The 55001-nt window shown below is 70.8% G+C and carries 55 protein-coding genes, 1 tRNA gene and 1 riboswitch (1 of these 57 running past the window's edge); of the genes, 19 read left to right on the forward strand and 37 right to left on the reverse strand.

The genetic code is table 11. The features are described from left to right. Complete coding sequence (locus tag KO353_RS00005) at positions 1-1188, forward strand: multidrug effflux MFS transporter (RefSeq protein WP_235691943.1); 1188 nt, start codon at positions 1-3, stop codon at positions 1186-1188. 12 nt (positions 1189-1200) lie between these two features. Here KO353_RS00005 and KO353_RS00010 read toward each other — a convergent pair whose 3' ends face one another. Further along, a complete protein-coding gene (locus tag KO353_RS00010) occupies positions 1201-1794 on the reverse strand; it encodes a YqgE/AlgH family protein (protein ID WP_218285778.1) in 594 nt (197 codons plus the stop codon). A gap of 231 nt (positions 1795-2025) precedes the next feature. Here KO353_RS00010 and KO353_RS00015 point away from each other — a divergent pair, with 231 nt between their 5' ends. Further along, positions 2026-2508, forward strand: a complete 483-nt coding sequence (locus tag KO353_RS00015) for a peroxiredoxin (RefSeq protein WP_218285779.1) — start codon at positions 2026-2028, stop codon at positions 2506-2508. Positions 2509-2663: 155 nt separating this feature from the next. Here KO353_RS00015 and KO353_RS00020 read toward each other — a convergent pair whose 3' ends face one another. The 5 genes from KO353_RS00020 to KO353_RS00040 form a co-directional block, all read right to left on the reverse strand. Continuing rightward, positions 2664-3611: an allantoinase PuuE gene (locus KO353_RS00020; RefSeq protein WP_235691944.1), complete on the reverse strand. Its 948-nt coding sequence runs from the start codon at positions 3609-3611 to the stop codon at positions 2664-2666. A gap of 120 nt (positions 3612-3731) precedes the next feature. Next, positions 3732-4553 (reverse strand): ABC transporter permease, encoded by an 822-nt coding sequence (locus KO353_RS00025; RefSeq protein ID WP_218285780.1) that lies wholly within the window; start codon positions 4551-4553, stop codon positions 3732-3734. Further along, positions 4546-5433, reverse strand: a complete 888-nt coding sequence (locus tag KO353_RS00030; protein WP_235691945.1) for an ABC transporter permease — start codon at positions 5431-5433, stop codon at positions 4546-4548. The genes KO353_RS00025 and KO353_RS00030 overlap by 8 nt, the downstream gene beginning before the upstream one ends. After that, entirely contained in the window at positions 5430-6458 is a 1029-nt protein-coding gene (locus KO353_RS00035) for an extracellular solute-binding protein (RefSeq protein WP_218285781.1), read from the reverse strand. The genes KO353_RS00030 and KO353_RS00035 overlap by 4 nt, the downstream gene beginning before the upstream one ends. A gap of 2 nt (positions 6459-6460) precedes the next feature. Next, entirely contained in the window at positions 6461-7561 is a 1101-nt protein-coding gene (locus KO353_RS00040) for an ABC transporter ATP-binding protein (protein ID WP_218285782.1), read from the reverse strand. Positions 7562-7742: 181 nt separating this feature from the next. Here KO353_RS00040 and KO353_RS00045 point away from each other — a divergent pair, with 181 nt between their 5' ends. Continuing rightward, positions 7743-8123, forward strand: coding sequence for a hypothetical protein (locus KO353_RS00045; protein ID WP_218285783.1), 381 nt, complete (start codon positions 7743-7745; stop codon positions 8121-8123). Positions 8124-8174: 51 nt separating this feature from the next. Next, positions 8175-8840 carry a DUF3137 domain-containing protein gene (locus KO353_RS00050; protein ID WP_218285784.1) on the forward strand — a complete coding sequence of 222 codons (666 nt, stop codon included), beginning with the start codon at positions 8175-8177 and terminating at the stop codon, positions 8838-8840. Here KO353_RS00050 and rnhA read toward each other — a convergent pair. From rnhA to ispH, 3 genes are read right to left on the reverse strand one after another with little or no spacing between them, the layout of a single operon-like run. Beyond that, positions 8837-9292, reverse strand: a complete 456-nt coding sequence (gene rnhA, locus KO353_RS00055) for a ribonuclease HI (protein WP_218285785.1) — start codon at positions 9290-9292, stop codon at positions 8837-8839. The two genes, KO353_RS00050 and rnhA, sit on opposite strands and share 4 nt — an antisense overlap. Continuing rightward, positions 9285-10247: a homoserine kinase gene (locus KO353_RS00060; RefSeq protein WP_218285786.1), complete on the reverse strand. Its 963-nt coding sequence runs from the start codon at positions 10245-10247 to the stop codon at positions 9285-9287. Before KO353_RS00060 ends, rnhA begins: the two co-directional genes overlap by 8 nt. A gap of 10 nt (positions 10248-10257) precedes the next feature. Continuing rightward, positions 10258-11241, reverse strand: a complete 984-nt coding sequence (gene ispH / locus KO353_RS00065; protein ID WP_218285787.1) for a 4-hydroxy-3-methylbut-2-enyl diphosphate reductase — start codon at positions 11239-11241, stop codon at positions 10258-10260. Positions 11242-11315: 74 nt separating this feature from the next. Here ispH and KO353_RS00070 point away from each other — a divergent pair, with 74 nt between their 5' ends. The 6 genes from KO353_RS00070 to KO353_RS00095 all read left to right on the forward strand — a co-directional run bounded on the left by KO353_RS00070 (position 11316) and on the right by KO353_RS00095 (position 17389). Beyond that, positions 11316-11606 (forward strand): CDGSH iron-sulfur domain-containing protein, encoded by a 291-nt coding sequence (locus KO353_RS00070; protein ID WP_218285788.1) that lies wholly within the window; start codon positions 11316-11318, stop codon positions 11604-11606. A 34-nt stretch (positions 11607-11640) separates the two neighbouring features. After that, positions 11641-12255 carry a hypothetical protein gene (locus tag KO353_RS00075; protein WP_218285789.1) on the forward strand — a complete coding sequence of 205 codons (615 nt, stop codon included), beginning with the start codon at positions 11641-11643 and terminating at the stop codon, positions 12253-12255. 166 nt (positions 12256-12421) lie between these two features. After that, positions 12422-12536, forward strand: a riboswitch (glycine riboswitch). Between the two features lie 46 nt (positions 12537-12582). Then, positions 12583-13686, forward strand: coding sequence for a glycine cleavage system aminomethyltransferase GcvT (gene gcvT / locus KO353_RS00080; RefSeq protein ID WP_268906200.1), 1104 nt, complete (start codon positions 12583-12585; stop codon positions 13684-13686). Positions 13687-13701: 15 nt separating this feature from the next. After that, positions 13702-14076, forward strand: coding sequence for a glycine cleavage system protein GcvH (gene gcvH / locus KO353_RS00085; RefSeq protein WP_218285790.1), 375 nt, complete (start codon positions 13702-13704; stop codon positions 14074-14076). A 14-nt stretch (positions 14077-14090) separates the two neighbouring features. Continuing rightward, the gene (gene gcvP, locus KO353_RS00090) at positions 14091-16985 is read left to right on the forward strand and encodes an aminomethyl-transferring glycine dehydrogenase (RefSeq protein ID WP_218285791.1); all 2895 of its coding nucleotides are present in this window, start codon (positions 14091-14093) and stop codon (positions 16983-16985) included. A 5-nt stretch (positions 16986-16990) separates the two neighbouring features. Then, on the forward strand, positions 16991-17389 hold the full coding sequence (locus KO353_RS00095) for a GNAT family N-acetyltransferase (RefSeq protein WP_235691946.1): 399 nt from the start codon (positions 16991-16993) through the stop codon (positions 17387-17389). Between the two features lie 283 nt (positions 17390-17672). On the opposite strand, the gene KO353_RS00100 is transcribed toward KO353_RS00095, so the two are convergent. The 8 genes from KO353_RS00100 to KO353_RS00135 all read right to left on the reverse strand — a co-directional run bounded on the left by KO353_RS00100 (position 17673) and on the right by KO353_RS00135 (position 25168). After that, on the reverse strand, positions 17673-18155 hold the full coding sequence (locus KO353_RS00100; RefSeq protein ID WP_218285792.1) for a F0F1 ATP synthase subunit B family protein: 483 nt from the start codon (positions 18153-18155) through the stop codon (positions 17673-17675). 5 nt (positions 18156-18160) lie between these two features. Continuing rightward, the gene (locus KO353_RS00105) at positions 18161-18664 is read right to left on the reverse strand and encodes a F0F1 ATP synthase subunit B family protein (protein WP_218285793.1); all 504 of its coding nucleotides are present in this window, start codon (positions 18662-18664) and stop codon (positions 18161-18163) included. Between the two features lie 56 nt (positions 18665-18720). Beyond that, entirely contained in the window at positions 18721-18969 is a 249-nt protein-coding gene (locus KO353_RS00110; RefSeq protein ID WP_218285794.1) for an ATP synthase subunit C family protein, read from the reverse strand. A gap of 57 nt (positions 18970-19026) precedes the next feature. Then, on the reverse strand, positions 19027-19764 hold the full coding sequence (locus tag KO353_RS00115) for a F0F1 ATP synthase subunit A (RefSeq protein ID WP_218285795.1): 738 nt from the start codon (positions 19762-19764) through the stop codon (positions 19027-19029). 67 nt (positions 19765-19831) lie between these two features. After that, complete coding sequence (locus KO353_RS00120; RefSeq protein ID WP_218285796.1) at positions 19832-20131, reverse strand: AtpZ/AtpI family protein; 300 nt, start codon at positions 20129-20131, stop codon at positions 19832-19834. Between the two features lie 258 nt (positions 20132-20389). Then, positions 20390-23899 carry a chromosome segregation protein SMC gene (gene smc / locus KO353_RS00125; RefSeq protein ID WP_218285797.1) on the reverse strand — a complete coding sequence of 1170 codons (3510 nt, stop codon included), beginning with the start codon at positions 23897-23899 and terminating at the stop codon, positions 20390-20392. Between the two features lie 30 nt (positions 23900-23929). After that, positions 23930-24541 (reverse strand): thioredoxin domain-containing protein, encoded by a 612-nt coding sequence (locus KO353_RS00130; protein WP_235691947.1) that lies wholly within the window; start codon positions 24539-24541, stop codon positions 23930-23932. Positions 24542-24649: 108 nt separating this feature from the next. Beyond that, positions 24650-25168 (reverse strand): DUF721 domain-containing protein, encoded by a 519-nt coding sequence (locus tag KO353_RS00135; RefSeq protein ID WP_218285798.1) that lies wholly within the window; start codon positions 25166-25168, stop codon positions 24650-24652. Positions 25169-25201: 33 nt separating this feature from the next. Between KO353_RS00135 and KO353_RS00140 the strand changes: the two genes are divergently transcribed. Then, positions 25202-26296, forward strand: coding sequence for an A/G-specific adenine glycosylase (locus KO353_RS00140; protein ID WP_218285799.1), 1095 nt, complete (start codon positions 25202-25204; stop codon positions 26294-26296). Here the strand turns inward: KO353_RS00140 and KO353_RS00145 are convergent. The 4 genes from KO353_RS00145 to KO353_RS00160 form a co-directional block, all read right to left on the reverse strand. Next, positions 26230-27312 carry a site-specific DNA-methyltransferase gene (locus KO353_RS00145; protein ID WP_218285800.1) on the reverse strand — a complete coding sequence of 361 codons (1083 nt, stop codon included), beginning with the start codon at positions 27310-27312 and terminating at the stop codon, positions 26230-26232. The two genes, KO353_RS00140 and KO353_RS00145, sit on opposite strands and share 67 nt — an antisense overlap. 64 nt (positions 27313-27376) lie before the next feature. Further along, entirely contained in the window at positions 27377-27997 is a 621-nt protein-coding gene (locus tag KO353_RS00150; RefSeq protein ID WP_218285801.1) for a ribonuclease HII, read from the reverse strand. 17 nt (positions 27998-28014) lie between these two features. Then, positions 28015-28584 carry a tellurite resistance TerB family protein gene (locus KO353_RS00155; RefSeq protein WP_235692075.1) on the reverse strand — a complete coding sequence of 190 codons (570 nt, stop codon included), beginning with the start codon at positions 28582-28584 and terminating at the stop codon, positions 28015-28017. A gap of 194 nt (positions 28585-28778) precedes the next feature. Then, positions 28779-29930, reverse strand: coding sequence for a PA0069 family radical SAM protein (locus KO353_RS00160; protein ID WP_218285802.1), 1152 nt, complete (start codon positions 29928-29930; stop codon positions 28779-28781). A gap of 145 nt (positions 29931-30075) precedes the next feature. On the opposite strand from KO353_RS00160, the gene KO353_RS00165 reads away from it, so the two are divergent. Next, on the forward strand, positions 30076-30756 hold the full coding sequence (locus KO353_RS00165) for a TIGR04283 family arsenosugar biosynthesis glycosyltransferase (RefSeq protein WP_218285803.1): 681 nt from the start codon (positions 30076-30078) through the stop codon (positions 30754-30756). A gap of 13 nt (positions 30757-30769) precedes the next feature. Here KO353_RS00165 and moaB read toward each other — a convergent pair whose 3' ends face one another. The 3 genes from moaB to KO353_RS00180 all read right to left on the reverse strand — a co-directional run bounded on the left by moaB (position 30770) and on the right by KO353_RS00180 (position 34158). Beyond that, on the reverse strand, positions 30770-31318 hold the full coding sequence (gene moaB / locus KO353_RS00170) for a molybdenum cofactor biosynthesis protein B (protein ID WP_218285804.1): 549 nt from the start codon (positions 31316-31318) through the stop codon (positions 30770-30772). 34 nt (positions 31319-31352) lie between these two features. After that, a complete protein-coding gene (locus KO353_RS00175) occupies positions 31353-33005 on the reverse strand; it encodes a lytic transglycosylase domain-containing protein (RefSeq protein ID WP_218285805.1) in 1653 nt (550 codons plus the stop codon). Between the two features lie 310 nt (positions 33006-33315). Next, a complete protein-coding gene (locus KO353_RS00180; protein WP_235691949.1) occupies positions 33316-34158 on the reverse strand; it encodes a uracil-DNA glycosylase in 843 nt (280 codons plus the stop codon). Positions 34159-34261: 103 nt separating this feature from the next. On the opposite strand from KO353_RS00180, the gene KO353_RS00185 reads away from it, so the two are divergent. From KO353_RS00185 to KO353_RS00200, 4 genes are all read left to right on the forward strand, one after another. Further along, entirely contained in the window at positions 34262-35896 is a 1635-nt protein-coding gene (locus KO353_RS00185; RefSeq protein WP_218285807.1) for an electron transfer flavoprotein-ubiquinone oxidoreductase, read from the forward strand. Between the two features lie 173 nt (positions 35897-36069). Further along, positions 36070-37872, forward strand: coding sequence for a tetratricopeptide repeat protein (locus KO353_RS00190; RefSeq protein WP_235691950.1), 1803 nt, complete (start codon positions 36070-36072; stop codon positions 37870-37872). A gap of 7 nt (positions 37873-37879) precedes the next feature. Then, positions 37880-38740 (forward strand): 4-(cytidine 5'-diphospho)-2-C-methyl-D-erythritol kinase, encoded by an 861-nt coding sequence (locus KO353_RS00195; RefSeq protein WP_235691951.1) that lies wholly within the window; start codon positions 37880-37882, stop codon positions 38738-38740. Positions 38741-38751: 11 nt separating this feature from the next. Beyond that, positions 38752-38826, forward strand: a tRNA-Gln gene (locus KO353_RS00200). Between the two features lie 97 nt (positions 38827-38923). Here KO353_RS00200 and KO353_RS00205 read toward each other — a convergent pair. Together KO353_RS00205 and KO353_RS00210 are read right to left on the reverse strand one after the other, a co-directional pair. Continuing rightward, the gene (locus KO353_RS00205) at positions 38924-39820 is read right to left on the reverse strand and encodes a sugar phosphate isomerase/epimerase family protein (protein WP_218285809.1); all 897 of its coding nucleotides are present in this window, start codon (positions 39818-39820) and stop codon (positions 38924-38926) included. Positions 39821-39893: 73 nt separating this feature from the next. Further along, positions 39894-40490 (reverse strand): pyridoxamine 5'-phosphate oxidase family protein, encoded by a 597-nt coding sequence (locus KO353_RS00210; protein WP_218285810.1) that lies wholly within the window; start codon positions 40488-40490, stop codon positions 39894-39896. A gap of 92 nt (positions 40491-40582) precedes the next feature. Here KO353_RS00210 and KO353_RS00215 point away from each other — a divergent pair, with 92 nt between their 5' ends. Further along, positions 40583-42049: an MATE family efflux transporter gene (locus KO353_RS00215; RefSeq protein WP_218285811.1), complete on the forward strand. Its 1467-nt coding sequence runs from the start codon at positions 40583-40585 to the stop codon at positions 42047-42049. Here the strand turns inward: KO353_RS00215 and KO353_RS00220 are convergent. From KO353_RS00220 to KO353_RS00245, 6 genes are all read right to left on the reverse strand, one after another. Next, a complete protein-coding gene (locus KO353_RS00220; protein WP_218285812.1) occupies positions 41977-42795 on the reverse strand; it encodes an NAD-dependent epimerase/dehydratase family protein in 819 nt (272 codons plus the stop codon). The genes KO353_RS00215 and KO353_RS00220 overlap by 73 nt on opposite strands. A gap of 14 nt (positions 42796-42809) precedes the next feature. Next, positions 42810-43691: an SMP-30/gluconolactonase/LRE family protein gene (locus tag KO353_RS00225; RefSeq protein ID WP_218285813.1), complete on the reverse strand. Its 882-nt coding sequence runs from the start codon at positions 43689-43691 to the stop codon at positions 42810-42812. A gap of 2 nt (positions 43692-43693) precedes the next feature. Then, a complete protein-coding gene (locus tag KO353_RS00230) occupies positions 43694-44383 on the reverse strand; it encodes an RraA family protein (protein WP_218285814.1) in 690 nt (229 codons plus the stop codon). A gap of 112 nt (positions 44384-44495) precedes the next feature. Then, a complete protein-coding gene (locus tag KO353_RS00235; protein ID WP_218285815.1) occupies positions 44496-45788 on the reverse strand; it encodes a TRAP transporter large permease in 1293 nt (430 codons plus the stop codon). A 10-nt stretch (positions 45789-45798) separates the two neighbouring features. Continuing rightward, a complete protein-coding gene (locus KO353_RS00240) occupies positions 45799-46317 on the reverse strand; it encodes a TRAP transporter small permease (RefSeq protein WP_218285816.1) in 519 nt (172 codons plus the stop codon). Positions 46318-46351: 34 nt separating this feature from the next. Next, the gene (locus KO353_RS00245) at positions 46352-47332 is read right to left on the reverse strand and encodes a TRAP transporter substrate-binding protein (protein WP_218285817.1); all 981 of its coding nucleotides are present in this window, start codon (positions 47330-47332) and stop codon (positions 46352-46354) included. A gap of 77 nt (positions 47333-47409) precedes the next feature. Between KO353_RS00245 and KO353_RS00250 the strand changes: the two genes are divergently transcribed. Beyond that, positions 47410-48117, forward strand: coding sequence for a GntR family transcriptional regulator (locus KO353_RS00250; RefSeq protein WP_218285818.1), 708 nt, complete (start codon positions 47410-47412; stop codon positions 48115-48117). Positions 48118-48202: 85 nt separating this feature from the next. Continuing rightward, positions 48203-49393 (forward strand): urate hydroxylase PuuD, encoded by a 1191-nt coding sequence (locus KO353_RS00255; RefSeq protein ID WP_218285819.1) that lies wholly within the window; start codon positions 48203-48205, stop codon positions 49391-49393. A 6-nt stretch (positions 49394-49399) separates the two neighbouring features. Here the strand turns inward: KO353_RS00255 and KO353_RS00260 are convergent, their stop codons facing one another. The 5 genes from KO353_RS00260 to KO353_RS00280 form a co-directional block, all read right to left on the reverse strand. After that, positions 49400-49783 carry a response regulator gene (locus KO353_RS00260; protein ID WP_218285820.1) on the reverse strand — a complete coding sequence of 128 codons (384 nt, stop codon included), beginning with the start codon at positions 49781-49783 and terminating at the stop codon, positions 49400-49402. Positions 49784-50097: 314 nt separating this feature from the next. Beyond that, positions 50098-50952: a TAXI family TRAP transporter solute-binding subunit gene (locus KO353_RS00265; RefSeq protein WP_235691952.1), complete on the reverse strand. Its 855-nt coding sequence runs from the start codon at positions 50950-50952 to the stop codon at positions 50098-50100. 134 nt (positions 50953-51086) lie between these two features. Next, positions 51087-52709, reverse strand: coding sequence for a hypothetical protein (locus KO353_RS00270; RefSeq protein ID WP_218285822.1), 1623 nt, complete (start codon positions 52707-52709; stop codon positions 51087-51089). A 139-nt stretch (positions 52710-52848) separates the two neighbouring features. Further along, the gene (gene arsJ, locus KO353_RS00275) at positions 52849-54078 is read right to left on the reverse strand and encodes an organoarsenical effux MFS transporter ArsJ (RefSeq protein ID WP_218285823.1); all 1230 of its coding nucleotides are present in this window, start codon (positions 54076-54078) and stop codon (positions 52849-52851) included. Positions 54079-54083: 5 nt separating this feature from the next. Continuing rightward, positions 54084-55001, reverse strand: partial view of an ArsJ-associated glyceraldehyde-3-phosphate dehydrogenase gene (locus tag KO353_RS00280; protein WP_218285824.1) — the 3' portion only. 126 nt of this gene lie beyond the right edge of the window; only the last 918 of its 1044 coding nucleotides appear in the window; its start codon lies off the right edge, out of view — the gene reads right to left on this strand; its stop codon occupies positions 54084-54086.

Raw genomic sequence — 55001 nt, forward strand, 5'->3', positions numbered from 1 at the left:
GTGCCGCGCACGCCGCCCGTGTGGCTGCTCGTGCTGATGACGGCGATCGGGCCGTTCAGGATGCAGATCGTGGCACCGGCCATCCCCGGCCTCACGGCCGCCCTCGGTGCAGCTCCGGCGGAGGCGCAGCTGACGCTGACCGTCTATCTCGGCGGTGTCGCGGCAGGCCAGCGCCTGCATGGCCCTCTGTCCGACCGCTTCGGGCGTCGTCCGGTCGCGATCGTCGGGCTGGCCGTGTTCCTCGCAGCCTCAGCGGCCGGTGCCGTCAGCGGCTCGATCGGACGCCTCGTCGCCTGGCGTGGTGCACAGGCGCTCGGCGCCTGTTCGGGCATGGTGCTCGCCCGCGCGATCATCCGCGACTGCCACCCGCGCGACCAGGCTGCGAGCGTGATGGCCTACGTGTTCATGGGCATGACGGTCGCGCCGATGCTCGCCCCCCTCGTCGGCGCCCTGCTCGACGAACGATTCGGCTGGTGCGCCCTGATGGCGCTGCCGGCGGTGGCCGGGCTCGCACCTCTTGCCGCCGTTCTCTTGTGCCTTCCCGAGACGCTGCCGCGCGAGGCGAAGGCCGCGCAGGGCGGCTTCGGCTCAGTCGCTTCGGCGAGCCTCGGCCTCCTCTGCACTCCGGCCTTCCTTGTCTATGCCGGCTGCTTCGCCGCCTCCTCCGCGGTGTTCTTCGCCTTCATTGGCGGCGCGCCCTTCGTGGTCGTCACCGGGCTCGGCCTGCCGCCGACGGCGTACGCGCTCGGCTTCATGCTTCTCTCCGCGGCCTACGCCACCGGCAATGTCGTCACCGCACGTCTCGCCCGTCGCCTCGGCACGCTCAGGCTGCTCGCGGCCGGAACGGCGCTGACCTTCCTCGCCGCCGCGCTCGCTCTCGCGCTCGTCCTCTTCCGTCCGCCGGGTCTGCCCAAGCTGTTCGTCCCGGCGATGCTGATGGCGCTCGGCAACGGGGTGGCGCAGGCGAATGCGATGGCCGCTGCCGTCAGCGTCCGCCCCCAGGCCGCAGGGGCCGCCTCGGGTCTTTCGGGCGCGATCCAGATGTCCGCCGGAGCGGTGGCGACCGTGACCGTGGCCGCGCTCGAAACGGGCTCTGGTGTGGCGACGGCGGCGCTGATGCTCGCCGCGGCGACCCTCTGCCAGGCGATCCTGGTGCTCGGGCGTCGACTCGCTACGGACGAAATCTGAGCGGCTGTGGGTTCAGGCCCTGCCGGCCGCGCCGGAGAGCAGAAGCGGATCGACCTTCAGCGAGGCCAGCGCACCGCGCCACATCGCCCCAAGATCGTCGGCGAACACGAAGTCCTCCTCGGCCGGAACCGAGAGCCAGGCGTTCTGCAGGATCTCGGCATCGAGCTGGCCCGGGCCCCAGCCGGCATAGCCAAGGGCGAGGATGCCCTGCCGCGGGCCTTCGCCACGCGCGATCGCCTTCAGCACGTCGATCGAGGAGGTGAGGGCGAACCTGTCGTCGATTAGGAGCGAGCCCTCCTGCACCCAATCGGCCGTGTGCAGGACGAAGCCCTTCGCCGTCTCGACCGGCCCGCCCGCATGTATGCGGATCCGCCGCAGCGGCGGCCAGGGTTCGACCTTGAGCTGCTCGAGCAGCGAGTCGAACGAAAGGCCGGCGAAGGGGCGATTGATCACGAGTCCCATCGCGCTTTCAGCCGTGTGCGCGACCATGAACACCACCGTTTGCGCGAACCTCGGGTCGCGCAGCGACGGCATCGCGACCAGGAGCTGTCCGGTCAGATAGCCTTCCCCGCCATCGTTCTGGGCGGCCGTGCTGTGCTTGGCCATAGCGGAGATGTTGGCGTCTCCCGTCCCGAGGACAAGACCGGGCGGGAGGGAGGATGACCGGTCGGTCCCGCGTGCGCCGCCCCGGCACCCACCTGCAGCGCGGCCGTGCCCTCCGTGCGGGAGACCGTCGACTGACCGAGGCGGCGGGTCAGCGCCTCCCCCTGGCGTTTCCTCGCCGCCGCGCTATACCCGTGCCGCGCGAGGACGCGCGTGCCAGGGGAGAGGCGAGAGATGACGATCAAGGTGGGCGACACAATCCCGGCCATGAAGCTGATGCAGGCCACTGCCGAGGGCCCGCGCGAGGTTGACACCGGCGAGCTCTTCGCCGGCAAGACGGTCGTTCTCTTCGCCGTTCCCGGCGCCTTCACGCCCACCTGCAGTGCCCAGCACCTGCCGTCCTTCCTCAAGAACTACGACGCGCTGAAGGCCAAGGGCGTCGATCTGATCGTCTGTGTGGCGGTCAACGACGTATTCGTGATGGGCGCCTGGGCCAAGGACCAGGGCGTGGGCGACAAGATTGTCATGCTCGCCGACGGGTCAGGAGCCTTCACCAAGGCACTCGGGCTCGAGCTCGACCTTGTCGCGCGTGGCCTCGGCGTGCGCAGCCAGCGCTACGCGATGGTCGTGAAGGACCGCAAGGTGACCCATCTCGCCGTCGAAGCGCCGGGCGGGTTCGAGGTGAGCAAGGCCGAGGCGGTTCTCGCCGCCCTCTGAGCCTTCTGGCACTGCGGCTGGAGGCGTTGCGACGCCGTCCGCTCCGGTGTCGAGCGCCGACGCCACCCGCGAGAGGGCGGTGCAGATCGCCGCCGTTCGACGCGGCGCGGGGCACGGCGGTGATCCGGCGTGCCGGCGGTTCCCTGCGGCGGCGGTCATCCCTCGTTGAGGCCGTAGCCCGGATAGGGGTGCACGGCCGGCCAGTGCCGGGCAATCTCGATCCTGCGGCAGATCCACACGCCCGGGCGGGCCATCATGTGGTCGAGCAGCCGCGCGAGCCCTGCTGCCCGCGCGGGGTGCCCGATCAGCCGCGGGTGCAGGCCGACCGACATCATCTTCGGCGTCTTCGCTCCCTCCTCCCAGAGCATGTCGAAGGCATCGCGCACGAAGTAGAACCACTGCTCCGAGGTAACCAGCGGGCCCACGAACTTCGCGTCGTTGTTGGTCAGCGAATACGGGATGACAAGGTGGCCCTTGCCGTCCACCGTCACCCAGAAGGGGAGTTCGTCCCCGTAATAGTCGCTGTCGTAGAGAAAGCCGCCATGTTCGACCAGCAGGCGGCGGGTGTTCTCCGACGGGCCGTAGCGGCAGTACCACCCCTCGGGCCGAGCGCCGAGGGTTCGTTCGAAAGAGGCAACGGCACGTGCGATCTGCTCCCGCTCCTCGGCCTCCGATAACTCGAAATGCTTGATCCAGCGCCAGCCATGGCTGCAGACATCGAAGCCGCTTTTGCGTATGGCGGCAGCGGCCTCTGGGTTGCGCTCGAGGGCCAGCGCACAGGCGAAGACCGTGAGCGGCAGGTTCCGCTCCTGGAACAGACGCATCAGCCGCCAGAACCCCACACGGCTGCCGTATTCGAACATCCCCTCAGCCGCGAGGTCGCGCCCTGATCGCACCTGCGCGAGCCCGTGCGCCTCGGTCAGCCCCGTCTCGGTGAAGCCCTCTCCGTCCTGCACCGAGGGCTCGGAGCCTTCCTCGACGTTCATCACGAAGTTCACCGCGAGCCGCGCACCGCCGGGCCAGCGGGGGTCCGGCGGCGACCGCCCGTAGCCGACGAAGTCGCGTCGCACCTGGTAGGGCACGGCGGAAGTCTCGACCGTCAAGAAAAGGGGAGCATCGCTGGGGAGCGTACCGCGCCCACCTCACCTTGGCAGCCGCGATCACGGCCGAAGAACGTCGAAGACGCGAGCGGCGACGCGAACATCGCGGGCAGGGCCACGCCCTCAGCCCCGCATCCGGCGCGTCAGGCCAACGAGCCACTCCATCACCACCATCAGAACGATGGCAACCGCGATCAGCACGCCCGAGACGGCGGCGACGCGAACATCGAGCGTGCTCTCCATCATGCCCCAGATGCGGATCGGGAGCATGTCGGTTCGCGCCGAAGAGAGGAACAGAGAGACCGGGACGTTGTCGACCGAAGCCATGAAGGCCAGGAATGTTCCGGCAGCGATCCCAGGGGCGATCAGCGGCAGGGTGACGCGTCGGAACGAGTAGAGCCTACCTGCCCCGAGGCTCGCCGAGGCGTCGAGCAGGGCGGGGTCGAGCTGCGTGAGGGAGGCGCCGACAGTGCGCAGCACGAAGGGAACAATCACAATCAGGTGCCCGGCGATGAGGAGCTCGAGCGAGGGGCGGAACCCGAGCAGCGTGAAGTAGACGAGCGCAGCGAGGCCGAAGGCGAGACCGGGCAGGACGAGCGGCGACATGAAGAAGCCGTCGAGCGCCCGCCCCGCCGCCGGAGCGAGGCGTGCGAGCCCGAGCGCAGCGAGCGTCCCCAGCACGCAGGCAAGCAGGGCCGACAGTGCCGCGACCTCGAGCGTGTTCGACGCGGCACGATGGATCTGGCTCGACCGAACCGGGTCGAGCAGAAGCTCGTACCATTGCAGGGAGAAGCCCGTCGGCGGGAAGCGGATCGAACGGCCTTCCGTCAAGCTCGTCGCAAGCACGATCAGCACAGGCCCGACGAGGATGACGAGCGCAAGAGACGCAAGCCCGCCGATGACGAGCGTGTAGGCGAGTTCGCCGATCGATCTGCGCCTAGCCACCGATACGCCCCGCCGCAACCCGCCCCACAAGCGCGATCACCGCGATCACTGCCATCACGGACACCATGAGCATCACGGCCGCCGTCGCGGCGAACGGCCAGTCAGACACCACCATCGCCTGCTGCCAGACGAGCGCGGGAAGATAGACGAGCCGCCCGCCGCCGATCACCGACTGCGAGATGAACGCCGTCGTCGAGGAGGCGAAGACAAGCAGGCACCCGGCCGAGATCCCCGGCAGGCTCAATGGGAGAATCACCGTGAACAACGTCCGCCACGGCGAGGCGCCGAGCGAGGCGGAGGCATCGATGACGTTCGGGTCAATGCGCGAAATGACCGCCAGCAGTGGCAGCATTAGAAGCGGCATCTCGATCTGCGTGAGCGCGATGACGAGCCCAAGCTCAGTCTGCAACAGCCGCAACGGCTCGCTCGCGAGGCCGAGGCCGAGAACGAGCGCGTTCACCACACCTTCCCGCCCGAGAATGACGATCCAGGCAAAGGTGCGCACCACCACCGACGTCAGGAGCGGCAGCACGACGATGAAGAGGAGCATGCGCTGCCAGAACGGCGGAGCAGTGCGCCAGACGAGGGCGAGGGGAAGGCCGAGCAGGACCGTCGCCGCGACCGTTTTCGCACCGAGAAGCAGCGTATCCGCCACCACCTTCCAGTGGAACGGATCGCCCAGGAAACGCTCCCACTGCCTCAGGCCAAGCGTGGTCATGCGCTCGTCGGCGTAGAAGCTGACCGCGAGCAGCATCAGAAGCGGCGCGGCGAAGAAGGCGAGATAGGCGGCGCCGAGCGGAAGCGTGAGCGCCCAAGGGCCGATGTCGCGGCGGAGAGGGGCCGCGCCGGCAGCGACCGGCGCGGCGACGGCGATGCTCACCGCGCCATCTCGCGGTTGAAGCGCTGGATCCAGTCAGACCGAAGTGGGTTGATTTTGCTCCAGTCATGGGAGACGAAATTGGCCATCTCGTCGAGGCTGCGCATGGGCATGTCGGCGCCGAGCGGAACGGCCTGGTTGACCGGGATGAAGTTGAAGGGCGGCTTCGACAGGGCCTCCTGCACACCGGCGGAGACCACCGTGTCGATGTAGCGGTAGGCGTTCGCCGCCTCGCGCGTTCCCTTCACGAGGTGCATGGTGGTGAGGAACGCGGGCGCGCCGGTCTCGGGAATGGCGAAGGCGATGTCAACGCCGCGCTCCTTCAGTGTCTGGACGTTCTGCGTGTTGGTGTACATCACGTCGCACTGCCCCTGCTGGAACAGCCCGGGCATGGCAGCCGGAGCGCCGACGGCAGCGATTCGCGGCAGCACCTTCTTGAGCTCGACGAAGGCGGGTTCGACATTCGTCTCCGACCCGCCGAACACCTTCGCGATCTCGATCAGGCTCACGGTTCCGAAGGTGGTCTGGAAGCCGGTGATGCCGAGGCGCGAGACGAATGGCTCACGAAACAGATCGGCCCAGCCCTTCGGCGCGGGCAGCTTGCGCGGATTGTAGGCGATGCCGACGACCTGAACGCTCACCCCAATGCCCCACTGGTCGATCATGCGTTCCGGAACCTGCGCGCGATTCGGGATCTGCCGCGCGTCGAACGGCTCGCACAACCCGCGCTCGATCGCGGTGATTCTCGGGCCCGGGTCGAGAACGAACACGTCGAAGGGTGGGGCGCCGCGCGCGGCCTGCACCTTGTTCACCTGGTCGACCGCGAAGAGTGGCTCCATCGCGAGATCAACATTGTGGGCGCGCTTCAGGGCCGGAACGACATGGGTCCGGAACGCCTCGTCCCAAGCGCCAGGATAGATGGCGGCGGTGACGCTGCCGCGTGCCCGGGCGGGAGTCGCGATGGACGCGGCGGCGAGGCCGCCGAGTGAGAGCAGGGCCGCGCGGCGGCCGAGGCTGAGGCGTGGCATGGTCAGTCCTCCACGGTGTCTGGGAAGGGGAAGAGAGCGGGGCGGGCATCCTCGGCGAGGCGGCAGAAGCCCCTCGGGCCATGATCGGGGATCGCCCCGCGGCGGGTCTCGGTGAGCCGGAGCGTGGTTCCGTCAGAGGTCGTCGCCTCGCGGATCGTCTGCCCGCCGAGCGGTACGGCAAGGCCGAGCGTGACCGGAAAACGCCCCTCACCCGGACCATCCGCGAGCATGAGATGCTCCGGGCGGACCGACAGCAGCACGCGCTGGCCGGCGCCGACGCCGCAGGCATCGAGCGTGACCTCGGCGCCGGCGTCGAGCCTGACCGTGACGCGGCCAGCCACAACCGCCTTCACCGTGCCGGCGAGGCGGTTGGCCGTGCCGATGAAGCCCGCGACGAACAGGGTGGCGGGCGTGTCGTAGACCGCGACCGGCGAGCCAAGCTGTTCGATCCGGCCGCGGCGCATCACCGCGATCCGATCGGCGACGCTCATTGCCTCGTCCTGGTCATGCGTGACGAGGATCGCGGTCAGCCCGAGGCTGCGCTGCAGACGCTTGATCTCGATCTGCATGTCGAGGCGCAAGGAGCGGTCGAGCGCAGCGAAGGGCTCGTCGAGCAGAAGGATCCGGGGATCGATCGCAAGCGCGCGCGCAAGCGCCACGCGCTGCTGCTGCCCGCCGGAGAGATGTGCCGGCCGCCGGTCTCGCAGCGGGCCGAGCTGGACGAGCTCGAGCAGTTCCGCCACGCGCTTCGTCACCGCCTCACCGCGCTGGCCGCGGGCGCGCAGGCCGTAGGCGACGTTCTCGGCGACGGTCATGTGCGGAAAGAGGGCGTAGTTCTGGAACACGATGCCGACATTGCGCCGGTTCGGCGGCAGAGCGTCGACGCGCTCGCCATCGATCATCACCGCGCCTGACGCCTGCCGCACGAAGCCCGCGACGGTGCGCAAGAGCGTGGTCTTACCGCATCCGGAGGGGCCGAGGAGAGCGACCACCTCTCCAGGCTCAACCGAGAGAGAAACGCCCGCGAGCGCAACGAAACTACCGTAGCGGACGATCAGGTCCTCGACGTCGAGTGTATGGCCGCGACGGATCGAGCCGGGCATTCGGACTGGCCTGGGTGCAGAGAGGTGGGTCACGGCCCGACGGGGAAGCAAGCTGCGTGCCAGTCGGAGCGCGACGGGGCGGGCGAGGCGCGGTGACGAGGTCTGCCCAGGAAAAGGGCAGAGAGAGAGGCGGGCTGCCCCCAGGCTGCGCACGGACGCTGCCGGGAGGATCCGTGCCAACATGGCAGAACGTCCTCCCGCGACCGTTCCGCCGCCGCCCGCGTGCGGCACACCTGCATGGGCGATCGTCCTCGACAGCGCAGCGGAAGCAGGCCAGACTGTTCCGATGACGGATGGTTCCCCGAGCGTCGATGCCGGCGAGGCGATGCGCGCGCGACACGGGCGGCTTGACGCCCTTCTCGCCGAACGGCTCGACCATCTTCTTCCCACGCTCGCCGCCGAGCAGAAGAGGACGCGCCTTGCCTGGGGCGGCGGCCTCGCCGTTGCCGTCCTGGTCATGCTTCTCGCGCTCGCGGCGGAGGCCATGGAGGTCGCCGCCTTCGGCTTCGTCGCCATCCTGTTGGCCGGGAGCGGGCTTCACCACCACGCAGGCGTGTTCTGAACCCATGTGCGCGCGGCCGTCACTCCGATCGTATGCGAGGCGATCGGCGAGATGACATCGGACAGCGGGGCCGGCCACGAGGTGCTTGGCCGGCTGCGCAGCTTGCCGATCGTCGCCGCCTTCGCCCATCACACGCTTGATGACGTGTTCGCCGGCACGCATGACGGCACCGGCTTCATCCTCGCCGAGATCAGGCTGTTCAACCGCACGACGCGCATGACCGGGTCGGGGCCGAACCGCAGGCCTTCGACGCGTGAGAGCACGGTCTTCAAGGGGCTTCTGTTCCTGATCGAGACACCGGAGAAGATCCCGGTGCGGATCCTCCTGCGCGGGCCGCGGATCCCGTGGTTCGCCGCGTGGCGTCTTCCTGCCCCGACTCTCGGCAAGCTCGGCTTCGTGCGCGTTCCGGTGCCTGACGCCGCCTTCTCGCGCCACCTCTCGCTCTGGGCGGAGGATGGCGAGGCGGCATTGCGTGTGATCGGCCCCGACCTCGCGGCCACGCTCGCCCGGCTTGCGGCGACCGCGCGCTGGCGCCGCCTTGATGCCGGGTTCTCGGGGACGCGGTTCCTCCTGCTCCTGCCGAAGGGCGGCAACAGCTTCGCCATCGGCGGGCTGTTCCGCCCGCTCTCTCGGCTCGGCGACGAGGCGCACCGCCTGCTCGAGGAGGTGATGGTGGTGCACCGGCTGATCGATGTTCTGAAGGGGAAGGCGGGTTAGCGGGCGCCGAGCGACTCCCGTGCCGCGGTCGCGAGCGCGTCGGCGCGCTCGTTCATCGGGTCGCCGGAATGACCGCGCACCCAGCGCCACTCGACCTCGTGCCGCTTGGCGGCCTCGAGCAGCCTCTGCCACAGGTCCATGTTGGCGACCGGCTCGCGGGATGCGCCGCGCCAGTTGTTCCGCACCCAGCCGCTCACCCAGCGTGTGACGCCGTTGCGGAGATATTCGCTGTCGGTGTGGATCACGACACGCGAGGGTCGCTTCAGGGCCTCGAGCGCGGCGATCGCCGCCGTGAGCTCCATGCGGTTGTTCGTGGTCTCGCGTTCCGCCCCCGAAAGCTCCTTCTCGTGGCCCTTCCAGCGCAGGATCGCGCCCCAGCCGCCGGGGCCCGGGTTCGGCTTGCAGCCGCCGTCCGTCCAGGCCTCGACGACGGGGCGATCGGGCTCAGTCAAGCCCGTAGTCCCGCGCGCTTCGCGCCGCGCGGTGGAAGCGCAGCTTGCGCGCGTATTCGAGCGGGTCCTTCGGCGTGACGAGCGCTCCGGCCGGGTGGTTCAGCCAGTCATGCAGGCGGGTCAGAAGGAACCGCAGCGCAGCGCCGGCGCAGAGCACGGGAAGCGCCTCCCGTTCCGGTACCGAAAGGGGCCGCTGCGCCGTGTAGGCGGCGAGGAGAAGCCGTGCTTTCGTGACGTTGAACGAGGCGTCCGCCTCGAAGCACCAGGCGTTGAGACACACCGCGACATCGTACGCGTAGAGGTCGGTGCAGGCGAAATAGAAGTCGATCAGGCCCGAGACGCGGTCGCCCAAGAAAAACACGTTGTCGGGGAAGAGATCGGCGTGGATCTGCCCGCGCGGAAGCCCCTCCGGCCAGGCGGAGAGGATGGCGGAGAGGGCGGACTCGATCTCCTCGGCGAGGCCCGCGCGCACCTCGTCGGCGCGCGTGGCAGATTGGGCGAAGAGCGGCCGCCAGCCGGCAGGCCCGAGCGCGTTCGCGCGGGTGAGCGGGAACCCCTCGCCGGCGTGATGCAGCGCGGCGAGAGCGGCGCCCACGCCAGCGCAGTGCTCGTTCCGGACACGTCTCGGCCAAACACCCGGCAGGAAGGTCTGAACCGCCGCCGGCCTGCCGCAGAGCGTTCGGAACAGCGCTCCGTCCTTCGCCGCGACCGGAACTGGGCAGCTCAGCCCCCGCGCAGAGAGGTGGCGCATCAGGCCGAGGAAATAGGGCAGGTCGGCCGGATCGACCCGCTTCTCATAGAGCGTGAGAACGAACTGTCCGGCCGTGGTGATCAGGAGGTAGTTCGAGTTCTCCACCCCCTCGGCGATGCCCTTGAAGGAGAGAGCGGTGCCGATGTCATAGGCCTCGAGGAACGACGCGAGCGCCTCGTCCGACACCTCGGTGTAGACGGCCATGCGGAGCCGCTCAGGCGCTCGCGAGCGCTGCCGGAAGGCGGAAGACGATGTCCTCCTCCGCCACGCGTACCTCCTCGACGGTGACGGAAAAGCGCGTGCGCAGATGCTCGATCAGCTCCTCGACGAGCTGTTCGGGTGCCGAGGCGCCGGCCGTCAGCCCGAGCACGGAGACGCCCGAGAGCGCCTCGAGGTCGAGCTCGGCCGCGCGCTGGACCATCACCGCGCGCGGGCAGCCCGCCCGGGCGGCGACCTCGACGAGGCGGAGGCTGTTCGAGCTGTTCGGCGCGCCGATGACGATCACCATGTCGGCGCCCGGCGCGATTGCCTTCACCGCGGCCTGGCGGTTCGTCGTCGCGTAGCAGATGTCCTCGCGCCGCGGCCCCTCGATGGCGGGGAAGCGCTCCCGCAGCGCGGCGATGATCTCTGCCGTATCGTCCACCGAAAGCGTGGTCTGGGTGATGTAGGCGAGCGGCACTCCCTCCGGGACCGAGACCGTCCGCGCATCGTCGACACTCTCGACCAGCGTCACCCCTCCCGGCGGCAGCTGCCCCATCGTGCCCACCACTTCCGGGTGGCCGGCATGGCCGATCAGAATTAGGTGCCTGCCTTGGGCGAAGTGCTTCTCCGCCTCGCGGTGAACCTTCGTCACCAGCGGGCAGGTGGCATCGAGCTGATAGAGGCCGCGCGCCTCGGCATCCGCCAGCACAGACTTGGGCACGCCATGCGCCGAGAACACGACCGGCACCTGCGGGCGATGGTCGCGCTGGGGCACCTCGTCGAGCTCCTCGACGAACACCGCCCCCTTCGCCTCGAGGCTCTCCACGACGAAGCGGTTGTGCACGACCTCGTGGCGGACATAGACCGGAGGCCCGAACCGCCTGAGCGCCTCCTCCACGATCTTGATGGCGCGGTCCACCCCGGCGCAGAACCCGCGCGGGCCGGCGAGCCGCACGGTCAGGGGAGGCTTGGCCGCGTTGTCTTCGGGGTCGCGCATCGGTTGTTGCCGGTGAAGCTGTGCCTCTCCATAGTGCCGCGGCGATCGTGCGGTGCACAAGCGAGGGAAGGGTGATGGCAGAGGGAGAGCAGACAGGCGGTGCGGCGGGCCGGAAACTTCCAGCGGTGGCTCAGGCCTCTCCTTACGAAGTGACGCTGAAGGCAGGAGAGAAGTACTGGTGGTGCTCCTGCGGCCTCTCGGCCACCCAGCCCTTCTGTGACGGCGCCCACAAGGGAACCGGGCTCAAGCCGGTGATGTGGAAGGCGGAGAAGGACGAGACGGTCTGGCTCTGCGGCTGCAAGGCGACAGCGGGAGCGCCCTTCTGCGACGGCAGCCACAATCGCCTCCCGGCCGATGCCGGCTAGAGAGGTCCGCCTTGGGCGCGACCGCTCTCCCGGCGTGACGATTCGCGCATGGGCGGGATGGCGCAGGTTCACGGCCAGCCCCGACCTCCCCCGGCTCTCGGTCGCGCTTGTCGCCTTTGTCCTCGTCGGATGCGAAACCCTTGGCTTCACTTCCGGCGGCAGGGGCGAGGCGCCGGTCGTCGAGCGACCCGTTCTCGTCTGCCCGCGCGTCGCGAGCCCGTCGGACACGGCCGATCTCGTCCGTTTCCGCACGCCCGAAAGCCGTGACCTGACCGACCTCGTCGTCTCGGCGCGGATCACCTCGCTCAACGGCACATGTGCGCTTGTGAACCGCAACGCCGCCGTGCAGGTGACCGTGACCATGGGCGTGGAGGCGATGCGCGGCCCGGCAGCGCCGGGGCGGACGATCCAGCTTCCCTACTTCGTCGCGGTCACGGGTCCGGACGAGGAGGTGCTGGACAAGGCGGTCTATACGCTTGCCGTCGAGTTTCCGGCCAATATGCAGCGGGCGCGCATGCAGGGCGAGGAGATACGCCTGACCATTCCGGTGACCGCGGAGCGGCCGGCTTCCGCCAACAGGGTGTATGTCGGCTTCCAGTTGACCGAGCAGGAGCTCGCACTGAACCGAAGCCGCGTGGTCGCGCGGTGACGCCGCGCGTCGCGGCGGCTTGAACCCGACGCTGCGCTGGTGCACATAAGCCCCGTTCGAACCCCCCCGTGCGGGAGAGAGCGGAACGTGGCGGTCTCGCCGCGCTTCGCCGCCGAAGGCGCAACCGGCCCCCGGAAACGCTCAGGCACCAGGGACCGCTTCGGGGAGACGAACCTCTGGAAAGCCGGCGCCCGTGCTACGGGCGCCGCACCGACGGAGTAAGGGCGCCCGCCTCGGGAGCGGCGCCCGAATCTCTCAGGTCACGGGACAGAGGGGGGTCGCGCCTTCGGCATTCTGCCGCAGGGCGGCTAGCTGTTGGGGGAACCCGTGGCCGAGGATCTGAAGACGACGCCGCTTGACGCGCTGCACCGATTGCTCGGCGCGCGGATGGTCCCCTTCGCCGGGTATGCGATGCCGCTTCAATATCCGGCCGGGATCATCGCCGAGCACACGCAGTGCCGCACGAAGGCCGCTCTGTTCGATGTCAGCCACATGGGCCAGGCGGTGCTGCGCGGCGAGGGGGCGGCGCTGGCGCTCGAGGCGCTCACCCCGGCTGACGTCCAGAGCCTCAAGCCTGGGCGTCAGAAATACGCCCTGCTCACCGTGGCAGACGGAGGGATCCTCGACGATTTCATGGTCGCGAACCGGGGCGACCATCTTCTCCTCGTCGTCAACGCCGCGTGCAAGGACGCCGACTTCGCCCATATCGCCGCGCATCTGCCCGCGGGCGTGCGTCTCGAGCGTTGGGATGACCGTGCCCTGCTCGCACTCCAGGGGCCGGCGGCGGAGGCCGTGATGATCCGCCTCGGCGGCACAGCTGCCGCCGCCCTGCCGTTCCTCGGCGTGGGCGAGGTCACGCTCGCCGGAATCCCTGCCATCGTCTCGCGCTCGGGCTATACCGGCGAGGACGGGTTCGAGATCTCCGTCGCCGCTGACCAGGCTGAGGCGCTCGCGCGGGCGATCCTCGCCGACGCGGACGTCGCCCCGGCGGGGCTCGGGGCACGCGACAGTCTCCGTCTCGAGGCCGGGCTCTGCCTCTACGGCAACGACATCGACCGCACGACGAGCCCGGTCGAGGCGGCTCTCACCTGGACCATCGGCAAGCGACGGCGAAGCGAGTGGACCTTCCTCGGCGCCGAGCGGGTACGGGCTGAGCTCGAAAGCGGGCCGAGGCGGATCCGAGTCGGCCTCCGCCCCGAAGGCCGCGCGCCCGCGCGCGCACACACGCCCATCCTCGCCGGGGACGGCACCACCCTCGGCGAGGTCACCTCCGGAGGCTTCGGGCCGAGCCTCAATGCACCGGTCGCGATGGGCTATGTGCCGCCCGCCTTCGCCGGAGAAGGAACCGAGCTCACTCTTCTCGTGCGCGGCAAGCCGTTGCCCGCGCGCGTCACACCCACCCCCTTCGTTCCCCACCGCTACAAGCGCTGAGCAAGGAGCCACCCGATGAGCGAGCTTCGTTTCTCCAAGGACCACGAATGGGTGCGCTTCGACGGCGACGTTGCCACCGTCGGCATCAGCGACCACGCGCAGACCGCGCTCGGCGACGTCGTCTTCGTCGAGCTGCCGGAGGTCGGGCGCGTGGTCTCGGCGGGCGAGGCCTGCGCCGTGGTCGAGAGCGTCAAGGCCGCCTCCGACATCTACGCTCCTCTCTCAGGCAGGATCGTCGAGGTCAACACGGCGCTTGCCGAGAACCCGGGCCTCGTCAACGCCGAGCCGACCGGCGAGGGATGGTTCTTCCGGATCGAACCGTCCGACCCCTCCGAAGCAGAGGCGCTGATGGACGAGACCGCCTACGCCGCTTTCCTCGAGACGCTCTGAGCCGGAGAACGCGCATGAACGCCATCGCCGAGTTCGACTCGCTTTCGGGGCGCGAGGAGTTCCGCGCGCGCCACATCGCCCCCTCGGCGGCAGAGCAGGCGGCGATGCTCGCCGCGCTTGGCCTGCCCGATCGTGAGACGCTGATCGCCCGAACCGTTCCGGACGCGATCCGCCTCACGCGCCGCATGGCAATCCCCCCCGCGCGCTCGGAGGCGGAGGTTCTTGCCGAGCTCGCGGCGCTGGCCGCCGAGAACCGCTCCGACATCAAGAGCCTGATCGGGCTCGGCTATCACGGCACCCATGTGCCGCCGGTGATCCTGCGCAACGTGCTCGAGAACCCCGGCTGGTACACTGCCTACACGCCCTACCAGGCGGAGATCGCCCAGGGGCGTCTCGAGGCGCTGCTGAACTTCCAGACGATGGTCACCGAACTGACCGGGATGGAGATCGCCAACGCCTCGCTGCTCGACGAGGGCACGGCGGCGGCCGAGGCGATGGCGCTCGCTCTGCATGTCCAGAAGGGCGGAAGCCGGCTCCTCCTCGCCGCCGCCGACTGCCATCCTCAGACCCTCGCCGTGGTCGAAACCCGGGCCCGCCCGCTCGGCATCACGGTCGAGCGCGTGGCCTTCGCCGACCTCGCCGCGTCGTGCGCCCGCAAGCCCTTCGGCGTCCTGGTGCAGACCCCCTCGACGACCGGTGAGCTCCGCGACCTTGCGGGCGTGATCGCCGCGGCGAAGGGCGCGGGCGCGCTTGCGATCGTCGCCGCCGACCTTCTGTCGCTCGCGCTGATCCGGCCGCCGGGCGAGATGGGAGCCGACGTTGTCGTCGGCTCGGCGCAGCGCTTCGGTGTTCCATTCGGCTATGGCGGGCCGCACGCGGCCTTCTTCGCCACACGGGATGCGTTCAAGCGGCAGATGCCCGGCCGGCTTGTCGGCGTCTCGGTCGATGCCGCCGGTCGGCCGGCGCTCAGGCTCGCGCTTCAGACGCGCGAACAGCACATCCGCCGCGAGAAGGCGACCTCGAACATCTGCACCGCGCAGGTCCTGCTCGCCGTGATGGCGGGGATGTACGCGGTGTGGCACGGGGCGGACGGGCTTCAGCGGATCGCACGCCGGTGCAATCTCGCGGCACGCATCTTCGCCGCTGCTGCGCGGGACGCTGGCTTCACGCCACGCCACGGTGCCTTCTTCGACACCGTGACGCTCGACTGCGGTGATCGTGCCGAGGCGCTGATGGCCGCGGCGCTCGCGCGCGGCTTCAACCTCCGCCGCGTGAACGCGACGGATGTCGGCGTGGCGATGGACGAGACGGTGACGCGCGCTGATCTCGAGCGGCTTACCGACGCGCTCGGGGAGGCGGCGGGCCGGAGCGTGACGCTGCCCGAGACAGCCGATCCCTCGATCCCGGAGGGTCTTCTGCGCACGAGCCGCTTCCTGCGCCAGGCGGTGTTCAACAGCCACCACGCCGAGCACGAGATGCTGCGCTACCTCAAGCGGCTCGAGGACAAGGACGTGGCGCTCAATCGCTCCATGATCCCGCTCGGCTCCTGCACCATGAAGCTGAACGCGACCGCGGAGATGATCCCCATCACCAACCCGGGCTTCGCGAACATCCACCCCTTCGCTCCGGCAGAGCAGGCGCGGGGCTACCGCACGCTCATCACGCGCCTGGAACAGTGGCTCTGCGCCGTGACGGGTTTCGCCGCCGTGTCGCTGCAGCCGAACGCGGGCAGCGCCGGCGAGTATGCGGGGCTTCTCGCCATACGCGGCTTCCACGAGAGCCGCGGCGAGGGGCATCGTGACGTGTGCCTCATCCCCACCTCGGCGCACGGCACCAACCCGGCCTCGGCGGTGATGGCCGGGTTCCGCGTTGTCGCCGTCGCCTGCGACCGTGACGGCAATGTCGATCTCGCCGACCTGCGCGCCAAGGCTGAGGCGAACGCCTCGCGTCTCGCCGCCCTGATGGTCACCTACCCCTCGACACATGGCGTGTTCGAGGAGGCGATCGCCGAGATCTGCGCGATCGTCCACGCCCATGGCGGGCAGGTGTACATGGATGGCGCCAACATGAACGCCCAGGTCGGCCTGACCAGCCCGGCGGCGATCGGCGCCGATGTGTGCCATCTCAACCTGCACAAGACGTTCTGCATCCCGCATGGCGGCGGCGGGCCCGGGGTTGGCCCGATCGGCGTCGCGGCCCATCTCGCGCCGTTCCTGCCGAACCACCCGCTTGTTCCCGAGGCGGGCCCTGCGAGCGGGCCGGGCCCGGTCGCCTCGGCGCCGTGGGGCAGCGCCGGAATCCTGCCGATTCCTTACGCCTACATCGCGATGATGGGGGAGGAGGGCCTGCGGGAGGCGAGCGAGGTCGCGATCCTCAACGCCAACTACATCGCGCACCGGCTCGCGCCCCACTACCCGATCCTCTATCGCGGCGCGCACGGCTTCGTGGCCCACGAGTGCATCATCGACTGCCGCGGCTTCCAGGCCTCCGCGGGCGTGATGGTCGAGGACATCGCCAAGCGCCTTCAGGACTACGGCTTCCACGCGCCGACCATGTCCTGGCCCGTGGCGGGCACGCTGATGATCGAGCCGACCGAAAGCGAATCGAAGGCCGAGCTCGACCGGTTCTGCGACGCGATGATCGCGATCCGTGCCGAGATCCGCGCGATCGAGGAGCGCCGCTGGCCGATCGGCGACAACCCGATCAAGAACGCGCCGCACACTGCCGAGGACGTCACCGCCGAGGTCTGGACGCACCCCTATTCGCGCCAGGTCGCGGTGATGCCGCTGCCGTTCGTCGCAGCGGCGAAATATTGGCCACCCGTCAAGCGCGTTGACAACGTCTACGGCGACCGTAACCTGGTTTGCACCTGCGAGCCGATGGAGAGCTACGCGCAGGCCGCGGAGTGAGCGCCGTGGCCGTCACCGTCGTTCCGCTCGCGCCGGAACATCGCCCAGGCTGGGACCGGCTCTATGCCGGCTACGCTGCCTCCTACCGGGTCGAGCAGACGGAAGAGAGGCGCGATACGGTGTGGGGCTGGCTGATGGATCCCGGGCACGACGTGAAGGGCCTCATCGCACTCGACGAAGGCGGCGAGCCGGTTGGGCTCGCGCACAACCGGCCATTCGCGCGGCCGCTTCGCGCAGGGTACGGCGGGTTCCTCGACGACCTGTTCGTCGACCCCAAGATGCGCGGCAAGCGCGTGGCCGATGCGCTGATCGAGGCGGTGGCGGCGATCGGGGGGGGAGCGGGGGGGGGGCCTGATCCGCTGGATCACGGCGGACGACAACGATCGCGGCCGCGGCGTCTATGACCGGCTCGCGGCGCGGACCATGTGGATCACCTACGATATGGTGCTGTAGCGCGGTCCCCCGACGCGTAGGAACCCGTCGACCTCTTCTTCGAGAGCGGCATCGCAAGCACGTGGTCGGCGCGTAGCGCGAGTTCGGGGAATCGACGATCCGCCGCCACACTCCGCAATGCGCTGGCCGTATGTCAGCGTCCGCCTCAGGAGCGATTGAAACGGCACCACACTCGGCTCCACCGACACACAACCCGCGAGCGTGAACGCTTGCAGAAGCGGCGATAACGCCCCGTCAATGCAGCTTCTGCGGGATGTCGGCGATCGCGGCGTCGATCAGCCCGGCGTGCCCGGCCTCGGTCAACCCGGAGGCGATCAGGCTGCGCGCGGCGGCGATGGCGACCTCGGCCGCAGTGTTGCGGACGGCGGCGGCAGCTTCGGCCTCAGCGGCAGCAATGCGGTCGAGCGCCATGCGCTCGCGACGTTTGAGCGTCGCCTCGAGCTCCGCGCGCGCCGCCTCGGCCAAGAGGCGCGCCTCGTCGCGCGCATGGGCGACGATCGCCGCCGCCTCCTGTTCCGCCGCGGCGCGGGCTGCCTCGGCCCGCCGCAGCATCGCCTCGGCTTCGGCGCGAAGCCGCTTCGCCTCCTCGATCTCGGCCCGGATCCTCTCGCCACGCTCATCGAGCATGCGGATGATCCGCATGATGAGCGGCTTCCAGGCGATCACGATGAACAGGGCGAAGGAGACAGCAACCCAGAACTTCGGATCCTGAAGCATGAGGGTCAGCCCTCCTGGCGCGCAGCAAGGGCGGAGTCCACCGCCGCCACCACGGCGGCCGGGTCGGGGGCGAGGCCGGTGAGCTTCGCGGTCGCCTCCGCTGCGGCCTCGGCGGCGATCGAGCGGATCGCGCTCAGCGCCTTCGCCTTGGCCTCGGCGATACGCTGTTCCGCCGCCGCCAGTTCGGCCGAGAGCCTTGCGTTCAGCGCGGCTTGCGCCTTCGCCGCTTCGGCCTTGGCCGCTTCCGTCGCCTCGCGGATGGCGGCCTGGGCCTCGGCGCGGGCGCGGGCCGCAGCTCTCTCCTGCTCGGCGAGAGCCGCGTCCGCCTCCTCTTTGAGTTTGCGGGCCGCCTCGAGATCCGCTGCGATCGCCGCCTCACGATCGGCGAGCACCTGCGCCACAGGGGGCAGCGCGACCTTCGTCACGAGCACGTAGAGCGCCCCGAAGATCACGAGCATCCAGAGCACCTGGCTCAGGACAAGCGGGTTGGCGAAGTCGAGCTGCGGCATGCCAGACCTCAGCGCCAGGTGGCGGGCCGCGCCGAGGCGACGCGGCCCGCGCGCCCTCAGGTGGTGAAGAGGATCAGGAAGGCGATCAGGAGGGCGAACAGCGCCACGGCTTCGGTCAGCGCGAAGCCGAGAATGCCGATCGGGAACACGGCGTCACGCGCGGCCGGGTTGCGCGCGACCGAGGTGATCAGAGACGAGAAGATGTTGCCGATCCCGAGCCCGACGCCGAACAGGGCGATGACGGCAATCCCGGCCCCGAGGGCTTTAATACCGGCCCCGAGGGCCTTCGCGGCTTCGACTTCCATGTGTCTGTCCTTCCTTTACGGAGTGGGGTGGGTGGTGGCCGTCCCGTCGCCATGCGCTCAGTGCAGATGCACGGCGTCGTGGAGGTAGATGCAGGTCAGGATCGCGAACACATAGGCCTGCAGGAACGCGACCAGGAACTCGAACCCGACCAGGGCAATGTTGAGAGCAAGCGGCGCCGCGGCACCGATCAACCCGATGCCACCCAAGGAGCCGAGCAGCACCACGAAGGTCGCGAACACCTTCAGCATCACATGCCCGGCGACCATGTTGGCGAACAAGCGAACCGAGAGGCTCACGACGCGCGAGAGATAGGAGATCACCTCGATCGGAATGATGATCGGCGCGAGCCATAGTGGTGCGCCCTCGGGCAGGAAGTAGCCGAAGAACTTCGCCCCGTGCAACGCGATCGCGACCGCGGTGACCAGGATGAATACAACAAGCGCGAGCGTGAACGTGACCGCGATATGGCTCGTGAAGGTGAAGGCGTAGGGCAACATACCGAGCATGTTGCCGAACAGGACGAACATGAAGAGGGTGAACACGAACGGGAAGAAGCGCCGCCCCTCGTGTCCCACCTGTTCGTCGACCATGTTGTGCACGAACTGGTAGCTGACCTCGGCGAGGCTCTGCAGCCGCCCCGGAACGCGCTCGCGACGCCGCATGCCGAGCACCATCAGCGACGAGATCGCGACCCCGGCGATCAGCATGTAGAGGTTGCTGTTGGCGAAACCGGCGGCAACTTCGCTCAGAGCGAACTGGCTCAGCGCGTCGATCGTCTTGCCTTCAGCCGCCATCCCGCCCCCCGGCCGACGCCGGGACTGCCGCGACCGCGCGGCCCGACCCGGGCGTCCCCTTCATCCGTCAACGCCGTCCCATCATCAGCCGGTAGACGTTCGAGACGCCCGCCGCCCCTCCCAGGAACAGGCCGACGACCAGGAACACGGGGCGCGTTCCCGCCCAGGCGTCGAGCGCGAGACCGAGCCCCACACCAACGGCGAGAGCGGAGGCGACCTCGAGCCCGGCACGCATGCCGAGGCCCCAGCCACCGGCCCCTTTGGCATCCGCCCGGCGCTTGGGCTTGTCGAGCCCCTGCCGCGCGCGCGCCGCCTGCAACCGTGCCTCGAAGGAGGCCTGATCGCCGGCTTTGGCCGGATCCTCCAACCCGTGTTCCTCCCTTGCGCAGCCCGCCCGGAAGGCGTCCGCTACCTAGCGGCAGGGCAGGGGGGTGTCAAGAAACCCTCTGCTGCGCTGCACGCGCGCAACGCGAACGTGGTGGATGCTGGCGTCCACAACGTGCCGCCTCGCTGCGGCCCGAAGGAGAGGCATCGAGTCGCGGCCTTCGATGGTTCCAGGCCAGATGGGGTTTGGTCTTGGGTCACAACCAATGAACCGCCAGTTCGTGACCCGGGCGGCCGATCGCTACTCGGCGGCGATCGGCGTCGCGGCATGCGCCTGGGCAGAGGCGAGATCCACCGAGACGAGTCGTGACACGCCGCGCTCGGGCATGGTCACGCCGTAGAGCCGGTGCATCCGCGCCATGGTGAGCCGATGGTGCGTCACCACGAGGAAGCGGGTGCCGGTGGAGGCGGCGATCTCCTCGAGAAGCGTGCAGAACCGCGCCACGTTCGCATCGTCGAGCGGCGCATCCACCTCGTCGAGCACGCAGATCGGCGCCGGGTTAGTCAGGAACACCGCGAAGATCAGCGCCAGCGCCGTGAGCGCCTGCTCGCCGCCCGAAAGCAGCGACAACGTGGTGAGCTTCTTGCCCGGCGGCGATGCCATGATCTCGAGCCCGGCCTCCAGCGGATCGTCACTGTCAACCATCCTCAGATGCGCCGCGCCGCCGCCGAACAGGCGCGAAAACAGCGCCTGGAAGTGCCGGTCCACCTCCGCGAAGCAGGCCATCAGCCGCTCGCGCCCCTCGCGGTTCAGCGCCCCGATCGCGCCGCGCAGCTTGGCGATCGCTGCGGTGAGATCCTCCCGTTCCGCCTTGAGGCTCGCGATCCGCGCCTCGACGTCCTCCGCCTCGCGCTCGGCGGCAAGGTTCACCGGCCCCATCTGGTCGCGTTCCCGGGCGAGCCGCTCGAGCCTGCGCGCGGCGGACGCCTCCGCTTCTTCAGGCGTTTCATGCAGGACCGCGGAACGGAGCACGGCTTCGGCGCTCAGCCCGAGCCGCTCCTCGACCTGCCGGGCGAGCTCCGCGGCGGCGGCCTCCGCTTGGGTGACCAGTCCCTCGGCGCGCACCCGCGCCTCGCGCGCCCCTGCGAGCTCCGCCTCCGCCGAGCGCAGGGCGCGGGCGGTGGCCGCCGCTTCCTGCTCGGCGGCGTTGAGCCGTGCGGCGCTCTCGTCGCGCTCCGCTTCCGCCCGGGCAAGCAGGGCAACGGCCTCGCCAAGCTCGGCCGCGAGCCGCCCCGGGGCCTCAGCGAGAGACGCGGCGTCGGCCTCGGCCTCGCTCAAGCGAGCGGAGAGCTCAGCGCGGCGCGCCGTCGCACCGGACGCGCGTTCCGCCCAGGCGTGGCGTTCCGCAGCGATGGCGGCCCGGCGCGCGGCGATCTGGTCCGCCTCGCGGCGGAGCACGGCGAGCGCGGCGCTCGCTTCCGCTTCGACTCGACGTGCGTCGGCAAGCGCTGCCCGCGCCTCGGCAAGGGCGGCCTGAAGGTCGTGGAGACGGGGGAGCTCGCCCTCGCGCGCGCGGAGCTCGGCAAGCCGCCGCGACGCCTCGGCGTGCTCGGCGGCGAGCCGTGCCTCCTGCGGCGCGAGCGCCGCAAGCCGCGAGGACGCCGCGGTGGCGCGTGCCGTCAGGCTCGCCTGTGCCGAGCGCGCCTCCTCGAGTGACCGCTCGGCCGCTCTGCGGGCATCACGGGCGGCCCGCTCGGCGGCAAGCGCGCGCGCCTCTCGGCCGGCGGCCTCTTCGTGCTCGGCACGCGCGCGCGCGGCCGAGCGCTCGGCTTCGGCGAGCTGGCCGCGGAGCGTGGCGAGCCGGTTCCGCTGCGCGAGCCGGGTCGCGGCGGCGGTCGGCGTGCCGGCACGCACGGCGTAGCCGTCCCAACGCCAGACCGCGCCGTCGCGCGAGACGAGCGCTTGGCCGGGGCGGAGAAGCGGCCAGAGCTGCGCTCCGGCAGACGCGGTCTCCACGAGCCCGACCTGGGACAGGGCGCGCGCGAGCACGGACGGGGCGGTAACCAGGGCGGCGAGGGGGGTGCACCCCTCCGGCAGGGCTTGGGCCGGCACGATCGGCGGCAGCGCGCGCCAGTGCCGCGGCGCCGCCTCGTCGGCCGGAGCCTCGAGCGCCTCGCCGAGGGCTGCGCCGAGCGCCGTCTCGAGACCCTCGGGCACGCCCACCGCATCGACGAGCTTCGGCCAAAGCTCGTCATCGCGGCCGCCGAGAACCTCCCGCAGAGCGGCGACCTCGGCGGCGAGCCGGGTACGCTCTGCCTCCGCCTGGGCGGAGGCCTTGGCCGCGCGTGCCGAGGCCGCTTCGGCCTCGCTCCGGGCGGCCTCGGCGCGCTCGACCTCGGCGCGTGCCGCGGCGAGGCGCTCCGTCGCCTCGGCCAGCGCAGCGGCCGCCTTGTCGAGTGCCGCCGCCTCCACGAGGTCCTGCTCGAGGGCCGCCCGCTCGCGACCGAGCCTCGCCGTCTCGGCCGACAGCCGGGCGAGAGCCTGTTCTCCGGAGGCGATCGCCTCGCCGATCGCCTTGGCGCGCGCCTGCGCCTCCGCGGCCTGTTCGGTCACCGCTTCCGCCGCCGCCTCGCGTGCCGCGACCTCGCGAGCAGCCTCCTCCGCTCTCCTCATCGCCGCCGCCAGCCGATCGGGAAGGTCGGCCTCCGACCGGGCAAGCGACTCATCCTCGGCGGCAAGCCGGTGCTCGGCCTCGGCCGCGTCGGCGACGAGCTTTTCGGCGTGGGCAAGATCGCGCCCGAGCTCGGCGAGCCTCGCCTGGGCGGCAGCGAGCGACGCCTTCGCGGCACGCTCCTCGGCTTCATGTCGAGCGACGCGGGCACGCGCGCGCTCGACCGCCGCGCGCGCCGCGGCGTCTCTCTCGCGCAGCTCCGGCAGAACGGCTTCCACCTCGGCCGCGCGGGCGGCGGCCGCAGTGGCGGCCTCGGCCGCTTCGGCGACGCGACGGTCCGCCTCGCGAAGCCCGGCCTCCGCCTCGGCCCTCGACGCGGCGAGGCGGGCGAGACGCGCGGCGAAGAGCAGCGTCTCCGCCTCCCGGAGCTGCGCGGCCAGGTTGCGGTAGCGTGTGGCCTGGCGCGCCTGCTTTTTCAGAGTGGCGAGCTGCGCCTCGAGCGTGCCGAGGACGTCGTCGGCGCGCGCGAGATTGGCTTCCGCAGCGCGGAGCTTCAGCTCCGCTTCGTGGCGCCGCGCATGCAGCCCGGTGATGCCGGCCGCTTCCTCGAGCAGATGGCGGCGGTCCTGAGGATTGGCGTTGACGATCGCGCCGAGCTTGCCCTGGCTGACAAGCGCGGTGGAGCGTGCGCCCGTCGCACTGTCGGCGAACAGGAGCTGAACGTCGCGCGCCCGCCACTCCCGGCCGTTGACCCTGAAGATGCTGCCGTGGCCGCGCTCGATCCGACGCTGCACCTCGATCTCGATCGGGCCTGCTCGGCCGTCGCCGCCGTCATTCGCCGCCGCGTGCAGGGCCGCAGGGGCGGCCCCGGGGGGCGCCTCGAGCAGCAGCGACACCTCGGCATGGTTTCGGCTCGGCCGCGTGGCGGTGCCAGAAAAGATGACGTCCTCCATCTCGCCGCCGCGCAGAGACTTCGCCGAAGTCTCGCCCATCGCCCAGCGCACCGCCTCGACGATGTTCGACTTGCCGCAGCCGTTCGGGCCGACGATCCCGGTCAGCCCAGGGAGGATGTCGAGATGCGTCGGCTCGACGAAGCTCTTGAACCCGGAAAGGCGAAGCCGCCTGAAGGTGAGCGCCATGTGGCTCTGCCGTCCTCTCCCGACGCCGGCTCAGCCGAGGCCCGCTTCGCGCGCGAAGCGCTCGAACCCGATCGCGCCGGAGACGGCGGGGGTGCGATCGTTGAACACGAAGGAGGGCGTGGCCTCGATCCGGAAACGCTGTTCGGCGGCAAGCCGCCCCTCGAGGATGCCGCGCTGCAGGGCCTCGCTCGCAAGCGCCGCCTCGACCGTCGCCCGCGGCATGCCGGCGAGAGCGGCAAGGCGCGTCAGATCCTCGATGAAGCTTCGCCGCACCCATTGCGCCTGCGCGCGAAACAGCATGCCGATGAAGGCCTCGTAGCGCTCGGCCGGCATCGCGCGCGCGATCGCGGCAGCGGCGAGCGCCGCTTGGTCGAGCGGGAAATCGCGCCAGACAAGCCGCACTTTGCCGGTGTCGATCAGCTCCGCCTTCACGCGCGGGAAGGTGTCGTTGTGGAACGCGGCGCAGTGGCTGCAGGTGAGGGAGAAGAACTCCTGGACGGTGACGCCTGCCTCCGGGTTGCCGAGCGAGCGTTCGGCGAGCATCTCCGCAAGCGGCGGAAGCGCCGATTGCGCAGCCGCCGGAAGGGCGGCCAGCGAAGCGGTTGCACCCACAAGGCCTAGTAGGCTTCGACGATCGATCACGGTCACATCCCCAAGATGTGGTGGAAGATAGCGCCTCGCGCCGGGGCGAGTCGAGCGCCGCGACTGTGGCCTGCCCCGACCCGGCGCGCCCATCACCACGGCGCGATCTCACCGGCGCGCCAGCACCTCGGCACCGAGCCGGGCGAGCGCCTCCTTCAGCGGGCCCTCCGGCAGGTCGGCGACCGCCGCGGCGGCGCGCAGCACCGCCTCGCGCGACGGTGGCTTCGGTAAGGGCAGCGGCGGCGCTCCGGCACCGGTCGTCGCCCGGCGCCCGCTCCCGGCACTGAAGCGCAGCCTCGCCACCGCATCCCGGCCGAGCCGGGCGTTGATCCGCGCGAGGAGTTCCGGCGCTAGGTGGGATAGTTCGAGCGCCATCGGCCCCGAGGCGCGTATGGTGAGCGTCGCGGACTGCCTGCCGCAGGAGAGACGCTCCGGCGCGGTGACGGCGGCGATCGCAGGCCCGACAATCTCGGGCCAGTCGAGAGCGAGACGGGCGAGCAAGCCACCGCGGGAACGCATCGCCGGCCGGGTGATCCGGCTGAGCAGCCCGGCGATCGGCACGGGCCCGGCGGCGAGGCGCTCTTCCGCCGGCGCGTCATCCCGAAGCTTGCCGCTGTCCTCCGCCATCACCACCCTGCCCGCATGATGCGCGAGCCTAGCATGGAGGCGGCGGCGAGGGACCTGCTCGCCTGGTACGACCGCCATCGCCGCGTCCTGCCCTGGCGTGCGGCGCCCGGCGCGTCGGCCGATCCCTACGTCGTGTGGCTGTCGGAGATCATGCTGCAGCAGACCACGGTTGCCGCCGTGGCCCCGCGCTTCGCGGCCTTTCTCGACCGTTTCCCGGACGTGGCGACCCTTGCGGAGGCTCCTTGGGAGGAGGTGGCGAAGGCCTGGGCTGGCTTGGGCTACTACGCGCGCGCGCGCAACCTGCATGAGGCGGCGAAGGCGGTGGTCGCGCGCGGCGGGTTCCCCAAGGACGAGGCGGGCTTGCGCTCCCTGCCCGGCGTCGGGCCCTACACGGCCGCCGCGGTGGCGGCGATCGCCTTCGGACGCCCGGCCGTGCCGGTGGACGGCAATGTCGAGCGGGTGATGGCGCGGCTCCATGCCGTGCGCGAGACGCTGCCGGCCGCCAAGAGAGCGCTCGCCGCGGCCGCGCGGGCCTTCGGCGCGACACGCGCGGCGCAGGCGCGGCCAGGGGATTTCGCACAAGCCCTGTTCGATCTCGGCGCGACGATCTGCACGCCGCGCCGTCCCGCCTGCGCCCTCTGCCCGCTCACGCATACCTGCCGCGCCAGGGCAGAGGGGCTCGCCGAGGCGCTTCCCGCGAAAAGCGCGAAAGCTGCAAGGCCTGAGCGCCATGGCCTCGCCTTCTGGCTCGAGGATCGGACCGGCGCCGTCCTGCTCCGGCGCCGTGCGCCCGAGGGGCTGCTTGGCGGGATGCTCGAGCTTCCCGGCACGCCGTGGCGCGACGAGCCCTGGCCGTTTGCGGAGGCGCGCGCCCATGCGCCGGCCGAAGCCGGGTGGGAGGAGATCGGGCGCGTGCGGCACGTCTTCACCCATTTCGCGCTCGATCTTGCTGTCGTCGCGGCCAGGGTCGAGGCGCTTCCGTCGCCCGGCGTGCAGCGCGAGGCCGTGCTCGAGGCGGGGCTTCCGGCGGTGATGGCGAAGGCGGCGCGGCTTGCGCTTGCTCACTCGAGCGGGCGGAGCCGGGAGCGGAGCACGTCAAGCGGCAGGAGCCGGCCGCGATCCTCGTAGTGCCAGAAGGTCCAGCCGTTGCACGATGGGGCGCCGCTCAAGAGAGCGCCGATGCGGTGGATCGAGCCGCGTTCGTGCCCGGCGCGGAGCGAGCCGTCGGCCGCCACGGTCGCTGAGACGCGGCGGGTGCGGTCCCAGAGCACTGCCCCTGGGGCGATCAGACCCGCTTCGACCACCGCTCCGAAGGCGACGCGCGGCGCCTCGCGGCGCGACGGGGTGGCGGCGAGGCGTTCGTCCGACACCGGAACGACCGCGTCGATCCGCGCGCGTGCCGCGCGCACATAGGCCTCGTCGCGTTCGATGCCGATGAAACGCCGGCCGAGGCGTTTCGCGACCGCACCGGTCGTGCCGGTGCCGAAGAACGGGTCGAGCACCACCTCGCCCGGATTGGTGCAGGCGAGGATGACGCGATGCAGGAGCGCTTCCGGTTTCTGCGTCGGGTGAAGCTTCGCGCCCGCCGCGTCGCGCAGACGCTCAGGGCCGGTGCAGATCGGGAAGGTCCAGTCGCTGCGCATCTGCACGTCGTCGTTGAGGGACTTCATCGCTTCGTAATTGAAACGGTATCGCGATCCCCTCTCGCGCGCGGCCCAGATCAGCGTCTCGTGCGCGTTGGTGAAGCGCCGCCCGCGGAAATTGGGCATCGGGTTCGATTTGCGCCAGATGATGTCGTTGAGGATCCAGAAGCCGAGGTCCTGAAGCGCGGCGCCGACGCGGAAGATGTTGTGGTAGGAGCCGATCACCCACAGCGTGCCGTCGCGGCGAAGCACCCGGCGGGCCTCGGCGAGCCAGGCCCGGGTGAAGGCGTCATAGGCGGCAGGGTCAGGGAAACGATCCCATTCCGCATCAACCCCGTCGACCTCGGAATTGTCGGGCCGGTGCAGCGTTCCGGAGAGCTGGAGATTGTAGGGAGGGTCGGCGAAGATGGCATGCACGGACGCGGGCGGCAGCGCCGCCATCACCGTGATGCAGTCGCCGACCAGGACCGTGTCCAGCGGCAGATCGAGTTCCCGCCCCATGCCTTTGCGCCGATGCTCCCCCCGCGCGCAAACGCGGGAGTCTCGCCGAGGCTCTCTTCGACCGTCAACCTGGGCGTGCGGAGGCGATGGCGAGATCGACCGGTGCGAAGCCCGAGCGGTGGTGCGGTGTGGCGCCGATGCGCGCGAGAGCGGCGCGGTGCGACGGCGTCGGATACCCCCGGTTCGCCTCCCAGCCATAGGCGGGGTAGCGCGCGGCAAGGCGCAACATCGCCCGGTCACGCAGAACCTTGGCGATGATCGAGGCAGCGGCGATCGAGAGCGAGGTCCGGTCGCCGCCGACGATGCAGCGCACCTTGACCGGGAGCGGGGGGCGGCTGTTGCCGTCGACGAGGACGAGGTCGGGCACGAGCGGAAGCCGCGCGAGCGCCCGCGCCATGGCGAGATGGGTCGCTCGCCGGATGTTGAGCCGGCCGATCTCCGCCGCGCTCGCAGCGCCTGCCGCGAAGGCGAGGCGGCCGTCGCGCCGCGTCTCGGCAAGAGCCGCGAAGGCGGCCTCGCGCCGGGCGGGGGAGAGGCGCTTGCTGTCGTCGATCAGCGCGGCAAGCCGCGCGTCCGGCTTTTCCAGGAAGACGAGGGCGGCCGCGACGACCGGGCCGGCAAGCGGCCCGCAGCCCGCCTCGTCGATGCCGGCGACGATACCCATCCCCGATGCGGTCTCGAGCATGAGGGTGGGTGGGCGGCTCACGCGTTGGCGAGGGCGGCTGCCGCCTCGCGTTCGAGGTTCGCGCGCAAGGCAGGATCAAGCCCGAGGCGATGGCCGAGCGCGTCGAGGAAGGCGCGCTCCGCCGGCTGGTCGGGCTCGATGGCAAGCCGGGCGGAGAGCCAGAGCTCCGCGGCCTGTTGGGGCGTGGCAGCGAGCGCCGCGATCGCCGCCGGGTCGACCGGAGCGTTCATCGCATCGAACAGAGCCGCCTTGGCTTCGGCGTCGAGGCCGGCGCGCTCAATGGCGGCGAAGATCGCCTGCTGCTCGGTGTTGTCCAGATGCCCGTCCGCCTTCGCTGCGGCGACCATTGCGCGCACCAGCGCCACGCCGAACGGACGGCCATCCGCCGCCGGCTCGCTCGGCAGGAAGCGTTCATCCGTCGAGGCGAGCTCGGCGGGAGAGGGAGGCGCCATCGCCCCCTGTGACCGGCCAGCCTGCCAGTTCTGCCACGCGCGGTAGGCAAGCGCGCCGAGCACGGCGGCACCGCCATAGCCGACCGCGCTGCCCGCGAGCTTGCGCGCCTTCTTGCTGCCGAGCAGGAGCCCGATGAGGCCGCCCGCTGCTGCGCCGCCGGCGAGCCCCCCGGGAACGTTGAGGCCGGAAAGCTTCTGGTCGGCCTGGGTGAGTGTGGAGGCCGCGCGATCCCCGCACCCGCGCCGAGGAAACGGTCAAGGAGCTGTTTGGCGTCGATCATGCGAGGAGAGATCGCCCGCAGCAGCTGGCGATGCAAGCAGGGCGTCGATCACAGCAGGGCAAGCTGGCGATCCTCCCCCCCGGTCGGGCGCGCCGGCACCCGGAAGCGGCTTGCGTCGAGCCCGCCCGATGGGCGCCCAAGACCATGCTTGCGCGCAGCCGCCGCGAAGCGTTGCGCGAGCAGGCCGGCATAGGGGCCGGAGCCTGTGAAGCGGCTGCCAAAGCGGGGATCGTTCAACCGGCCGGAGCGTGTCTGGCGTATCAGCGAGAGCACCTTCGCCGCCCGCTCCGGATAATGTGCCTCGAGCCAGGCAGTGAACATCTCCTTGAGCTCGTTCGGCAGGCGCACCAGCACGTAGCCCGCGGCATCGGCTCCGGCTCGGGCAGCGGCGGCGAGAATGCCTTCGAGCTCGGCGTCGTTCAGCCCGGGGATCATCGGCGCGGCCAGCACCCCGGCCGGTACGCCGGCCTGGACGAGCGCCTCGATCGCCTGCAGCCGCCGCGCCGGGGTGGCGGCGCGCGGCTCCATGACGTTGGCGAGCCTGCGGTCGAGCGTGGTGACGGAGAGGCAGACGCGGACGAGGCGCCGCTCCGCCATCGACGCGAGGATGTCGAGATCACGAATGACGAGCGCCGACTTCGTGACGATCGTGCAGGGGTGGTTGAACGCCGACAGCACCTCGAGGATCGCGCGCGTGATCCGGAGCTGGCGTTCTACCGGCTGATAGGGGTCGGTGTTCGAGCCGAGCGCGATCGGGGCGGGGCGATAGCCGGGCCGCGAGAGCTCGCGCGCGAGCAGGCTCGCCGCCTCCGGCTTGAACAGAAGCTTCGCCTCGAAGTCGAGGCCCGGGGAGAGGCCGAGCTGGGCATGCGAGGGCCGCGCGTAGCAGTAGATGCAGCCATGCTCGCAGCCGCGATAGGGGTTCACCGAGCGGTCGAAGCCGATATCAGGACTGTCGTTCCAGGCGATGATGCTGCGCGTAGCGTCGCGCGTGAGCGTCGTCTCGAGGCGAGGCGGATCGGCGAGATCCTGCTCGAGCGTTCCCCAGCCGTCGTCAGCCGCCTCCGCCCTGAACCGGTCGTAGCGGCAGGGCGGCGAGGTGACGGCGCCACGCCCCTTGCGCGGCTGTGGCGGCGGCAGTTCCCAGCCGGCAGCCACCGGCAAATCGTGCCGATCCCACGCGTGAGCGAGCTCGTCCATGGCCGTCCTTCCCCTCGCGGCGCCCCTGCGCGCGGGGAAAGCCTCGCCGAGCCTTGCCGGCTCTGTCAAGAACGAATCATGAACAAGCGCCGAGAACTGCCGCAGCGCGGCTGACACGACCGGCAGGCCATGCTCGCCTGTCGCCATGGCGAAGCGCTTTCCCGACCTTTCGGTGGTGATCCCGGCACGCAATGCCGCCGCCTGCCTTCCGGCGACGCTCACCGCGCTGGGGGCGTGGCCGCGCGAGGTGATCGTTGCCGACTGCGGCTCTCCCGACGGCACGGCCGTGGTCGCCGCCGAGTGCGGCGCGCGCGTCGTTCCGGCGCCAGAGGGACGGGGTGTGCAGCTCGCGGCCGGAGTGGCCGCCGCCGCGGGCGAGTGGCTTCTGCTGCTGCACGCCGATACGGTTCTGGCTGAAGGTTGGGCGGAGGCTGTCGCGGCGTTCACCTGCGAGCGCGGTGCCGAGGGCCGGGCCGGCTATTTCCGGTTCCGGCTCGACGACGCCAGCCCGGCTGCGCGCCGTCTCGAGCGCCTTGTCGCCTTGCGCTGTCGCCTCTTCGCCCTGCCCTATGGTGACCAGGGGCTTCTGATCCACCGCTCCCTGCTCGCGCGCGTGGGCGGCATTCCGGAACTCCCGATCATGGAGGACGTGACGCTCGTCCGCCGGCTCGGCCGGGCACGGCTCGCGCCGATCGGGGCGGAGGCGATCACCTCAGCCGAGCGTTGGCGTCGCGACGGCTATCTCAGGCGCAGCGCACGAAACCTCGCGCTTCTCTCCCTGTGGGCGCTTGGCGTGCCGCCGCGCGTTCTCGCCCGTCTCTATTGAGGCCCGGTGCTCATCAGGCCGCAGCGCTGCCGAGATGCTCCCGAAGCCGAGGCATCAGCTCGACAAGATTGCAGGGCCTATGTCGGCTGTCGAGCTGCCACTTGAGGATGTCGTCCCAGGCGTCGCGGCACGCGCCCGGGCTGCCCGGGAGGGCGAAGAGGTAGGTGCCGCGGGCGACACCGCCCAGAGCGCGTGACTGGATCGTCGAGGTGCCGATCTTCTGGTAGCTCAGCATCCGGAACAGCTCGCCGAAGCCCTCAATCTCCTTCTCAAGCACGCGCTTGAACGCCTCCGGCGTGACATCGCGCCCGGTGATGCCCGTCCCCCCGGTCGTGATCACCACATCGACCGCCGGATCGTCGATCCACTCGGTGAGATGGGTGAGGATGGCCTCCACCTCGTCCCGAACGATCGCGCGCGCGACCAGACGGTGCCCGGAGGCGGTAATCCGTTCCGCAAGCGTATCGCCGGACTTGTCCGTTCCCGGCGTGCGCGTGTCCGAAACGGTGAGGACGGCGATGTTGACTGGCAGGAAGCGACGCGTTTCATCGATGCGAGACATGTGCTGGCCCCACGCACGGCGATGACGGCCTCAGTCAACGCCGTCGCGCCGACGCCTCGGCACCCGGAATGGTGCCCCCTTCAGCGTCAGTATAGCGGGGCCATCGGCCGGCCGCGAGCGCGTCGAGCGACGGTGCGGGCCGCCCGAGGCGGCTTGCGTAGATCCAGGAGAGAGCGAGCACGGCCTGGACGTGACGTCTTGTCTCGTGGATTGGGATCGCCTCGAGGAACAGGAGCGGGTCGCCCATGTGCACCACAGTCGGTGACCAGCGGGCGAAACTTCCGGGGCCGCTGTTGTAGGCGGCGATCAAGCTGATCAGGTCGCCCTCGACCGCAGGGAGGCGGGCGAGATACTCGACGTAGCGCTGGCCGACCTCGAGGTTGAACTCGGGCTCGTGCAGGCGATGCCGGTCGCGCCCCGCGAGCGAGCGTTGGCCGGTCACGTAGCCTGCCGTCACCGGCATGATCTGCATGATCCCGCGCGCTCCGGCCGGGCTGATCGCGCGCGGCTCGAAATTGCTCTCGAGCCGGGCGAGTGCCATCAGGAGCGGCGGGTCGGTCCTGTAGCCGCCTGAGGGCGCCCAGCGCGGGATCGGGAAGCGGGCGTAGTCGCGCGGCCGGCCATCGCCGCTCTCGGCGAACTGGGCGAGCCGGATCGCGACCTCCGACATCCCCGCCTGGCTCGCGACGACAAGGAGGGCGCGGGCGAGAGCGGGATCGGACGCAGCGGCCTCTCCCATGACCATCAGCTCCGCCTCCGCCCGCGCCCGCTGCCCCACCTGAAGCAGGGCGAGCGCCCGGCGGCTGCCGTCATGGGCGAGCAGGCGCTGCGCCTCCGCCTCGCCGAGCGTGTCACGCTCCCAGGCGAAGCCGCCGGGAATGCCGAGCGTCCGCCGCGCGAGCAGGCCGTAGAGGCTTCGCTGGTCGCGCGCCGCCTCGGCAAGCCAAGGCACATAGGCGCGATGGTCGCGCAAGCGCAGCGCGGCACGCGCCGCCCAGTACGCCCCGGCGGCACGCCGCGCCGCTGTGGCGACCTCGGCACGCGCCGTCGCCTCGAAGTGACGACGCGCGACCTCGTGCCGGCCAAGCCGCCAGGCGGCGAGACCGGCATACCAGGAGAGATCTCCGACCATGGCGCCGTCGCGGCGGAGTGCGTCGGTCGCGGCGGCGAGCGCTTCGGCGTCGCGATTGCGCAGGAACAGCCCGCGCGCGATCTGCGCCCGTAGAAGCCCAGCCTGGGCGGGATCGAGACCGCGCGTCCGCGCGATCGCGGCCTCGGCGGCGTCGAACTCCTCGGCGCGGATCCGATCGGCGACGGCGCGGGCGAGGATCGGGTTGCGCGCCTGCGGCGGCAGGAGCACGAACCGCTCCTCCTCGTCCAGCGCCTCCGCCGCGGGCAGTTCCGCAAGCTGCGGTGCGGCCGGGCGCGCCGCACCGCGCGGCAGCCGCGAAAGCAGCAGAGCATGGATCCTCGGCGCATCGGGAAGGTTGGCGAAGCGGTCGAGCCAGGCGGAGAGCTCCGGCACCGTGGCGCGGGTGTGGGGGCCGAGCAGCCGATGCGCGAGCACGTGGCCGAGCAGCAGCGGATCGGTCAGCCGTTCCGTCTCGCGCTCGGCGTCGGCGATCCGACCTCGATCCTGAAGCTGGAAGATCCGCCGGTAGAGAGCGGCATCGGAGGGCAGGAGCACGACCGGAAGCCCGGCCCCGCCACCCGGTGGCGTGGGCCTCGGGACGGCGAAGGCGACTTCCGTCTGCCCGGCCTGCCCCCCTGATGCGCCATCCCCCCCGGCTGCGTCAGCCTGGGAGGGAAGACATGCCACAACCCAGATCAGGCCCGCCGTGGAGGCTGAGCGGGCCCATGCCCCCGTTTTCGTTCGCATGGTTCTCCGGCGTTAACCGCGGGTTAACGGGTTGCGCAACACCGATCTGGGAGACGTTTTTTGCCTTTTGAGACCGCACTCGTTGAGTCAGCGCGTTGCACGGCAAAACTGACGTGCCTTAATCCTGCCTCAGATCGTCGATGCGGCGCCGCAACGCGATCAGGTCGGCCCAGGCATCCTTCTTCGCGCCAGGGTTGCGGAGCAGGTAGGCCGGGTGAAGCGTGGCCAGGGCCGGCACGGAGCCGAGCCCGTCGAACTCGAGCGTGAGCCAGCGCCCCCTGAGCCGGGTGATTCCCTCCCGCGCGCCGGTGAGCGACCGCACCGCCACCGCCCCGAGAAGGAGAAGCAGCTTCGGCTGCACCAGAACCACATGGCGGCGGAGAAAAGGCAGCGAGAGCGCCACCTCGCCATCGGTCGGGTTGCGGTTTCCCGGCGGGCGCCAGGTGATGATGTTGGTGACGTAGAACGAGCCCCAGCCCGTCCCGTGGCGGTCGAGCCCGATCGAGGCCATCATCCGGTCAAGAAGCCGCCCCGAGGCACCGACGAAGGGCTTGCCCGCGCGGTCCTCCTCCGCCCCCGGCGCCTCGCCGATCAGCATCACCGGAGCGGCGGGGTTGCCATCGGCGAAGACGAGGTTGGTCGCCGTCTCGCGCAGCGCCAGCCCGCCGAACTCGGCGATCGCCCGTCGCAGAGACTCGAGGTCGGCCGCCGCTGCTGCGAGCCGCTCGGCTTCGGCAACCGCCCCGCCCGGCGAAGGAAGCGCGTGAGGCGAGGTGGCGAGCGCGGTCGGGGCGATCGGGGACGGTGGCGCGGGGCTTTCCGGGACGGCGGCCGCCGGCAGGGTCGCGCGCATCGCCTCGGGCGAGGAGGCGCGGCGCCGATCACGCGGGGTCTCGTCCAGCGCCTCGTCCGCGCCCCAGGCGAGCTGGAGCGCAAGCGCCGCCTCGAGCGCACGTCGCATCGCCTCGTCCATGCGCCGAGCAAGCCCGCAATATGCTCACTCGCGCAAGTCCCGGCTTGGCCCTATGTCTCGTGGCGCCGAACGAGGGCGGAGCGTTGGGGGAATGATGAACCGCGAGTCGATGGAGTATGACCTGGTGATCGTCGGCGCAGGGCCTGCCGGCCTCTCGGCGGCGATCCGCGCCAAGCAGGTCGCCGCCCAAAGAGGGCGCGAGATCTCGGTCTGCGTGCTCGAGAAGGGAGCGGAGGTCGGCGCCCACATCCTCTCCGGCGCGGTGCTCGAGCCGCGCGCCCTGGACGAGCTTCTGCCCGACTGGCGGGCGCTCGGCGCACCGCTCACGACCGAGGCGCGCGAGGACCGGTTCCTTTTCCTGACCGAGAAGCGCGCTTTCCGCCTGCCCACGCCGCCGCAGATGCACAACCGCGGCAACTGGATCATCTCGCTCGGCCAGTTCTGCTGCTGGCTCGCTTCCCAAGCCGAGGCGCTCGGGGTCGAGATCTACCCGGGCTTCGCCGCCGCCGAGCTTCTGATCGAGGGCGGCCGCGTCGTCGGGGTCGCGACCGGAGAGATGGGCGTGGCGCGGGACGGTACGCGTCGGCCGGACTGGCAGCCGGGGATGGAGTTGCGCGCCCCATATACCCTGTTTGCCGAAGGCTGCCGCGGCTCGCTCACGAAGCAGCTCGAGGCGCGGTTCGGCCTGCGCGACCCCGACCGGCCGCAGACCTACGCGATCGGCATCAAGGAGCTGTGGGAGGTGCCGGCCGAGCGGCACCGGCCCGGCCTCGTGCTGCACTCGATCGGCTGGCCGCTTACGCCCGATACCTATGGCGGCTCGTTCCTCTACCATTGGGGCGAGAACCTCGTGAGCTACGGCTTCGTCGTCGGGCTCGACTATCCCAACCCTTATCTCTCCCCGTTCGAGGAGATGCAGCGGCTGAAGACGCACCCGGCGATCGCCGAGCATCTTCGGGGTGCGCGGCGGATCGGCTACGGCGCGCGGGCGCTGAACGAGGGGGGGCTGCAGTCAATCCCCCGCCTCGTCTTCCCGGGCGGGGCGCTGATCGGCTGCGCGGCGGGGTTTTTGAACGTTCCGAAGATCAAGGGCACGCACACGGCGATGAAGTCGGGCATGCTGGCGGCGGAGGCGGTCGTCGACGCGCTCGCCGCCGACAACCCGCCGGCCGTGCTCGAGGCCTACCCGGCGGCGCTCGAGCGGTCCTGGGTGCAGGCAGAGCTGTATGCGGCGCGCAACATCCGCCCCGCCTTCGCGCGCTGGGGCCTCTGGGGCGGGCTCCTCTATTCCGCGCTCGACGCCTACGTGCTGCGCGGCCGCGCCCCCTGGACCTTCCGCCACGACAAGGACCACGAGAGCCTGAAGCCCGCCGCCGACGCCTCGCCCATCGCCTACCCGAAGCCTGATGGCGTGCTCACCTTCGACCGCCTGTCCTCGGTGTTCCTTTCGAACACCAATCACGCCGAGGACCAGCCCTGCCATCTGCGGCTCGCCGAGCCCGAGCGCGCGATCGCGGTGAACTGGGAGCGGTATCGGAGCCCCGAGACGCGCTATTGCCCCGCCGGCGTCTATGAGATCGTCGGCGCCGAGGAAGGCAAGCCGAGGCTCGTGATCAACGCGCAGAACTGCGTGCACTGCAAGACCTGCGACATCAAGGACCCGACCCAGAATATCACCTGGGTGACGCCGGAGGGCGGCGGCGGCCCGGTCTATGCGACGATGTGACGCCTGGCGCTGCCGTCGCCCGACCGCTTCGGTCCACGCGCGGGCGGCGGCGGGGCGGTCTATGCGACGATGTGACGTGCAGCGGCGTGAGGCCGCGTGCGGCAGCCGCGGCACGGCGACGTGCCGTGTGGCGGGCCGGCACGCAATGCGCTAGTTTTTCCGCCGTGGACACCATGCGCAGGACGGAGGCGGCGGGCCCGGGCGGCCAGCCCGGCTCGCGGCGGCGGATGCGCCGCCTTGCCATCCTGCCGCTCGCCCTGCTTGCCGCCTGCGCCTCTGGAGCGCCGGCCGCACCCGGCCCGGGTGACGGCACGACTCCCCGCACGGCCGGGAACTTCCGACCCACGGGAGCCTTCGGCGCCTATCTTGCTGGCCGCTTCGCCGCGTCCGAAATGGACACGGCCGTCGCGGCGGAGCAGTTCGGCCGCGCACTTGCGGCCGATCCGAACAATCCCGAGCTCCTCCAACGCGCCTTCCTCGCAACCCTTGCCGATGGCCGCGACGCCACCGCTCTCGCCCGACGGGTTCTGCAGCACGACCCGCAGGCGCTGCTCGCCACCCTCGACATTGTCGTCGAGGAGGCGAAGTCAGGGCGCTTCGACAGGGCGGAGTCGCGCCTGCGCGCCCTGCCGCGGCAAGGGGCGGGGCAGTTTCTCCAGCCGCTCCTGCTCGCCTGGTCCCAGGTCGGGCGGAACCAGCCAGAAGCCGCGCTTGCTACACTCCGGCCGCTGACGGAGGGCGTGCGCTTCCGCGGCACCTTCGCCCTCCACGCCGGGCTGATCGCCGATCTTGCCGGCCGCCCCGCCGAGGCTGACCGGTTCTTCCGACTCGCCCTTGCCGAAGCGGGCGGGCAGAGCCTGCGGCTCGTTGAGATCCTCGCCGGCTTCGAGGCGCGGCAGGGACGGGCCGACCAGGCACGCTGGCTGCTCGCACAATTCTCCGCGGGTTCCGACGATGTCGCCATGGTCGAGGCGGCGCTTGCCGCCGACCTCTCCCGGCGGACGGTGCGCGACGCGCGCGAGGGCATGGCGGAGGCGCTGCTCGGCCTCGCCGGTGCGCTCAGGCAGCAGGAGGCGAGCGAGTTCGCCCTGCTCCTGCTCCGCCTCGCGCTCGAGCTTCGGCCCGAGTTCGGCCCCGCGACCATCATGCTGGCCGACCTGCTCGAGGGCGACCGCCGCTACGAACAGGCCTCCGCGGTGCTCGCCACGGTTCGCCCCGACTCCCCCTACGCGGCCATGGCACAGCTTCGCGCCGCCGTCCTGCTCGACCGGCTCGACCGCACGGCTGAGGCGCTCGCCGCGCTCGAGAACCTCGCCTCGGCCCATCCCAACCGGCCCGAGCCCTATGCACGGATGGGGGACATCCTGCGCGCGCGCTCCCGCTTCGCCGAGGCCGCCCGCGCCTATGACCGCGCGATCGCCCGCCTCGGCCCGCCCGAGCGCAGGCACTGGACGCTCTACTACGCCCGCGGAATCGCGCACGAGCGCGCCAAGGACTGGCCGCAGGCGGAGCGCGATTTCCTGACCGCCCTCGACCTCTCGCCGGACCAGCCCTACGTGCTCAACTATCTCGGCTATTCCTGGGTCGAGCAGGGCAGGGAGCTTGAGCGCGCCCGGGCGATGATCGAGCGTGCCGTTGAGCTTCGCCCGAATGACGGCCATATCGTCGACAGTCTCGGCTGGGTGCTCTTCAAGCTCGGCGACCATCGCGCCGCCGTGCGCTGGCTTGAGCGCGCCGTCGAGCTCGAGCCGCGCGATGCCGTGATCAACGACCATCTCGGCGATGCCTACTGGGCGGTTGGCCGCCACGCCGAGGCACGCTTCCAGTGGCGCCGCGCGCTGACCCTCGGGCCGGAGCCGGCAGAGATCCCGAAGATCGAGGCGAAGCTCCGCGATGGGCTTCCCGTGCCACCCGCCGCGGTCGCGGTCGCGCCGCCCGCGGCCGCATCGGGCGAGCCGCCTGCCGCGACACGCTGAGGCGCGGGTGCGGGCCCGGGAGCAGGCGCCGGCCAAGGTCAATCTGTTCCTGCACGTGACCGGCAGGCGGGCCGATGGCTATCACCTGCTCGACAGCCTCGCCGTGTTCGCGTCGCTTGCCGACACGCTCACCGCCTCCCCGGCGCATGCGCTGTCGCTCGCCGTCACCGGCCCGTTCGCCGACAGGATCGGCCCCGGCGAGGAGAATCTCGTGCTTCGGGCGGCGCGGTCGCTGTGCCCGAACGGCAGGGGAGCGCTGATCGCACTCGAGAAGCGAATCCCGGTCGCCGCGGGCTTGGGCGGCGGCTCGTCGGACGCGGCCGCAGCCTTGCGCCTTCTGTCGCGCCTTTGGGGCGTGCCCGTTCCTTCGACTGACGCGGCGGTGCGGCTTGGCGCGGATGTTCCGGTGTGTCTCGCCGCCGCTCCGGCACGCATGCTGGGCATCGGCGAGGTGGTGGCGCCAGCGCCGCCCCTGCCGCCGGGTCTCGGCATGGTTCTCGCGAACCCTGGCCTCACGCTGGCGACTCCGGAGGTGTTCCGCGCCCGCTCCGGCCCTTTCGACGCCCCGGCCGAGCCGCCGCCGCGCTTTCCTGATGCCGCCGCGCTCGCGGCTTGGCTTCGCGGCACGCGCAATGCGCTCGAGGACGCAGCGGTCGCGCTCTGCCCGCCGGTTGCCGACGTGCTCGCAGCCTGCGCCGCGCTTCCCGGCGCGCTGATCGCGCGGATGAGCGGCTCCGGCCCGACCTGCTTCGCCCTGTTCGCGACCGTCGCCGAGGCCGAGGCCGCCGCGGCCTCCCTCGCGCGCGCCGAACCGCACTGGTTCATCTGGGGCGGCGGGCTTTACCGCGACCGGCGAGGCGGCCTATAGGGCCATCGGCTTGGGGCGTCGCCAAGCGGTAAGGCAGCGGATTTTGGTTCCGCCATTCCCAGGTTCGAATCCTGGCGCCCCAACCAGCGGCGCGGCCACGGCGGTCCTTGCCGGCCGCCTCTCCTCCTCGCACGCGATGTGCTCGGCCCGGACGCACTCTCGAACAGCTGCTCGCGACCGGGCTCAGCCGCTGCCGACGAGGGAGGCGAGACGCTTCGTCTCCGCCACCGCCTCGGCCGCGTGGTGCATGGAGTGGCCGGCGAGCTCGAGGATCATCGTCGTGCCCTCGCGCGGCCGGAGAGCGGGCAGGAGACGCTCGAACGGCGTGTCGCCCCAGCCGGGAGGGGCATGCAGGTCGCCCGTGCCGTAGGCGAGCTTCTCTCCCTTGCTCCAGGTACGCACCGTGTCGGGCCGGCCGAACATGTCCTGGAGATGGATGTGCACGATGTGGGGCGACAGGGCCGCGAGGGTGGCGGCGAAGTCCTGCTGCCGAACCGTTGCCTGCATGTAGGCGTGGCCGATGTCGAGCGTCACCCCAACCGCCGGGTGGTTCACCGCCGCCACTTGGGCGGCAAGCGCGAAGGCATCGTGGGAGAAGGGAAGAGAGGGAAGGGGGGGCAGGATCTCGAGAGCGATCGTTACGCCATGCCGGGCCGCATGCTCGGCAAGCCCGGCGAGGCTTTCGACCTCGAGCCGGGCGAGACGCCTGATCTCCGCCTCCGGCAGCGGGCGATGCCACACCCCGCCATGCACGACGAGCCGCGTGGCGCCGAGCGCCCCGGCCGCCTCGATCATGGCCGCGCAGACCTGCCGGTGAAGCTCAAGATGCGCCTCGTCCATGAAGTTCGTCGCAAGCGGCCCGTGCGCCGTGTAACCGAGCCTGTGCCTCTGCGTCACCGCCTCGACCTTGCGTAGCTCCGGAAGGTTCAGACGCCCGCCTGCGACCACGAACATGTTCTGAAGCGACAGCTCTGCGAGGTCGCAGCCGAGCTCGGTGAACCGCGCGAGCTCCCGGTCGAGCCCGTCGATGTCGCCCGAAGCACTCTCGGTGGCGAGCCCAACACCTGCGATCCGCCCCATCCCTCGCTCCCTCCGTGCCGCCGCGACAGAAACCGCGTCGCCCCCTGTGCATGTCGTGTGCGTGTCGTTTCCATCACGGCACGAGCCAGCTCGCCGCGAGCGCCCCTCCCGACCAGTCGAACAGGGCCCGGCGATGGCCGCGCGCGGCGAGGAACAGGAACTCGAGCCGCTCGACCGAGACGGTCACGGCAAGGAACGCCTCACGCCCTGCCTCGTCTCCCGCCCCGGCCTCGGCGAGCGCTGCATAGGGGCTCTCCGCCACCGTTCCGGGCGGAAGGGCGACGCGATAGCAGGCGCGGCTGAAGGGCCGGGTCGCCGCCCAGGCCGCGGCGGCGACCGGGTCATCGCGATGCAGCGCGGCGCGGCCCGAGAGGCGGAGCTGGATTTTCGCCGCAGGATGATACGCGTGCAGGGCGATGCGCGGGTCGGCCGCGAGCTCGCGCGCCTTGCGGCTTCGCCGATCGGTGTGGAAGCGGACGACCCGGCGGGCCGGCTCGACACCGCGGAGCACGACCGTGCGCACCGTGGGCGCTCCATCGAGCCCGATCGTCGCGACCTGCAGCGTATGGAAGGGATGGCGGCGATCGGCAGCGCCGCGCACGAGCAGCGCCCAGGCCTCAGCCAGGCTGCCCGGGAGATCGTCATACCAAGGCGGCAGCGGCGCGTTCACCCGCCCATGCTGGCGACGCTGAGGAGCGGCCGCAAGCCTGGGCCGCGACGCTTTTCCTGGCGCGCATCGCCACACTCGGCTACAGCCCGCCCATGCTCGTGGAGAGTGACCGGGCCGGCCTGGCCGGCGAAATCGTCGCCACCGCGCGGCTCGCCTGGCCGATCGTTCTCTCCAACCTCGCCCAGATCGCCATCACCACAACGGACGTGGTGATGATGGGCTGGCTCGGGCCCGAAGCGCTCGCCGCCGGGACGCTCGGAGCCAATCTCTATTTCGCGTTCTTCGTGGTCGGTCTCGGGCTTGCGATGGCGCCGCCAGCGCTGATGGCGCAGGCGCTCGGACGGAGGTGCCATGCGGTGGCCGAGGTGCGCCGGTCGCTTCGCATGGGGCTGTGGCTCGTCGCGCTCGCGATGGCGCCGGTGATGGTCGTGCTCTGGTTCGCCGGCCCCGTTCTTGCCGCGCTCGGGCAGGCGCCGGCGCTCGTCGATGCCGCGGCAGAGTATGTCCGGGCAATGATGTGGGGGCTCGTGCCGTTCCTGTGGTTCATGGTCCTGCGCGGCTTCACCGCAGCGCTCGAGCGGCCGCGGCCGGCGCTGTTCGTCTCGCTCGCCGGAGTCGTGTTCAATGCGTTCTCGAACTGGGTGCTGATGTTCGGCAAGCTCGGGGCGCCCGCGCTCGGCCTCCTCGGCGCCGGCATCTCCTCGAGCCTCTCCTCCGTCCTGATGTGCGCCGCTCTCGCCGCGATCTGCGTCACCACCCGGCCGTTCCGTCGTTTTGCCATCCTCGGGCGGCTGTGGCGGCCGCACTGGCGCAGACTTGCCGAGCTCGCGCGCGTCGGCGCCCCGATCGCGGGGGCGCTCTTCTTCGAGGTGACGGTGTTCAACGCCGCGGTGTTCCTGATCGGGCTGATCAGCGCGCGCGAGCTCGCCGCGCATGCGATCGCCATCCAGCTCGCCTCCGTGACGTTCATGGTGCCGATGGGGCTCGGCCAGGCGGCGACGGTTCGCGTCGGCCTCGCGGCCGGGGCGGGAAATGCCGCCGGCGTGGGCCGCGCGGGATGGGTCGCGCTCGGTCTCGGCACGCTGTTCATGGCGACGATGGCGGCTCTGTTCCTGACCATCCCTGGGGTGTTCGTCGCGGGCTTCCTCGACCTTCGCGCCGAGGGGGCGGGCGAGGTCGCAGCGCTTGCCGAGCGCCTGCTCGGGCTCGCAGGCCTGTTCCAGGTTGCGGACGGGGCGCAGGCGATCGCTGCCGGCGCCCTGCGCGGGCTCAAGGACACGCGTGTGCCGATGCTGTTCGCCGGGCTCGGCTACTGGGTGTTCGGCCTGCCGACGGGGGCGGCGCTCGCCTTCCTCGCAGGCTGGGGCGCCTATGGGATCTGGGTGGGCTTCGTCGTCGGCTTGGGCATCGTCGCCGCGCTTCTCGTCAGCCGCTGGTCACGTCGCGAGTCGCTCGGGCTGATGCGACGCTCAAGCCCTCTCTTCCCTCAGTCGGCGAAGGGATCTGCCGGCGAGGGCTCCTTCCGCGAATACTCGATCGCGCAGAACGCGCCGCCCTGATAGCGCTCGCTCACCGGGTTGCCGCTCAGCTTGCCTTCGAGTTCGGCCGCGAACACATCCGCCGTGTCGGCCGGCGCCCAGCCGATGCGGCCGCGATGATCGCGACGCCACCAGGTGCGGCTGTTGTCTGAGGCGCCCCAGATCACCGCATGGCCGGTGCTCTCGGCGAGGATGCAGCGCAGGACGAGCCGGCAGAGATCGGCATAGGAGAGCCAGGTCGAGAGCATGCGCGAATCGACCGGCCGGGGAAACGAGCTGCCGATTCGCAGGTTGACGTTCTCGACCCCGTGCTTGTCCCAGTAAAGCCGCCCCATCAGCTCGCCATAGGCCTTGGAGAGGCCGTAGAATCCGTCCGGCCTGAAGGGGCAGTCGGCGTCGAGGGTCACCTTGCGCTCGTGGAAGCCGATCGTGTGGTTCGAGGAGGCGAACACGACGCGCGCCCCCTCGCGCCGCGCCGCCTCGTAGATGTGGTAGAGGCCGCGGATGTTCGGGCCCAGCACCTCCTCGAAGGGCCGCTCGACCGAGACGCCACCGAAATGGACGATCGTGCCGCAGCCTTCCGCGAGTCTCAGGATCGCCACTCCGTCCTCGAGGTCGGCCCTGGTGAAACTGGCGTTGGCGGCCAGCGCGTCGGGGAAGGGGGCGATGTCGGTGAGCCGAAGCGTCAGCCCTGCTGCCGCGAGCGCGGGCGCGAGCTGGCGGCCGAGCGCTCCGGAGGCGCCGGTCAGAAGCACGGGCCTGGTCATCAGGTGATTCCCTCTCAGTCCGCGAACAGGGGAACGGGAACGCCCGCTTCGGGCGCCGGCATCGCGAACACGGCGCCGAGCAGCGGGTGCGCGCCCACGGCCTCCGCCCCGAGCGGGTGGCGCAGGCTCGTCCAGTAGAGCGTGCGGCGGTCAGGCCCGCCGAAGCAGGGCATGGTCACGCCTGGGCAGGGGAAGGGGTCGGACCCAAGCAGCGTCCCGTCGTCCGCAAAACGGTTGATCCGCCCAGCCCGCACGCCGGCGGACCAGTACGTGCCCGCGAGATCGAACGCCGCTCCGTCGGGGCGGCCGATCCGCTTGGCGTCCGGCGTGTGGACTCGCCTTCGATTCGAAGCCGTTCCGGTCACCGGGTCGAAATCCCACGCATCGATCCAGGGCGCGCCGCTGTCGCTGTGCAGCATGGTTCGCCCGTCCTCTGTCCAGGCGATGCCGTTCGAGGTGTAGAGCCCGTCGCAGATGCGCGTCCATCCGCCATCGGCGGTGACGCGATAGAGCGAGCCGGTGGGCGCGCGCGGGGTCCTGTCATCCATCGTGCCGACCCAGAAGGCGCCATCGGGCCCGATCTTGCCGTCGTTGAACCGGTTATGCGCCGGTTCCGGGCCGGGCACGCAGAGCGGCGTGATCCGGCGCGCCCGCCAATCATACTTGATGATACGATCACGCAACGCCACCACCCAGGCGCCGGAGCGGCAGAGGCCGAAGGAGCCGACCTCGGAGGGGAAGTGCCAGACATTGAGCACCACCCCCTCGGGCGAGAGCGCCGTGATCGTGCAGCCGATGATGTCGGCCACAAGAAGGCGGTTCTGCTGCGCGTCCCACACCGGCGATTCGCCGAGCGCGGTTCGAAAATCCGGGTTCAGGACGGTGATCTCGGCCATGATTAGTCCACCACGCGGATGAGAGATTTCGACGCAAGCGCGGCGATCGCGGGCGGGTCCTTCAGCCCCGCGGCGACGCGGGCGAGGGTGTCGCTCTCGGCGGCGCGCACGCGCTCGATCCCTGCGAGCGCCTCCTCGATCCGTGCGGCGGGGATGACTACGACGCCGTCACGGTCCCCCGCCACGATGTCGCCCGGGCTGACGGCGACGCCGCCACACACCACGGGAAACCCGGCCGTCCCCGGCCCCGACCGGGCGCAGCTGTCGAGTGTCACGCCGGCTGCGAAGACAGGCAGGCCCACCGCGTCGAGCCCGTCGAGGTCACGCACCGCGCCATCGGTCACGAAGGCAACGACGCCCCGGTTCCTCGCGATCCCGGCGACCACGTCACCGCAGATCGCGGCGTCGAGAAAGCCATCGGCGGCCGCCACGATCACATCACCGGGTTCGGCGATCGACAGCGCTCCCATCACGGCGAGGTTGTCGGCGCGGCCGCAGAAGCAAGGAACCGCAACGCCCGCGAAACGCTGCGCCGAGGCGACGACGGGCTTGATCGCAGGGCGCATCGCCGCCCGCCCGCCGAGCGCGTCGGCGAGATTGCCCGTCGGCACATCCCGAAAGCGCGCCACGATCTCGGCAGGCGGGCGGGGGAAGCCGCAGCGCAGTGTGAGAAGCGGCGGATCCTCGATCACAGGTCATTCTCCCTGGTGGGGTGTGTGGCGCCTGGCACAAGCGCAACGAGCGGCGGGGCGAGGCCGGGGCGGGAGGGTGATGATGCCGCGCGCACGCCGCATCGCCCCGACCTCAGGCGCCATAGCCGAGCAGAAGCCTCGGCAGGGCAAGGGAGAGCGGAGGCCAGAAGGTGGTGAGCGCGAGTGCGACGAGGATCGCCGCATAGAAGGGCCAGATCGTGCCCATCACCTCCTCGATCCGCACACGCGCGATCGCGCAGCCGACGAACAGCACCGCGCCCACGGGCGGCGTGGTGAGGCCGAGGCCGAGATTCATCATCACCACCATGCCGAACTGCACCGGGTCGAGGCCGATGCCGGTCGCGACAGGCAGGAAGATCGGCGTGCAGATGAGGATCAGCGCCGCCATGTCCATGATGCAGCCGAGCACGAGCAGTGCCGCGTTGATGAGCAGCATCAGGATGACGGGGTCGTCGGAGAAGCCGAGCATGGCTGAGGCGAGCAGCTCCGGCACGCGGTGAAGCGCGAGCATGTAGGCGAAGGCGGTCGCCGTGCCGACCAGCAGCATCACGACCGAGGTCGTGCGGACCGATTGGGCGACCGAGAGGACGAAGCCACGCCAAGTGAGCTCGCGGTAGACGAGGAGGGTGCAGACCACCGCCCACAGAGCGCCGATCGCCGCGCTTTCGGTGACGGTGAACACCCCTCCCAACACGCCGCCGAGGATGATGATGGCGGTGAACAGGCCGGGAAAAGCGGAGGCCGCGGCACGCGCAAGCCGGCGCAGGCCCGGGAACGGGTCGGCGCGATAGCCGCGGCGGGCGCCGATGATGTAGGCCGCGACCGCGAGCGAGAGGCACATCATCGCCCCCGGAACGACGCCCGCAAGGAACAGGGCGCTGACCGACACCCCGCCACCGGCCGCAAGCGAGAACAGGATCATGTTGTGCGAGGGCGGGATCATGATCCCCGCGATCGAGGAGGTGACCGTGACGTTCACGGCATAGTCGGTGTCGTATCCTTTCGCACGCATGGCCGGGATCAGGATCGAGCCGAGCGCCGAGGTGTCCGCCACCGCCGAGCCGGAGATGCCGCCAAACAGCATCGAGGCGAGCACGTTGACGATCCCCAAGCCCCCTTTGACGCCGCCGACGGCGGCGGAGGCGAGGTTGATCAGCCGCGTCGCGATTCCTCCATGCAGCATGATCTCGCCGGCGAAGATGAAGAAGGGGATCGCGAGCAGGGAGAACACGTTCATCCCGCTCGTCATCTGCTGGAAGGCGACGGCGAGCGGGATGCCCTCCCACCAGAAGGCGGCGACCGCGGCAATGCCGAGGCTGAAGGAAACCGGAACGCCAAGCGCGAGCGTCAAGACGAAGACGCCGAAGAGAACGGCGAGGCTCATCGAGCCGAGATCACTCCTGGCCGCCGCGGCGCTCGCCGAGCGGCGGCAGGCCGGCGGCGCGGCGCAGCAGATGCTCGGCGGCGAAGAGCGCGGTCAGCCCGCCGCAGATCACCAGGGGAACGAACTGCATCCCCTGCGGCACCCCGAGCAGCGGCATGCGGAAGCCCCACATCAGCGTCGCAAGCATGTCTCCCCAGGCGAGCATGACGATGCCGAAGCCGAGCATCAGCAGCTCGACGACGATGCCGACGCCGTGTCGCACCGGCGACGGAAGGGCGGCGACGACGATCTCGACCGCCATGTGGAAACGCTCGCGCACGCCGACGGCCGCGACCGGCAGCGCGACGAACAGGATCGCGAGAAGGGCGGCGCGCTCGACCCAGGTGGGCGTGTCGTTCAGCACGTAGCGGCCGAACACCATCCAGCCGGTGATGAGGAGGAGCGCGACCAGTGCGGCGCCGGCGAGCAGGATGACAAGGCGCGCGAGCCGATCGAGCGCAACAGAGAGGGTGGAGACGGCGCGGCTCACCGCTGCCGTCCCTCCCTCCCGAGGCAGCACCGCGTCACTGGACCGCGCGGATCCGATCGACGAGCGCCCGCATGCTCGGCGCCCCGGCATACTTCTCATAAAGCGGGGCCATCAGGGCAGCCCAGGGCGCGCGGTCGGTGATCTCGGTCACGGTCACGCCGGCGGCGACCACCTTGTCGCGGCTCGCCTTCTCCCGCTCGGCCCAGAGCTGCCGCTGCAGCGCCGAGGCCTCGCGCGCCGCGGTGCGCAGGATCTCCCGGTCGGCAGGCGAGAGCCGGTCCCACCGCCCCTTGGCCACCACGACGATCTCGGGAACGTTCGAGTGCTCCGTGGTCGAGTAGAAGCGCGCGACCTCGAAGTGCCGCTGGCTCTCGTAGGACGGCCAGTTGTTCTCTGCGCCGTCGATCACGCCCGTCTGCAGGGCGGTGTAGACCTCGCCGAACGGAAGCGGGGTGGCGTTCGCGCCGAGCGCGCGGATCAGGTCGACCCAGAGGTCGGAGGTCTGGACGCGGATCTTCAGCCCCTGCATGTCGGCCGGCGTGCGGATCGGGCGGGAGCGTGTGTACATCGAGCGCGCGCCGGCGTCGAACCAGGAGAGCACCACCATGTTCAGCCGCTGCTCGATCAGCTTCGCGAGCTCATCTCCCACCGGTCCATCAACCGTCTTGTGCAGATGCGTAACGTCACGGAAGATGAACGGCAGCGTCAGGACCTGGGTCTCGGGAACGAGGTTGTTGAGCGGCGAGAGGTTGAAGTTCGCGAAGTCGATCGCGCCGAGGCGGAGCTGCTGGATCGCCTCGTCCTGCTGTCCGAGCTGGGCGGAGTGGAACGTGCGCATGCGGATCCGGTTGTTCGTCCGCTGCGCGACAAGCTCGCCCCAGCGGTCAAGCGCGCGGCTGTTCGGGTAGTCCGGCACATGCGTGTTCCAGCCGCGCCATTCCTGGGCGGACAGCGGCGCGCTGCCGATCGCGAACACCGCCGCGGCGACGACCGCCACGAGACCCGTTCTCGACATCGTTTCCCCTCCGTTGTTCTCACCCCGGCCTCTGCGCCGGTTGAAGCCGAGACTGCCACCTGATACATCAGTGCGCAATGACCTCGTTGCTGACGATGCAAGGGAGGGGGAAACGGCGGCGGCTCGCGGTCTCGGCTGAGGGGCTGCCGGTCGCCGAATGGGTCTATCGCACGCTGCGCGACGCGATCGCGACCGGCAAGCTTCCGCCGCGCGGTCGGCTCTCTGAGCGGGAACTCTCCGCCGAGCTTGGCGTCTCGACGAGCCCGGTGAAGGCGGCGCTTGCGCGCCTTGAGGCAGAAGGAATGGTGGTGACCCAGCCGCGTCGCGGCACCTGGGTCGCCTTCGAACCGGGCAAGCTCGCCGAGATGGGGCTGATCCGCGCCGCCCTTGAAGGCGTGGCCGCGCGTCTCGCCGCCGGGCGAGTCACCGAGGCGCAGCTTGAGACCCTGCGGCAGATCCTCGCCGAGCTCGCGCAAGCGACCGAGGCACTCGACACTGCGTGGCTGATCGAGGCGAACGAGCGTTTCCACGCCACCATTCTCGCCGCTGCGGACAACCTGTTCCTCGCCAACGCCGTCAGAGCGCTGCGCGGCTACTACACGATGACGCAGAACCGCATGCGCACGGCCCAGCTCGAGCCGCACAAGGCGCAAGAGGAGCACGAGGCGATCGTCGCCGCTCTCGCCGCATGCGACGGCGCCGCTGCTGAAGACGCGATGCGCGCCCACATCGTGCGCAGCGTCGAGACGCTCTGGGCGGAGGAGCTCGCGCGCGCGCGGCGCTGACTTGCGCCGGGCCGTCACGGCGGCATGGCGCTTGCTTCCTTTTCGCCGCGCGCGTCTGATGGCGCATCGACCATGCGGGGAGAGGATGGATCCTTACCTCTGGGAATGGGGCAGCCTGCTGTTGCGCTGGCTGCATGTCGTGGCGGCGATGGCCTGGATCGGCTCATCGTTCTTCTTCATGCATCTCGATGCCTCGCTACGGGCACGACAGGACCTCCCGCCCGAGGTCAAGTCGGCCTGGCAGGTGCACGGCGGCGGCTTCTACGAGATGCGCAAATGGGCGGTCGCGCCGCCCGGCATGCCGGACCATCTGACCTGGCACAAATGGCAGGCCTACTGGACCTGGATCTCGGGCGCGCTGCTGCTCGCCTGGATCTACTACGCGCAGAGCGAGCTGTACCTGATCGACCCGGAGGTGCGCGATCTGTCGCCGCTCGCCGCCGCGGCGTTCGGCGCGGGCGGGATCGTGCTCGGCTGGCTTGTCTATGACGGTCTCTGCCGCTCTCCGCTCGGGCGCAACGACGCGGCGCTGCTCGCCGTGCTGTTCGCCTATGTCGTGCTCGTCTCGGCGGGCTTCGCCGCTCTCTACTCCGGGCGGGGGGCGCTGCTGCACACCGGCGCGGTGCTCGCCACCATCATGACCGGCAATGTCTTCCTCGTGATCATCCCGAACCAGCGGAAGGCGGTGGCGCAGCTCCTCCGCGGCGAGACGCCCGACCCCCGCTACGGCCTCGAGGGCAAGCAGCGTTCGACGCACAACAACTACATCACGCTGCCGGTCGTGTTCCTGATGCTTGCGAACCACTATCCGCTCACCTGGGCGTCGCAGGCGGCGATCCCGGCGGTGGTCGCGCTCACGCTCGTCGCCGGCGCGCTGGTTCGAGTGTTCTACAACCTGCGCCATGCCGGCCGCGGCAATGCCTGGTGGGCCTGGGGCGGGGCGGCGGCCGCGATCGCGGCGGCGGCGTTCCTCACCATCCGTCTCGGCCCGGCCGATCCGGCGGCGGAATGGCCTACCCAAGCGGCCATGGTTCCCCCGGCCGTGGAGGAGATCGTGGTCGGCCGCTGCGCGATGTGCCACATGCCCGCTCCCGCCTGGGCAGGGCTCGGCATGCCGCCGAAGGGCGTGGTGCTCGACCATCCGGAGGCGATCGCGCGACAGGCATACGCGATCCGGCTGCATGCCGTCCTGACGCATGCCATGCCGCCCGGCAACATCACCGGAATGACGGCAGAGGAACGCCGCGTGCTCGCGGCCTGGACGGCGGGGCGCTGAGCCGGTTCAGCCCCGGCCGCAGGCGCCGGCAAGGAAGGCGCGCAAGTCGGTGGCAGAGAAGGGTTTGGCAAGCGTGGCGAGGCGCTCGATCCCGTGGCTCTCGGCGAAGCGGCGGGCCTGGGCAAGGAACGCCTCGCCATAGCCGGAGACGACGAGTGTCGGCAGGGTCGGGCGGTCAGCCGCGATCAGGGTGAGGAGCCCGAGCCCGCATCGCTCCCCGAGCATGCAGTCGACGATCGCCGCAACTGCATCCTCGCGCCCGAGCAGCGCTGGGAACTGGTCCGGGTCGTCGGTCGCAGCCGTCGCGAGGTCGAGCGGACGGATCACCGACGCGACGGCGCGGACGAAGTCGGGGTTGTCATCGAGCACGAGAACGGTGCGTTCCGACATTGCATGTTCCTTTCCCGCGCGCTCCCGGCTGCGCCCGTGCCAGGGTGTGCGGCGGTGGGTAAAGGACCAGTCAACCCGGCTGCGCCCGCGGCGCAGATCAGCCATACCTCTGCAGGCACGGCATCGATCACGCCGATGCGCCGAGGAAGCGGGACGGCACCACGGCCGACGCCACGCCTTGGCTCAGGCCGGGACGGCAGCACCAACGTGCTCGATCGCCACTTCGAGCGCGCCCCTGGCCCCAGGCGACCCGACGGTGGCAGCGAGAGGCTCGGCCTTGGAAGGAATCCGCCGTCCGCGCGCGGGCAAGCCCGTCAGCGCGTATGGTCGAACCGTGTCCAGCCGGGCACCTGGGCGGCGAGGTTCACCTCGCGCCATTTCGGGTGCCGCGGCGGGCGAAGGAACTGCTCGAACTTCTCGTTCAGCGCGACGACGAAGCGCGAGACCTTCCGATGCCGCTCGCTGCCCGGCGGCCAGGCATAGACCGCCATGACGGCGCCGACAGCGATCGTCTCCACTGACGTGCCGGCGGGGATGAGGTTCGGATAGTCGGTATGGCTGATGCTGGCCGGCAGGTAGGTCTCGAGCAGGGCGGGCGTGGGGGTGATCGGGAGGAAGCGGAGCCCGCTTGCAGGCTCGATCGTGGCGAAGAGCCGCGCCGGCTTGCCGGCGACGAACACCATCGCGTCGATCTCGCCGCGACGGAGCCTGGTCAGCGCCACGTCCTGAGGGTCGTAGGCCGGGGTGATGCCGATTCCGAGCGCGCCGAAGACGAGCGAGGCCGTCATCGCCGTGCCGCTGCCGCGGCCATCGACATTGACGGTCTTGCCGGCGAGCGCGGCGAGGTCGCGCACGCTTTCGCGCGCGAGCACGTGCACCTCCTCGTCATAGAGTTTCGTGATGTACTGGATCAGGCTCACGACACCCGGGATCAGCCGCTCCCGGCGCGCATAGGCAAGCACGTCAGACTGCACGATGCCGATGTCGATGCCGCGCAACAGAACGATGTCTCTCAGATTCTGGATCGAGCCCTTGCCGACCACCGGGACGACGCGCAGCGTGTCGCCGTCGTCGAGCACGGCGGCGAGGTCGGCCGCAAACCGGATATAGGTGCCGTCGACCCCGCCGGAGATCACGCCGACCGTCCCGGCATTCGCGCGTGCGGCCATGGCGCGCAGGATCTGGGTGACTCTCTGGGCGCTTTCCGGGGCGGTTGTCTGTGCTGATGCGATCCCGGACGTTGCGGAACCGAAAAGGCCGGCGAGCACGGCACGGCGCGAGGGCGTGTGGGCAACGGGTCTGCTCATCGTGATCCTTCCAGTGCTCTGATTCGTTCCGCCGCCCGGGTTTCCCCGAGCGAGGCGGCATAGCGATACCAAGCGAGGGCCATGTCCCGGTCGGGTGTGATGCCGCGTGCGCCGAGGCGTGCGAGCACGCCCGGATCGTAGGTTCCGCCCATCGCGAGTGCGGCGCTCGCATTGGCCGAGGCGGCGGCGCGTTCGAAGAACTTGCGTGCCCCCGAGATGTCGCCGAGGGAGAGCAGGGCCTCGCCGCGCAGAAGCATCGCTCCCACGACGGCAGGAGGATCGGGAACGGGGAGGAGGGGGATAGGCGCCTCAGCGGCCGGAAGGGCCGGCGCTGTGACGGCTTGGGGCGAGGTCGTCCTCGCGGCAGTCATCTCGCGGGCGAGGGCGGCGAGCGCCGCCTCGAGCTCCGGCTCGGGCGGCTCTTCGACCGGCTCCGGCCTTGGCGCAAGGTCGCGGGCGAGGGCGGCGAGGGCAGCCTCGAGCTCAGGGGCGGGTGGCTCCTCGATCGGTTCCGGCCTCGGGGCGATGTCACGCGCGAGCGCCGCGAGCGCCGCCTCGAGAGCGGGCTCAGGCGGCTCCTCGATCGGTTCTGGCCTCGGGGCGATGTCCCGCGCGAGCGCCGCGAGCGCCGCCTCGAGAGCGGGCTCAGGCGGTTCCTCGATCGGTTCCGGCCTCGGGCCGAGGTCGCGTGCGAGGGCGGCGAGCGCCGCCTCAAGCGCGGGCTCAGGCGGTTCCTCGACCGGCTCCGTTGTCAGCGCGGCGAGGTCCGAGAAGGAGGACGCGAGCAGATGCCTCACACGGCTTTCGGACACAAACCCGTTCTCGGCCAGACCGGGGGTCGCTGCTCCTGCGCCGCCTGAGCCGGCGCCCCCGCTCTCGACCACCGGCGCGGCGGCGAGGGAGGACGGCGCTCCGGCATCGGTTCGCATCGTGCTCGAAACGTTGGCAGCAACCTGCAAGGGCTGATCGGGCGGCTCCGTGGGCTGCGGCGAGGGGCCGCGCAGCGCGGCGATCACCACAAGCCCGGCTGCCAAGGCTCCGGCGCCGATCGCGAGCGGAACGTTGCTGCGGCGGCGCGGCACAGCCTGAGCGGCGTCCGCCGTCGTCCTCGTCGGTTGCCCCCCCGCTTCGCTCGAGCCCGTTTGCGAGGCAAGAACGGCCGGGGCCTCGCGTGCGGCGGAGGGAGCGTGCGTCACCTCCCGCCGCTCCGGCCGAGCCGTCTCAGGCGAGGTTTCCTGGGGGACGCACAGCACCCGCCGCAGCGCCTCCACCCAGGCTCCGCCCGGCGGCAGCGTCAGCGCCGGCTGAAGGCTGAACGCCTCCGCGAGGATCGTCGCCAATTCAGGGAGGTGCTCGCGGCGGAGGCGCCGATGGATGGCAGGCAGCCGGCCCGGAAAGGCGGAGGTGAACCCGGTTTCCTCAAGCCGACGCGTGAGCCAGGCAAGCGCATCCGGCGTCCAGCGCGGTTCGAACTGAAACAGGGCAAGCCCCTTCTCCGGATGCACCAGAACGAGGTCGCCCCGTGAGCGGGTGTCGCAGATGACGGCCCCCTCGAGCACAACCCAGCGGGCCCCGGGCGAGAGGCCCGCCCCGCCGGCGCGTCGCTCGGGTGTGGCCACCCTGTCCGTTACGCGGTCGCGGCCGTCTGACACAGGCTCGCCCGCTCGATCCTGTTCCCCGGTCCAGCCCTCAAGCGTAACGCGAGTGGTCCCGAGGATCCAACCCTCGGGCGTGGGTTCGGCGCGGGGCTGCGTCGGATCAGGCCGCCGGTGCGGCCCGTGCCGGAAGCCTTGTGGGAAACGCGAAGGCGACCGCAGCGGCGATCACAAGCAGCGCCGCCGACCCGGCAAGGCAGGCGGAGAGCCCGCCCGCCGCCGTCAGCGCCCCGGAGGCGAGGGTGCCGAGCAGGCGCCCTGCCGCGTTGGCGGCGTAATAGAACCCGACATCCTCCGCCGCCTTCTCAGACCCCGCATAGGCGAGGATCAGGTAGGAGTGCAGCGAGGAGTTGACCGCAAAGGCGAGGCCGAACACGGCAAGCCCGACGACCACGACGAGGTCGGGCCGAACCTCGAGAGGAGCGGCGAGCACGGCCGCGAGCGCCGCAGGCACGGCAGCAAGCGCGACCGCCCACCCTCTGGCCGCCGGAACCTCGCTCGACAGGCCGTCGGCGGAGCGTCGCACGAAGCCGGGCGTCGCCGCCTGAACCGCGCCGTAGCCGATCGTCCAGAGCGCGAGGAACAGGCCGACACCGGCAAAGCTCCAGCCCTGGCCGTAGAGGAACAGCGGCAGGCCGACGACGAACCACACGTCGCGGGCGCCGAAAAGCGCGATCCGTGCCGCGGCGAGCAGGTTGACGCCGCGGTTCTTGGCGAACAGCTCCCGCGCCGAGCGCGAGGGCTTCGCCCGGCCGAAGAGCGGCGGCAGGGCGAGCACGGCACCGACAAAGACCACGCCGAGGCCCGCCGCCATAGCAAGGAGCGCGCCGCGGAAGCCGAGCACCTCGAGCAGGAGACCGCCCAGGAAGAAGCCCGCTCCCTTCATCGCGTTCTTCGACCCGGTGAACCACGCCACCCAGTGGAACAGCACTGCCCCGCCGTTGTGCACCGCCGCTGCGGTGAGCTTGATCGCGCTCTTCGAGGCGGTCTTCGTTATATCCTTGGCGATTCCGGCGAGCCCCTGCCCGGCGACCGCCCAGACGACCGAGAGTGCAAGCCCCCAGCCAGGGTCGAGCGCCGCGAGGAAGAGGAAGGCGGCGACCTGAAGCCCGAGGCCCGCCGCGAGCATGCGCGAGATGCCGAACCGGACGGCAAGCCACCCGCCCGCGAGGTTGGCCACGATCCCGGCCGCTTCGTAGAGCACGAACAGGAGCGCCAACGTGAAGGGCGAGAAGCCGAGGCGGAAGAAATGCAGGAGCACGAGCATCCGCAACGCGCCATCGGTTAGCGTGAAGCCCCAGTAGGCAGCGGTGACGATGGCGTAGGTGCGCATCCGGCTCAGACGCCCCGTTCAGCGACGATCACGGCGAGATCGACCATCCGGCACGCGTAGGCCATTTCGTTGTCGTACCAGGCATAGACCTTGAGCAGCGTGCCGTCGGTCACGAGCGTGGAGGGGGCGTCGACGATCGCCGAGCGCGTGTCCCCGGCATAGTCGGACGAGACGAGCGGCCGCGTCTCGATGCCGAGGATCCCGGCAAGCGGCCCCGCTTCGGCGGCGGCGAAGGCCGCGTTGACCTCAGCTGCCGTGACGGGGCGGGAGAGCTCGAACACGCAATCGGTCAGCGAGGCATTCAGGATTGGCGCGCGCACGGCGTGCCCATCAAGCCTTCCCTTGAGGTCGGGATAGATCAGCCCGATCGCTGTCGCCGAACCTGTGGTCGTCGGCTGCAACGACAGCATGGCCGAACGAGCACGCCTCAGGTCCTTGTGCGGCGCATCGACCACGACATTGGTGTTCGTCGGCGCGTGGATCGTGGTGATCTGGCCGTGGCGTATGCCGAAGCACTCATGCACCACCTTTACCACCGGGGCGAGGCAGTTGGTGGTGCAGGAAGCGGCTGTGAGCAGTCGGTTGCGGGCGGGGTCGTACCGGTCGTCATTGACGCCGACGACGATGTTGAGAGCGGGCTCGGCCTTGACAGGGGCGGCGACGATCACCCGTTTCGCACCGCGCGCGAAATGGCCCGCGACCGAGTCAGGCGTGATGAACTTGCCGGTGCACTCGAGCACGACATCGACCCCGAGCTCCCCCCAGGGGATCGCCTCAGGCGCGGCATGGGCGCTGAAGCCGATCCGGTGGTCGCCCACGCGGACCGCCGTCTCGCCTTCGGCCTCGATCGGCACGCGCCAGCGCCCCTGCACGCTGTCGAAAGCAAGCAGATGCGCTGTCGCGGCCGCTCCCCCCTTGAGCTC

It is taken from the genome of Elioraea tepida, assembly GCF_019203965.1.
Classification (GTDB): Bacteria; Pseudomonadota; Alphaproteobacteria; order Acetobacterales; family Acetobacteraceae; genus Elioraea_A; species Elioraea_A tepida.

Bases quoted from the DNA above. Each gene is read 5' to 3' on its own strand.
- KO353_RS00010 (WP_218285778.1), bottom strand. From the start codon at position 1,794: ATGGCCAAGCACAGCACGGCCGCCCAGAACGATGGCGGGGAAGGCTAT.
- KO353_RS00015 (WP_218285779.1), top strand. From the start codon at position 2,026: ATGACGATCAAGGTGGGCGACACAATCCCGGCCATGAAGCTGATGCAG.
- KO353_RS00035 (WP_218285781.1), bottom strand. From the start codon at position 6,458: ATGCCACGCCTCAGCCTCGGCCGCCGCGCGGCCCTGCTCTCACTCGGC.
- KO353_RS00040 (WP_218285782.1), bottom strand. From the start codon at position 7,561: ATGCCCGGCTCGATCCGTCGCGGCCATACACTCGACGTCGAGGACCTG.
- KO353_RS00045 (WP_218285783.1), top strand. From the start codon at position 7,743: ATGGCAGAACGTCCTCCCGCGACCGTTCCGCCGCCGCCCGCGTGCGGC.
- KO353_RS00050 (WP_218285784.1), top strand. From the start codon at position 8,175: ATGACATCGGACAGCGGGGCCGGCCACGAGGTGCTTGGCCGGCTGCGC.
- KO353_RS00060 (WP_218285786.1), bottom strand. From the start codon at position 10,247: ATGGCCGTCTACACCGAGGTGTCGGACGAGGCGCTCGCGTCGTTCCTC.
- ispH (WP_218285787.1), bottom strand. From the start codon at position 11,241: ATGCGCGACCCCGAAGACAACGCGGCCAAGCCTCCCCTGACCGTGCGG.
- KO353_RS00070 (WP_218285788.1), top strand. From the start codon at position 11,316: ATGGCAGAGGGAGAGCAGACAGGCGGTGCGGCGGGCCGGAAACTTCCA.
- gcvH (WP_218285790.1), top strand. From the start codon at position 13,702: ATGAGCGAGCTTCGTTTCTCCAAGGACCACGAATGGGTGCGCTTCGAC.
- gcvP (WP_218285791.1), top strand. From the start codon at position 14,091: ATGAACGCCATCGCCGAGTTCGACTCGCTTTCGGGGCGCGAGGAGTTC.
- KO353_RS00100 (WP_218285792.1), bottom strand. From the start codon at position 18,155: ATGCTTCAGGATCCGAAGTTCTGGGTTGCTGTCTCCTTCGCCCTGTTC.
- KO353_RS00105 (WP_218285793.1), bottom strand. From the start codon at position 18,664: ATGCCGCAGCTCGACTTCGCCAACCCGCTTGTCCTGAGCCAGGTGCTC.
- KO353_RS00110 (WP_218285794.1), bottom strand. From the start codon at position 18,969: ATGGAAGTCGAAGCCGCGAAGGCCCTCGGGGCCGGTATTAAAGCCCTC.
- KO353_RS00115 (WP_218285795.1), bottom strand. From the start codon at position 19,764: ATGGCGGCTGAAGGCAAGACGATCGACGCGCTGAGCCAGTTCGCTCTG.
- smc (WP_218285797.1), bottom strand. From the start codon at position 23,899: ATGGCGCTCACCTTCAGGCGGCTTCGCCTTTCCGGGTTCAAGAGCTTC.
- KO353_RS00135 (WP_218285798.1), bottom strand. From the start codon at position 25,168: ATGGCGGAGGACAGCGGCAAGCTTCGGGATGACGCGCCGGCGGAAGAG.
- KO353_RS00140 (WP_218285799.1), top strand. From the start codon at position 25,202: ATGGAGGCGGCGGCGAGGGACCTGCTCGCCTGGTACGACCGCCATCGC.
- KO353_RS00145 (WP_218285800.1), bottom strand. From the start codon at position 27,312: ATGGGGCGGGAACTCGATCTGCCGCTGGACACGGTCCTGGTCGGCGAC.
- KO353_RS00150 (WP_218285801.1), bottom strand. From the start codon at position 27,997: ATGCTCGAGACCGCATCGGGGATGGGTATCGTCGCCGGCATCGACGAG.
- KO353_RS00160 (WP_218285802.1), bottom strand. From the start codon at position 29,930: ATGGACGAGCTCGCTCACGCGTGGGATCGGCACGATTTGCCGGTGGCT.
- KO353_RS00165 (WP_218285803.1), top strand. From the start codon at position 30,076: ATGGCGAAGCGCTTTCCCGACCTTTCGGTGGTGATCCCGGCACGCAAT.
- moaB (WP_218285804.1), bottom strand. From the start codon at position 31,318: ATGTCTCGCATCGATGAAACGCGTCGCTTCCTGCCAGTCAACATCGCC.
- KO353_RS00180 (WP_235691949.1), bottom strand. From the start codon at position 34,158: ATGCGACGTGCGCTCGAGGCGGCGCTTGCGCTCCAGCTCGCCTGGGGC.
- KO353_RS00185 (WP_218285807.1), top strand. From the start codon at position 34,262: ATGATGAACCGCGAGTCGATGGAGTATGACCTGGTGATCGTCGGCGCA.
- KO353_RS00190 (WP_235691950.1), top strand. From the start codon at position 36,070: ATGCGCAGGACGGAGGCGGCGGGCCCGGGCGGCCAGCCCGGCTCGCGG.
- KO353_RS00205 (WP_218285809.1), bottom strand. From the start codon at position 39,820: ATGGGGCGGATCGCAGGTGTTGGGCTCGCCACCGAGAGTGCTTCGGGC.
- KO353_RS00215 (WP_218285811.1), top strand. From the start codon at position 40,583: ATGCTCGTGGAGAGTGACCGGGCCGGCCTGGCCGGCGAAATCGTCGCC.
- KO353_RS00220 (WP_218285812.1), bottom strand. From the start codon at position 42,795: ATGACCAGGCCCGTGCTTCTGACCGGCGCCTCCGGAGCGCTCGGCCGC.
- KO353_RS00225 (WP_218285813.1), bottom strand. From the start codon at position 43,691: ATGGCCGAGATCACCGTCCTGAACCCGGATTTTCGAACCGCGCTCGGC.
- KO353_RS00235 (WP_218285815.1), bottom strand. From the start codon at position 45,788: ATGAGCCTCGCCGTTCTCTTCGGCGTCTTCGTCTTGACGCTCGCGCTT.
- KO353_RS00245 (WP_218285817.1), bottom strand. From the start codon at position 47,332: ATGTCGAGAACGGGTCTCGTGGCGGTCGTCGCCGCGGCGGTGTTCGCG.
- KO353_RS00250 (WP_218285818.1), top strand. From the start codon at position 47,410: ATGACCTCGTTGCTGACGATGCAAGGGAGGGGGAAACGGCGGCGGCTC.
- KO353_RS00255 (WP_218285819.1), top strand. From the start codon at position 48,203: ATGGATCCTTACCTCTGGGAATGGGGCAGCCTGCTGTTGCGCTGGCTG.
- KO353_RS00260 (WP_218285820.1), bottom strand. From the start codon at position 49,783: ATGTCGGAACGCACCGTTCTCGTGCTCGATGACAACCCCGACTTCGTC.
- KO353_RS00265 (WP_235691952.1), bottom strand. From the start codon at position 50,952: ATGGCCGCACGCGCGAATGCCGGGACGGTCGGCGTGATCTCCGGCGGG.
- arsJ (WP_218285823.1), bottom strand. From the start codon at position 54,078: ATGCGCACCTACGCCATCGTCACCGCTGCCTACTGGGGCTTCACGCTA.